Source organism: Adlercreutzia shanghongiae (assembly GCF_035830635.1).
Taxonomy (GTDB): Bacteria; Actinomycetota; Coriobacteriia; order Coriobacteriales; family Eggerthellaceae; genus Adlercreutzia; species Adlercreutzia shanghongiae.
This window is the reverse complement of record NZ_JAYMFI010000005.1, coordinates 1-51343: the sequence shown is the minus strand read 5'-3', so window position 1 is coordinate 51343 and position 51343 is coordinate 1. Positions and strand designations below refer to the sequence as shown.

Genomic DNA, 51343 nt, shown 5'->3' with positions numbered 1-51343 from the left:
CGCCGGCCGGCCCCTGGGCCGCGCTGGTCCAGCCGTTGTAGAGCTTGCGGTAGGTGGCATAGCCCTCGGCATCGGCCGTGAGGATCACATAGTGCTCCTGGTAGCCCTGGTACAGCTTCGGCAGCTCGGCGGCATCGATGCCGGCCCACGGACGGCTGTTGATCTTGCTCGTCACCGGGTTGCCCGGGCTCTCGAAGTCGTAGTAGGCAAAGCCCAGGATGCCGGAGTACTTCTTGAGGAACGGGCGCCAGGTCTTCACGAGCCAGGCGTTGAGGTCCTCTTCCTTGACGTCGGCGCCGGTCGGCGGGGCCGGCAGCTCGTCGCTGTCGGGCGCGGGCACGGCCTGGGGCTTGTCGATGACCGCAGCGGCCAGGGTGCTCACGGAATCCCACATGCGCGAGAGGCCCTCTTCCACCTCGTCGGTGGAGGTGTACTGCTCGGGCGTGGGCACGCCGGCGATGGCCGGGCCGGCCACGACCAGGTCGACCAAAGCGCCGGCGTACTTCTTGTAGCCCGCGGAAGGCACCTGGCGCACAATCTGGCCATTCGTGGCGCCGGGCACGTTCTCGAAGGTCACGGAGCTGAGCTTCAGCCCCTTGAGCGCCAGGTCGGCCTTGATGTTGTCGATAGAGGCGGTGTACATCTGGCCGACGTAGTTCGGCATCTCGACGTTCGGGGGATACGGGGGATCCTGGACGGGAACGTCCTTCTGCTCGTTCTCGTCGTATTCCCAGGTGATCTTCGGCACGTCATCGCCCTCGACGGCCGCCTTGTTCTGCAGCACCGGCACGATGCCGCCGTTGGGAATGGTGGTCACCAGGTCGCGCTTCACCTTATGGGAAACGGTGTTGGTCTCCACCTCGCTCTCGCCGCCGGCCTTGATGAGCATCTGGTGGGTGATGGTCTTGTAGGCATAGACGCTGTAGCTCGTGTTCACGGTGATGGACTCGCCGGGAGACAGCTCCACCTCGCTGAACTCCACCATAGCGCCCAGATTCTCGTCGATTGTCTGGGTGTAGGTGATGCGGTCACCGCCGGTGGTGGTGGCGCTGGCACTCACGAGGCTCGTCTTGTAGGCATCGCCGGCGTCCTCCTTGCCGCCCGTGGGCAGCGGGTCCTTCACGACGACCTTCTGAGCCGTATCGGTCTCGTTGCGGTAGGTCATGGTGTAGTTCAGCGTGTAGCGCTTGTCCTGCTCCAGCTCGCTGAAGGGCGGGTAGTCGCCGGTGGCCGACAGCTGGCCGACCGTGGCCACCACGATGTACTCGTCGTCGAACGAGCCGCTCTCGGGCTGGCTGCCCAGCTCGTTGAGGTAATAGGTCATCGTGGAGGCGTCGTCGGTGCGCTTGCCGTTGGCGAGCTGGCCGTTGCTGTCGCGGGTGCCGTCGTAGGCCTGGGAGAGCACGGTGGTGCGCTCCGGCTTGCCCATGATGTCGGAGTCGGCGTCGATGGCGGTGCCGCCGTTCTTCATGGCATCGCGCTTGGTGATGGCGTAGTCGTCGGCGAGGTTGGTGAGGTCCTCCTCGTCGATGCGCAGACGGTAGCCGGCCAGGCGCTTGGTCTTGTTGTCGTCGTCGATCTCGCGCTCGTCACGCGGGTCGATGACGTAGCTCGTCACATCGCGGAACAGGTACGTGCCCGCAACCGCGCCGTCGCCGGTCCAGGCCTCGCGCAGCTTGCCGCCGGGATAGAGCTGCCACGCGTAATCCGTGCCGTCGGTGACCTCCCACACCTGGGAGCGCACGAGATTGCTCGTATCGTCGGGGTTGTTGGGGTCGTAGCCCTTGGCCTGGGTCTTGTCCGTGGTCTTCTGGCCGGCGTTGGTCAGGTACACCGGGACCTTGGTGCCGTTGGCCTCGGCCATCTCGTCCACGAGCTTGTATTCCGGATCGGTCACAGGAGCGTAGTACCAGGTCTCCATCTTCACCTTCACGCCGCCGCCGTCCGGGCCCTGGCCGATGCCTTCCTCGGTATCTTCCTGCAGGCCGTTGTAGTTGGCGTCGTTCCAGACGTTGTTGCCCACATAGCCCTTGGTGCCGTCGACGTAGCCGAAGGCCAGGTTGTTGTAGCGCTTGTAGCCGCGCCACTTGTTCTTCACGTCGTCGTAGATGGCCTTGCCGGCATCGGGGCCCTCGGCCACCAGCGGGATAACCGCGGGCACCGGGTAGCTGCGGGCCGAACCGGACACGTAGCGCAGGTCGTTGTCCCAGATCAGCTCGTCGGAGTCGTAGTAGGTGAAGCCCTCCTGCTGATACTTCAGAGCATCGTTGGACCAGGTGTTCAGCGTCGGCTTGATGAGGCGGTTGGCCTCGGTGTCGGAGGTGCGGAAGACGTAGGTCTTGCCGGCGCGCAGGCGGAAGCGGAAGAAGCCGTCGTCGCCCGTGACCACCGAGGCGGTCTGGCCGTCGGCGTCGCGCGCGATGGCCGCCGACACCGAGCCGGTCTCGGGATTGTACTCGTAGGCGTTGATGCGGATGCCCGCCAGGCGCTTCTCCTTGACGAGCGTCACCTCGTCGGTGGCCTCGTCCTTCACCTTGCTCGTGGCGCCGCGCATCTGGTCCTCGAGGCTTAACGTCTCGCCTTCCTTGGCCACGCCCACGCCCATGGAGTCCATGAGCGAGTTGATGAGCTTGTCGTCCTCCATGGTGCCGTCGGCCAGCATGTCGTCGCGGAACGTGAAGCCCTCGAAGGTCACGCCCTGGGCGATGCCCAGCTTGTAGCCGGTCATCTCGGCATCGTAGGCGCGGTGGATCGGGTCGGAAAGCTGGTCGTAGTCGGCCTGGGTCACCTTGGCGTCGTCGTACTTCACCGCCTCCACCTCGATGTTGTCGGTGGTGATGATGAGCGCGGCCGGCTCGCCGGTCTCCTCGTTGGGCTCGCGGCGCTCAACGGAGATGTCGGTCTTCACCGGGTCGTGGGAGCCGTCGCCGGCCCAGCCGATGTTGGTGGTGGTCGGCGAGTAGTTGTAGTACTCGTCGGGGAAGGTGTAGCGCAGACGGTAGGTGCCCGGCGCCAGGTTCGAGAACATGAAGTAGCCGGAGTTGCCGTAGTAGTCGCTCTCGGTGGTGTAGGTGTAGGGCGCGCCCGTGTCGGACAGGCGGTAGCCGCCCCAGCTGTTGCGCTCGGGCTCGCCGGTGCGGGCGTCGCACTTGACCCACTGCGGGATGAAGTTGGTGTTGCGGTCGCTCACGAGCTTGACGCACTCGCCGTCGCGGTTGACCGGGTTGCCGTAGGAGTTCAGAAGCTCCACCTTCACGCCGTTCAGGCCCGGATCCTCTTCCTCGAGGTCGTAGTCGAGGTCGATGAGGTTGGAGGAGCCGTCCTCCTTCCTGGAGTGGTCGAAGGCCACGCCGTCGGCGGTCTCGCCGCGCAGCAGACGGCGGCCGTTGGCGCTCTCCTGGTAGGAGGGGTCCTGCTGGCCCTCGACGCCGGTGGCGGTGTCGTTGGTGATGCCGTCCCAGTTGGAATCCAGGTACACGTAGTCGCCCAAGTAGCCGCGCTCGTCCGGGGCGTCGATGAAGGCGCCGGCCTGGACGGCCTCTTCAGCCGTGACCTGGGTGGTGTTCATGTTGACGCGCATGAGGAAGGTGTTCCACTGGATCACCTCGCGCATCTGGTCGGCGCGCACCACGTTCTTGTGGTAGGCGGCCCTGGTGTCCTCGTCCCAACCCTGGTAGGTGTCGCCGTTCTCGTCCACATGCACCTGCAGATCGACCGCCGGGTCGCCGTTTTTGGTGCCCAGGAACTTGGGCAGGTTCAGCGGCGCCTTCATCTCGTAGTTCAGGCGCACGTAGCCCACGCGCATGACGTAGGTGGTGTTGAGCGGCTCGGCCCAGATGGCGCGCAGGTTGTGCACCAGCTCATCGGCGCGGTCGGGGTAGTTGGCGATGTACTGCTTCAGCTCGGAGAGCGGGATGAGGCCCTTGGAGCGCTTCAGCTGCTCGGCGGAGACGGAGTTCTCCGGATCGATGTTGCCGGCCTCGTCGTACTCGATGCGGCCCGCGCGGAACTCGTCCAGCACGATGTAGCGCTGCTCGGGGTTGTCGGTGAAGTCGTCCCAGTTCTTGTCGGTGGGGATGGAGTAGCTGCCGTCGGGGTTCACGACGACGTAGTCGCCCCACTGGGCCCAGCGGTCCTCATCGGGGCCGGGAAGCTGGTCGCCCTTGCTCTGGTAGCGGATGGAGGGAGCGCTTCCGTCGGCGGGATAGTAGATGTAGACGTCGTCTTTGTACACCGGGTAGGTATCGCCGCCCTGCTCGTACTTCTCCAGCTCGTAGAGCCACAGCAGGTCGTCCACCGAGCCGTTGCGCACGTGGGTCACGCCGTTGCGGGTCTCGGTGGTGTAGGGGCCCACCCAGATCTGCACCTCGGCGCCGGTCTCCGGCTCGCCGGTCTCCGGGTTGAGGGCCGCGTCCTTCAGCACGCGACCGTCGGAGGGCATGGAGGGCTCGTCGGCGGAGAACTGGCGCACCTCGATGGAGTCCAGGTCGGCGATCCAGCCGTTCCACTGCGAATCGCGGGCCAGCGAGTGACGGGTGCCGTCGCCGTTCCACACCTGCTTGTCGCCGTCGTAGGGCAGGATGTCGTAGAGCACGATGTTGCGGTAGTTCGACTCGGAGTTCTTGTCGTCGTCGTTGTTCACGGCCGAGGAGGCATAGGAGTAGGTGGTGCCCTCGGGAACCGCCGCGGGGCCATGGGCCGCGCGGGTGACGTCCTTGTCCAGTTGCGAGGTGGCGGTCTTGGTGGAGCCGACGCCCTTGGCCGTGGTGAACTGGATGGGGTTCAGCTCCATGACGATCATGGACTGGTCGGTGATGCCGTCCAAGTTCGCGTCGCGGTCGTCGGACTCAAGGCCGCGGGTCTTGCCCGAGTTGTCGTCGGTGTTCAGGGTGTAGCCCTCGAACTCGCCGGGCTTGTAGCCGAGCGCCTTGGTCTTGCGCAGCTCGGTGGACACCAGGTTCGACGCCTTGGAGTTGTCGGAGCTGATGGGCATGAGGTACTCGATGACGATGGAGTAGCCCGGCTGCAGGATGCCGCGCTCGGGGCTGTTCTTGTTCGGCAGCTGCTTGCCCGTGAAGGCCCAGGTGGCGTACTTGCGGTCCACGGCGCTTTCCGTGGTATCGCCGCCGGTGGTCTTCTCGTAGCCGTAGATCACATCGCCCTCGGCCACCTCCACGCTGTTCAGCACATAGGTGGAATCGCCCTCGTGGGGAATGGACTTCACCGTGCCCTTCACGTAGTGGCCGCCGTCGAGGAAGTAGACCTCCTTGCCCTCGGCCTCGGCCAGCTGCTCGGGGGTCATCTCGTCGTAGGTGGCCGAAGCGCCGCTGCCGTACTTCACATAGAGCTTCGTGGTCTGGGGAAGGCTCACGCCGTCCAGGGTCAGCTCGGTGTTCGCAGCATGGTTGGTGGCCTTCAGCTCCACCGGCACGTAGTCGACGCCGTCCAGCACGTACACCTCGGAGTCCACCGAGTTCTTGATCTCGTCGGCGGTCATGGGCACATACAGGATGGTGTTGTCCGCCTGCACCGCCAGCTTGTAGAACTCGAGCTTGTTGCCGGCAGAATCGCGCAGGTTTACGGCCGCGCCGTCGGCATCGAGGCGCATGATGGGCATGAACGTGGTGACCTTCTTGGTGGTGGAGGCCACCTTCTTGTCCATCATCTTCATGTCGCTGCCGTACTCGGGCGTGTTCATCTGCGGCAGGCTGGCGCTGTTGTCGATCGGGATATAGGTGCCCTGGCGCGGGTCAAGGCCGCTGTCGTTCTCGTCCATCTTCACGATGTAGTAGGTCCAGATGGGCACCTGGGCATCGAGGTTCTGGGCCGGGCGCTGTCCGTCGGGCTTGGTCTCGTAGTCCCAGTCGAAGAACTTGAACTGGCGATTGCCCTGGTTCTTGCAGGTAGCCAGGTACTCGTTGTACTTGGCCAGCTTGTAGGCCGTGAAGCCCTCGACGGTCCAGTCCTTCTCGGTGAGCAGGTCCTTCTGGTCCTGGTCGTAGCCCTCGAGCATCTTCGTGTACTCCGTGAAGGTGCACGGGCCGGTGTAGATGGGCGCCACATAGCCCGGCTGGCCCGAGACGCCCTCGCCGTTCATGAAGATGCCGTAGGACACGTACTTGCTCGGGTCGTAGGCGTCGGCCATGTACTGGGCGTAGGGCATGTAGGAGATCTTGCTCGGGTTCAGCAGGGTGTAGTCGCCGAAGCCCTCGCAGTAGGGCAGCAGCTGGGAGATCTGCGGGTTGGCGCAGCTGTCCTCCTCGTAGCCGGTGAAGCCGAGCAGGGCCATCTGCTCGTCGGAGAGGTTCGACAGCGTGATGCGGTAGCGCATCATGGCCGAGGAGTCCTTGTCGATGGTCGGGTTGTCCGTCGTCCACTTGTAGCCCGTGGTGCCGTTGCCGGAGAAGTAGCCGGAGGTGATGTCGATGGCGAGCACCGGGTCGGCCGGCGTGCGGAAGATGCCGGCGCGGGAGCGCTCGGCCTCGACGTACTTGGTGTCGTCGTAGCGCGGGGTGGCGGACACGAAGTGGTTCAGGTGCACCGTGACGTCGGCCTCGGTCTCCTTGACGATCTCGCGGGAGCGCATGGTGCCCGCACCGCACTTCGGGCAGGTGCCCACTTCCTCGCCGATGTAGCCGCAGGCGTCGCACTTATTGCGGGCGGCCATCATCTTGTTCACCTCGGAGGTGACGTCGGATTTGAACTCGAGCTTCGGCGCGGCGTTGGTGATGCCCGGGGTGAGGGTCTCCAGCGTGTTCAGCTCGTAGTTGCCGTAGCGGTCGTAGAGCGCCTCGCCGCGGCTGTTCAGGCGCAGCTTCCAGCCCACGTTGTTGCGCAGAGGATCGATGTCGTCGGCCTCCTGCTTGCCGTCCATGTCAACCTGGGGCGCGGCGTTCTCGTCGGCGTAGTCCTCGGAGCGCATGGCGTCCACATCCAGGCGGAAGCCGTGGGGCACGGCCACCTTGTTGGACAGCGAATCGTCGCGGTAGCTGCCGCCGGCGGGCACGGCCTTGATGATCCAGCGGATCTGGCGCACCTGCTGCACGTCGCTGGTCATGAACTCCTCGGCGCTGATAGTGACGTTCTTCTTGTCGGAGACGGCATAGCCCTCGGTGCGGCCGATCTGGACCCAGGCGGCCTCGTCGGCATGGTTGTAGTCGGTGGAGTCGCCGAACAGATCGAGGTCGTCCTCGCCGAAGAAGAAGTCGCGGTCGGCGTCGGTGCCGGCCAAGGCGAAGTTCTCGTGGTCTTGGTACTCGGTGCCGTTCTGCTCGTTGTAGCCGCTGTGGTCGTCCTCGACGTTGGTGGAGGCCAGGCGCGCGAACATGAACACGCGCAGGTGCTGCTCGATGGCCGCCTCCTTGTTGCCCTCAACCGGCGTGCGGGCAACCGTGACGCCCTCGGCCGGGTAGCCGTCCTCGTCCACCACGTTTCCGGAGCCGTCCAGATGCAGCTCGATGTCGGCCGGCTCGCCGTCCTCATCCGTACCAGAGATGGTCGCCACGCCGTCGGTGAAGACGAGCGGGGCGCCGTTGTAGGTGTAGGTGGTGGCGTACTCGGCGCCGGGAACCTCCCAGATGCCGGTGGACACCGACTCCAGGGCGTTCTGCAGACGGCCCACGCCCATCGCGGGGTCCTCGAAGGGCGTGTCGTACACGGTGCCCTCCTCGGTGGCCCAGTAGGGCACCTGCCAATCCAGCACGAAGGAGTTCACCGCGCCGCCGGTGTTGATGGCCTGGGTGATATAGAAGTTGTTCGCGCTCTTCACATGAGCGTCGCCGCCCAGATCCACGCCGAAGTCGGTGGAGGAGCGCAGGGAGCGCAGGGCCTCGGAGTCGGCGCGCACGGAGACGGAGGGCTTGCGGATGCGGAAGTAGCCGGAGGTCTCGTACACGTACAGATCGTCGGTCATATTGCCGTCGCGGTCGTAGTCGATGCCCTCGGTGCGGGAGTCCTCGGTCTTCTTGCCGGCGCGGAAGAAGCGGTTCACCGACTGGGAGTGGAACTTCGTGCCGATGATCGTCTCGGCCTCGTCCAGCTTCGGCTTGAAGGCGCTCGAGCCCTCGGGCAGCACGCCGGTTACCGGCTTTTCGTCCTTGCCGGTGCCGAAGTCCTTGTCCTTGTTCTCGTCGGCGTCGGTATCGGTGTCCTTGTCGAAGATGTGGCTCCAGCCCTGCTGATCGTCGTTATCCACCCAGTCGAGCTTGGTCTCGTGGGCCGTGGCGTAGATGGTGGAGTCGTCGGAATCCCACACGTTGATGGCCGCGAGCTGGTTCTTGTAGTTCACCAGCGCGCCGGTCTCGTCGTAGAGGGACTCGTCGATGGCGCTCTCGGCATCGCCCAGGTTGTCCAGGCGGGTCTTCACCTTCAGGGTCACCGACTCGCCGTAGCCCAGATAGCCGTCGGCGTGCACGCCGGCGTAGAAGCCGTCGATGAGCGAGCCGTACTTGCCGAACTCCTCGTCGGAGGCGTCATCGGGGGCGGCCAGCTCGAAGGTGACCACCTCGCGCTCGTGGGCGGCGTCCTTCATGGCGCGCGCCGAGCGGTCCACGCCCGCGGTGCCCTCGTCGTAGACCAAGCCGCGCGAGGCGGCCGTATCGGCCTCGTCGTCCACATCGGGCTTGCCGTAGTGGGCGTTGTCGGCGCCGTCGCGCACGCCGGAGGTGTTGTAGCTGTTGTCGCCGTTGTCGGGCTGATAGGTGATCTTCACCGTCCAGCCGCGGGCCAGAAGCTCCTTGGGCGTGAGCTTCTCGGTCTTCTTCTTCGGGTTGCCCTTCTCGTCCACGTCGTGGCGGTCGAAGTAGGTGCGCTCCACGTAGAAGGAGTAGTCGTCGCCCTCGTAGCCGCCGATCCACTCGTACTCGGTGGGGAACTGGTTGGCCAGGCTCTCGTCGTCGGTGAGCTTCTTCTCGTCGTAGAAGGTCACCTGGCTCGGCAGATGCAGGGCGTACACGAGCTTGGCGTGCTTCAGGTTGCCCTGGGCCTCCACGATATCGGTGTACTCGCTCTCGTCCAGGTAGTCCGCCGAGTTCAAGATGGTGGCCGCGTACCACGGCGTGTCGTTGTACTGCCAGGCATCGGTGTCCTCGGAGGGCAGGAACAGCGTCTCATGGTTGACCCAGTCGTTGTCCATGCCGAAGGACTCCATGGCCGACGGATCGTACTGCCAGCCGGTCTTGGCCCAGTTCTTGTCGGTCTGGGCCACCGCGGCCAGCGTCTTGTTGGCCACGACGTAGTCGCGGATGGTGGTGCGGCCGTCGGTGTACTCCTTTAAGAAGCGCACGGTACGGGTCGTGGAGGACTTCCAGTCGCTGCGGTAAGTGAGCGTCACGTAGTGGTAGGTCTGGGTGCGGGAGTCGTACACCAGGTGCGCCGGCAGGTACTCCTCGGTGTCGCGATCCCACACGTAGATGACCTCGCTGAAGAAGGGCAGCAGATCATCGAGGCTCTGGGCCGGACGCGGCGTGGGCGTCGGCTCCACGTAATCGGGGTCGACAAGCCACTGGGCGTAGAGCACCACGTTGTTCTGGAAGGTGGCCTTCTCCCCTACCGTGTAGGCCTCGCCGTCGCCGGAGGGCTTGGTGTTCCAGCCGATGAACTCGTAGCCGGGACGGGTGAAGCCGTTGGCCTTCACCGGGATGGTGGGCTTCACGATGCCGGAGTCGTCGATGGGATCTACCTTGAAGGTGTAGCCGTAGCCGGTCCAGGTGAAGGAAGAGCCCTTGGAGATGGTGACGGCCTTGTACAGCGGCGTCCCGTCCTCGCTGGCATCGGCGTAGATAGTCACCTTCGGCGTGGTCTCGTCGCCCTGCTGCAGCTTGTAGATCTCCTCCATGGTAAGCGGGTCGGTCTTGGTCGGCTTGTCGGGGGTCTCGATGACCGAGCCGCCCTCGTTGCCCTCGCCGTCGCCGCCCGGGGCAACGGTAGCGTCGTCGCCCGGCGTGATGGTGCTGGGAGGCTCGGTACCGGAGCCCTCCTCGCCTTCCTCGCCCTCTCCCGGGACGACCGGGTCGGGCTTGATGGGCAAACCGCCGCCCTCGCCGTTCAGCTGGATGTAGGTCTTGGTGTCCTCGTCGTAGATGTAGAAGGTCTCGCCGTAGGTGTCGATGGGCGGCTCAGGGGCAGGCTGCACCGGCGGCACGTACTTGGTGCCCACCGACGGCTGCATGACCTCTGCGGCGCCCTCGTAGTTGGGCAGGTAGGTGATGGTGGCCTTGGTGTCGTCGGCCTTCATCCACTGGGCATAGAGGTTCACGGTGCGCGGGGCGAGCACGCCGGCAGACGAGCTCTCCTCCTTGAAGGAGGTCACGCCGCGCTCGGCGTACCAGTCGCCCTTGCCGTCGGCCTTGGTGTTCCAGCCGAGGAACACATACCCCTCGCGCGCAAAGCCGTTCGGGCGCACGGTCACGTCGTCCTCGCACACGCCGAAAGTGTCCTTGGTCTCGCCGGTGCCGTCGACGCAGTTCATGTTGTACTTAACCACGAGCTCCTGGCGGCCGATCTCCACGTAGTTGCCCGTGATGCTGGACTTGCGCATGAAGGTCACGCCGTCGAGCGGCTTCTCGTCGGACTCGATGGTGGTGATCTCCTCCCACGTGGAGTACTTGTAGTACTCGTGCACGTAGGCATCGGTGGCGGCGTTCTGGCCGAACACGCTCGTGAGGTAGTCGCCCTGGTACAGGTACGCGTTGGTCTCGTTCACCACGCCGGTCAGAGGCGAGATGTCGAACTTCTTCTCCAGCGACCAGTTGCACTTCGTGGAGGCCGGGACGACATTGCCGTCATCGTCGGTCGTCTCGGCGGTGGTCTTGTAGCTCTTGATGCGCAGCACCACCTGGGAGCCGTCGGCGTTCTTCTCGCGCTCGGCCCAGAACTTCGGGTTGCCCTCGTCGTCCTTCTGGTCCACCTTCGTGTACACGCGGCCGTCGGGGTAGCGGCGCTCCTCCACGTAGATGCGGTTCACGTTGTTGGTGTCGCGCAGGGTACGGGTGGTGGTCACCGAGCCGTCGGCGTTCACCACCGAGTGCGGCGAGGTGACGACCGAGCCGTCCACGTTGATGATGTCGTTGATGGCCGCGCCCAAACCGGTCGCATCGGTGCCGGGCAGGGTGGTCACCACGTGTCCGGCGTCCTTAATATCGCTCGGACGGTCCTCGGGGTTGGCCTCAACCTCGTAGAACACGTTGAGCGTCGGCACCTTGGTGCGCAGCTTCACGGCGCTGAACACGCCGGAATCGTAGTGGTTGAGCGGCGCGCCCACGTTGCGGTTCGTGAAGTTCTCCGGGCGGACGGCCAGCGTGTCGTTGTTGCCGTTGAGGCCCTTGGTAGTGGCCGAAGACAGGCCGAACTGGCGGTCGGTCAGCTGGTAGTCGCCCACCGACAGGCCCGGGCCCGGCTGCGCCGCGGCGCTGTTGCCGTACAGAAGCAGGGTGCGGTCGCGGTTGTCGGACTCGTTGGCGTAGCGCACCGAGCCGGTGGACTCGGTGTAGGTGCCGTTGAAGCCGGTGAGGAAGTTCTTCGGCTGGAAGTCCTGGGTCTTCTCGCCGCTGTAGATGTACTTCACCGGGATGCGGCCGGCATAGCGGATGACGCCGTAGTCGGAGTACGGGTTCTGGGAGGCGTCGAGGCGCTTGTCCTCAGAGTAGCCCGGGAAGTAGGCGTACCAGTTCGAATTGTTGTTGTTCGCCCGGCGCTGAGCGAGGTTCAGCTCGGCCATGGAGGCCACCGTGAACGGCGAGCGGGTACCCGCGCCCTCCACGGTGAAGCTCTCGTCGGTGAGGTACTTGAAGCCGTCCACCTTGGAGGTGACGAAGGCGCGGATGTTGTCGTAGCTCTTGGCCGTGGCCGGCTCGTCGGGCTCGCGCTTGGGCTCGTCGTAGGTGACCACGTTCATCTTGAAGATGTCCAGGCCGCCGTTCTCAATTTGAGTGATGAGGTCGCGGGCGTCGTTGTAGCCGTCGGCGATGGGCTCGAAGCGCACCACGTAGCGCATCTCGTGGGCGGCCACGCCGTTCTCGGGCGTGGTGGTCACCATCTCGTAGGTGGAGGTGACGCGGAAGTTCGCCTTCTTCCACTCGTTGGTCTGGTTGGCATCCACCGAGTTCAGCACGCGGTAGCCGGTGGTGTCGTAGATCGGCTCGGGAACATCCATGGCCGCCTCGCCGTCGGCGAGGTTCTTGTTGTGCTCCTCGGCCGCGGCGATCTCGGCGGCGTTCGTGGGCACGAGCTCGGTGGCGTTGCCCACGGCATCCATGTTGTCGGCATTGGCGCCCACGGTGTAGGAGATGTCCCAATCCTCGGGATCGATCACCGACACCGGATAGGCGGTCTGCCCCTCCTCCAGCTTGCCGGTGGGATAGGGCTGGCCGGTGGTCTTGTTGTAGGGGGCCACGCCGTAGGGCAGCACCACGGTGACCACGGGCAGCGGCAGCGAGCCCTTCTGGCCGCCGTCGGTGGCGTAGTTGTTCTTGTACTGGCTCGACCACTGGCCGTTGCCGTTCTTCCAGGTGCCGTAGGAGTTGGCATACCAGCTGTAGGGCTGCTCGGCCAGCCAGTCGCGGTTCTCCACGTGAACGTTGATCTGGCGCACGTCGGCCTCGGTGTCAACGTAATAGGTCTCGTTGTTCAAGCGCTCCGGGTGGCTTGTGTCGCCCGCCTCGGAGCGGTACTCGGTGACGGTGTTCCACACGCGCACCACCGGCTTGCGCTGGATGGCGTAAGAGCCGGTCTGGGCGTAGATGGTCTTGCCGTTCTTCAAGGCGTCGTTCCAGATGACCTGGCCGTTTTTGCCATCGGTGCCGTTGTCGGCCACCTTCAGGCCCATGGGAGCCAGCTCGGCCAGCTCGAGGTTGGCGCCGGCAAGCTCCGGCTCGGTCATGACCGTGTTGTTCTGGATGGTGTAGCCGTTCACGGCCGGCATGTTGTAGGAGCCGTAGAACTGGCCGTAGAGCGGCGCGTGGGCGCCCACGTGGCTTGAGCTGATGAGCGTCCAGGTGTAGTCCATGCCGTAGGGCTGCACGTTCTGGCGACGTCCCAGGTTCGCGGCGTTGCCCTCGAAGTGGTCAACGTCGTAGATCTGGTAGTAGGCGCTGGAGTTGAACGGCTCGCGGTCGTCCAGGCCCGATCCGGTGTTGCCGGTGTCGCCGTTGCCGTCGCCGCGCACGTTCATGCTCTCCTCGGTGTACTCGTAGCGCAGCTCGCCGTTGTAGTCGACGACGGTGACCATGATGTAGGACTCGTCGGTATAGACGTAGGCATAGCCGGCCACGCCCTCGGTCTCGTCAATCTCGGGGGTCTCGGGCGTTTCCGGGGTCTCGGGCGTCTCGGGGTCGGTGTCGGTGCCGGGCGTCTCGGTCTCGTCCTGGGCTGCCGGCTCGTTGGCAGAAGCGGCGACATCGGGCGTCCAGGGCGTGACGATGGTGCCGGGCATGTAGCCCTCGGTCGGCGGGGTGACCACATCGCGGTAGTTGAGCCCCACGAAGCCGGACACCTTCTCGGTGGGCACGGGGTAGAAGCCGTCGCACATGTAGTAGCCGAAGCCGGTGGAGTACTCCTCGGTGCGCTCGCTTGTCATCGTGCCGCGCTTGTCGTAGGCGCGGATGGTGCGGGAGCCGTTGTCGTTGATGGTGGTCGTCTCCCAGCCGCCGGAGGGCAGATCCACGCGGGATACGCGGGGCAGCGCCTCGGGCTTGCCGTCCTCGCCCAGCGCACCGGTCATGGAGACCGGCTCGCCCTTGAGCGACGAGTCGAACTTGTAGAAGGTGGTGCCGTCGGCGTAGTAGCCGCCCTCGGGCATGACCGGACGGGTCGGCGTGGTGTCGTCGGGACGGCCGCCGCTGATCAGGCCGGCGCCAGTGGTGGCGGAATCGACGCCGCCGGTCATGGCGGTGTTGTCCCACGGCGCGGTGAGCACGCGGTCGTACCACTTCTCGGACTCGTTGTTGCCGAAGATGTGGCTGCGGATGTTCACGCGCAGCTTGTAGCCGCCGTCGGTGTAGCACTCGGTGAGCAGCGAGGGATCGGGGTCGGCGGCGTCGCTGGCGTAGTTGTCCACGTTGCGGCCGAACCACTTGCCGAGCGGCTGCTTCACGGTGATCTTCAGCACCCAGGGCTGAGAGCTCTGGGTGTACAGAGCGCCCTTCATGCGCTCGGGCTCCACCTTGATGCCGTAGGTGGCATCGGCCTCGTCCGTGCCGGCGCCGCCGGCCGTGTTGGTGTAAGTGGAACGCAGCAGGTTCACGGACAGGTCGTCCGAGGCGGTGCCGTTCAGGCGGCTGTTGGTGCGGTAGCGGGCCGTGTCCTGGGACTCGCTGGGCGCGTCGTAGCCGTGGTAGGCGCCATAGGGCGTCTGCAGCACCTGGATATCTACCAGCGAGGCATCGATGTCCGCGTAGGTCTCGTTCACGAACGGGGCGCGGTCGTTGGTGCCGATACCGGTGGTGGCAGCGCCCACCGACTTCAGCAGCTCGGCCGAAACCGAGATGGTGCCGTTCTCGTCCACCACGGGCTCCGCGCCGCGGGGCATGATGTAGGTGAAGCTCACGCCGTCCAGGTTGCGGTCGCCGTAGTTGTAGGCGGTAAGCTGGCTGTTGTAGGTCTGGCCGAACTCGAGGGCGTCCTCGTACTGGCCGTACTCGATCTCGCGGTCGTTGTACTGGTTCTGGGCAAGGGCGCTTGTGGCCATATCCGCCTTCAGGCGGCTGAGGTAGTTCACGTCCTCGTTGTTGGTGTAGTGGCGCGCGGCCTGGTAGTCGTCGCTGGCGTTCGCCGCACCGGTGCGGCTATCGAAGTCGGACACCATCTCGGAGGAGGTGGCCAGCCACGCCTTCTGCATGTGCACGCGGGTCTGGGACCACACGAGCGGCGTCTTGCTCACGGCGGCGGCGTCGGTGGCCGCGGTGTTCACCACCGTGTCCTGGGTGGCGCTGGCGCGACCCTGCTTGGCCGCGGTGGTAGACAGCGCGTCGGCGATACGGCTCGCGGTGACATAGCGGAAGTAGTCGCGCACCAGGGCCATTTCGCCTACGCCCTTGGTGTTGATCTTGTCCTTGGTAAGGAACGTGAAGCTGCGCGGCAGGGCGGCCATGGCCGTGCCCACATTGCCCGTGGTGGGCGTGGAGGACAGGTAGTAGCTCACCTTCTGCATGTTGTTGGCCGTGGCCACGTCGGCGTCCATGAACTTGTTGTTGCGGCCCGAGGAGCCGTAGTCGTTGGCGTTGGTGTAGCCGGTGGTGCCAATGACCGACTCGCCGATGGCACCGCCAGCCAGCGAGCTTGCCACCGTGTTGTTCGACGTGCCGGGAATGAACGTGTAGGCCCGCGAGAACATCTCGTAGGTATCCACGTGCTTGGGCTTGTCGGAGGTGAAGGCCGACTCGTGCAGCAGGGAATCCATGTCCATGAGCACGTTCTGGTTCATGATCTTCTGGGTGCCCGTCACCGAGCCGGACAGCGTGAAATCGGAAACGCCGGGACCCGGGTTCACGAAGAAGCTGCCGGCCGGGCAGCCGGGATGCCCGCAGTGCAAATGGTAGCTGGAGTAGTAGAACTCGCCCATGCGCGGGAAGAAGGCCGGCTCGGCGCCCAGGGTGTTGGAAGAGCCGTCGGCGTTCTTCGGCGTGGTGTTCGAGGTCTCCAGGTTCTTGTACACCTGGGGCAGGTTCTCCTCAGCCGCGCGCACCGGAATGGCGATAGAGAGCACGTCGCCTACCTCCATGCAGGTGGAGGTGTAGTCGGGACGGTCGGTCGGACGCAGGGCGGTGTGCTCCTCGGACAGCTTCGAGCCGGTGGTCATCTCGTTTTCGTTTACGTAACGGCTCTCGCTCGGATCTTTGACGATGCCCTTGTCAGCGTTCACCGCATCGGAGGGCACCTTATAATCCTCATCAACAACCCATTCGATTTTGAACAGGCCGAAGCGGGTGTCATTGGAAGTGCCCGCCTCACGCGGGTCAATATCGTTGAAGGCCTTACCCGAGGTATAGGTGTTAGAGCCGCCGTAGAGGCAGTCGCTCGTGCCGGCGGTGCGCTGGATGCAGATGCCGGTGTACTGCGAGCTGTAGTTCATCGATCCGCCGTAGTCGGCCGCGTTTGTGGCCTCCTCGCTCACGAGGGTGACCTTCGGCTTCAGGCCGCGCAGGCGCTCGGCGGTCACATCGTTGCCGAAGCGGTCGAGCCACACGACGTTCTCGGCCACGACGCGCTCCAGATAAGCGGTGTCGATATCCGTGCCGGGCTTGCTTACCGTGTTCTTGTCCTCGCTGTAGGAGGCCGCGGCGGCCTGCTTCAGGTAATCCAGCGGCAGACGCTCGTAGAACACCACGTTGTACATCTCGCCCTCGCCGGCGGAGTTCTCGCGGGTGCCCTTGATTTGGTTATCGCGGCCGCGCTCCTTTTCGTTCACCTCGTCCTTCTGGGCGTCGATGTTCAGGTTGCGCACCCAGGCAGTGTCGCTGCCGCGGTGCACCGAGCCGTCCTTGGAATAGCGGAACTCGAGGCGATAGGTGCCCTCGGGCAGGCTGATGGCATGGCTCTGCCAGCCCGTCTCGCCGGACCAGCCGCCCCCGCTCGTGTAGCTCACCCAACGGTCGTTGTCCTCGTCGTAGCGGCTGACGTAGTAGTACAGGCGGTCGTAGTTGCCCTCGGAGGACACGCGGTACTCCCACTTGATGGTCGTTGTGCTACCCAAGGCGAAGTTCATCGTCATCGAGGACGACGAGCCGTGGCTGTGGTTGGTGGAGTTGAAGGTGCCGTCCTGCTCGCTCCAGCTGGAGGTGCCAGTGGACATGTCCGTCGCATTGACGGCCAGGTTGGCGTTGACCACGGTGTCCTTGTACCAGAAGGTCTCCCCCGCCACGTAACCGGTCTTCTGCGCGGCGTTCTCGTCGTAGTCCGCCGGGTTCTCGCGGGTGCCGAGAGCCTGCTCGCGGGTCTGGAACACCTGGTTGTGGAACTGGGCGTTGGGGCTGCGGCGGTACACGGTGATGTCCGCCGTGGTGTTGTAGGCGTTCTGCTTCACGCGCCACTCGCCGTGGTGCACGGCCCCGGCGTTATCGGTCGGGTCCTCGCCGGCCGCGTACAGGGCCAGCGTGGCTAAGGCCAGCTCGCCGGGCACGCCGGCCACCGCGGTGACGTCCTTGGAGATGGTCATGCCCTCACGATGGGCCTCCACCATGGCGCGGATGAAGTCGGCCGTGGTGGCGTAGTCGCCCCGCTTGGCCGCATCGGTGACCGCACGGGTGGCCGCGCCGCGGAAGTCGAGGGTAGTGGCCTCGTTGTGGTAGTGGCTGTAGGCCACGTCCATATACACCTTCTCCGTGTAGGAGTTGGCGATGTCGCTCCACGGGTTGGTCAAACCGCGGGTGTCCACGAAGCGGCCCACGCCGTTGAGCACGACGTTGTCCAGCTTGAAGGCGCTCACGCCATCGGAAGTGGCGGGCACGTCGTAGTAGGTCCAGCGCATGGCCAGAGCCTCGCGGTACAGATTGATGTTGTACACGCTGTCGGTGCCCTCAACCTGGTGGCTGCGGCCTTCCATGTAGCGGGTCAGCTCATCGGCGTCCTGGTCCTCTTCGAACCAGGCGCCCTTCACCGCACCCTCGCCATCGCGCACCAAACGCTCGTTGGAGGCGCCCAGAATGCCCTCGGCCTTGGCCGCATCGTCGCTGGCCGTGATGGGCACGTAGTACTCGATGCGCACGTTCTCGCGGCCCGGGGCCTTGATGGCGTTGTTCTTCGTCACCGGAATAACGCCCGCACCGTTCAGGCCGCTTGTGGTGTTGGCGGGAAGCACGCTGCCGTTACCGGTCGGATCGCTAGCAACGCGGCCGTCCACATCGGTCACACCCTTATCGAAGTGGTAGTCGATGTTGTGGCCGTACACCTCGAAGATGCGGTCGCCGGTGGGAATCTGCAGGGTGGTATTGAAGCCCTTGGTGAAGCGCACGGTCACCGTGACGTCGTTGGTGTGGAACGTCGGGTTGGTGAGGTTGGCGATGGTGAGCTTCAACGGGTTGCCGTCCTGGTTGGCGATGCCGCCGCGGGTGCCGGAGTGCTCGGTCCAGGCCGAGGTGATGGTCGGCTGGGTGTAGTGGTTCACGGCTGTAGAGCCGTAGACGAGCGGGTTGCGCACGTTGGTGGTCGCATCGTAGCTCTCGCCGGGCAGGCTCTTAAGCTGGTCCTTGGCGTCGCGGGTGTTGTGGGTAGACGCAATGAGTCCATCGCCTGGATCGGCCGGATAGGCCGCCGTGTACAGCGGCGTGGTGCGACGCAGCACCGCGTGGCTGTCGGAGTCGTGACGGTAGAAGCGCACCGACGAGGACACCTCGGCGCCGTAGAGGCGGCGGTTGGTGAGGTTCGCGGTCAGGCCCGTCTTGTGGTAGTAGTTGATGCCGTAGAGGCCCTCGTCGTAGAGGGTCTTGTAGTGGTCGCCCGTGCGCTGGTCCTCCACACGGTACTGGGTGTAGCCGTGGATGGGAGCCGAGGTGGCCTTCAGCGTGGCCGTGGCCGTCTGGGCCTTGGCCTTCGGCGAGTCGTCATCGCCGGTGAACGCCTCGTTGTCGGTCTCGTTGTAGTCGGCGTCCTCCCACTCGTCGGTCATCTGGGTGATGACGCGCAGGTACACGCCCTCGCCGGCGGCCATCTCCTGGGTCTTGGAGCCCACGGAGAACACGATGACGCGGTTGGCCTCGTTGAACTCGCCATTGGCACCGTCCGGCGCCACGGTCACCTTCTTGGTGGCTCCCTCCTCGGTGCTCTCGGTATCGGGACGGGTGGCGTTGTGGGCCACCTTGGTCACGTCGGTGGAGGCGGGCACCGAATCCATGGTGATGTTCTCGTTGCCGTCCATCATAAGGGCGGTCACCGTGGCCACATCGGTGCGGATGATGTTGCCCTCATCGTCGGTCACGCCGTGGCGCTTGCCCGTCACCTTGTCGCCCAAAATGCCCGATTCCTCGGGGATGGCGTTGCCGCTGGCGTCATGCCAGTCGTTGGCAGCGCCCACGGTGTTCAGGGCCTCGGTGCCCTCGCGCACTACTTCCCAACCGACGATGCGCTGGCCCTTGGCCACGGTAAAGCGGGCATCCACATGCTGCAGCGGCAGACGGGAGGCGTCATTCGCGCCCACATAGAGCGTGTACTCCACGTAGTCGCCGGCGTACAGGGCGCCGTCGGGAATGTCGTTGGCGGTGTTGGTGGGCTCGAAGCTGAACACGTTGGTCATGGAACGGTCGTCGGCATCGTAGGCAAAGACCGTGTCCTTGGAAAGCGGGTTTTTGCGGCTGGCGGTCTCTTCCTCGCCGGTATCCGGGTTGGTCACCGTGTAGTTCTCGTTGTAAGAGCCATGGTTGATGGCCGGCGCGATCTTGCGGCCGCGCACGTAGTTGATGTCCATGGTGCCGATGGTGTGGTCCACCTTGTACTTGGCCCACTTGTCCACATAGCGGTCCACGTTGTTCGCCATGTTGTTGGTGGTGTTGTCGTTGGTCTCGGCGTTGGGGTCCTTGAACTTCAGGAAGGTCACCGTCAGCTCGTGGCGCGACTCGGTGCCCTTGAACAGGTTGGCCTGCTTGCCGAAGGCCGGCGTGGAGCTGTAGTTCCAGTTGCCGGGGTTGCCGAACGACGAGGCGTCGCCGGGCACGAGGGTACCCGTCTGGCCCAGCGGGCGGCGCACGAGGTTCGTGGCAGCCGTGGCCGTGGTGAAGTCCTCAATGGGGCGATCCACGTACACGCCGTCGTAGCGGAAGGCGTAGTTGGAAAGCGTGTCGAAGTGGGTGTCGGTGGCAAACGTGCCGCCGAGCGCCGTGCCGTCGGCGTTGAAGGACTCGCTGCGACGGGTGAGGGACTGGTCGGAGTCGAGCAGCGTGGTGGACACGCGGCGGTTGCCGTTCAGCGACTTGAAGGCGATCTCCACGGAGGTGAACAGGGCGCAGGCGTACTGCTTCTCCTCCTCGTTGATGTTGGCCGTGCCGGACACGAAGTTCGTGTTGGTAGACTCGGAGGTCTTGTAGGTGGAAAGGGACAGAGGCTCGCCCTTGGTGTTCACCACGGCAGCGGCGCCCACAGCGCCCTCGCCGGCCAGGTTCTTGTAGCCGAGCAGGGTGTCGGTGGGGTTGCCGTCCGCATCGGTGGCGTACACCGGCTCGGAGCAGACGCGCAGCAGGCGCTCCACATCGATCATGTAGTCGCCGTCGGCGTCGGGGATGAGGTTGTCCTTATCGGCGCCCGCACCGCCCACGGTCTCCAGCAGCTTGAAGTAGCCGCGCTCGTCGGTGGGCACGCCCCCGGCCGCCGCGTCGGCGGTGATGGTGGCCTTGTTGTAGTTCCAGGTGTAGGTCTTCTGGTAGTTCGGGTATCCCGTGCCGCTCAGGTTGTGGCCCGTGGCGCCGTAATCGCTGCTCTTCACGCCAGCGTCGTCCATGCGGGTGTCGGTGGTGGTAACGCCCGCGCCGGCCACCTTCCACGGACCGCTCACGCAGCCGGCCGCCTGCAGCTCATCCCAGGTGAGCTCGACGGTCTGCTCGGCCTTGTTGGCGTCCAGGTAGGTGAAGGTGAACTTCGTGGCGTTGAACCAGCGGCCGTCGCAGGTGGTGCAGGTGCAGCTGGCGTCCCCGGGGCACTCGCCGGTCGCGCCATCCTGGTGCGCCACGCACGTGGTGCACGTGGCGGTGCACTTGTTGCTGCCCACCAGATACGCCGGCACGTACAGGTTCTGCAGGCGGTAGGCCTTGCCCGTGCCCTTCAGGAAGTCGGTGCCCAGGTTCTGGTCGATGGTAGACTTCAGCGTCACCTCGCTGATGTGGGCGGCGCGCATGTAGTCGCTGTCACTCTTGCCCTGGTCCTTGCGGTTGCGGAAGCGCACCTCGAAGGTGCCCTTGGTGGGCGTGAGGTTGTCCTCGCGCTCGTAGTCGTAAATGGCGCGGGTGTCGGTGTAGAACTTCAGGTTCTCAAGGCTGCTCAGGTAGGCGTTGGCGTTGCCGTCCCAATGGGTCAGGCTCGTCGTGCGGGTGTTGATGCCGTTGTTGAACTCGTCCTTGCCGATGGTCACCTTGCGCTTGTTCTCGTGGGTGTAGGCGTCGTTGTCGTCGGTATAAACATTATGTTCACCGTAGCTCGCGCCGTTGGCCTCGGTCTGGATGCCCGTGGAGTAGCCGGCGCGGATGCGATAGCCCGCCAGCCAGGCGAAGTCCGTGGCCACCTCGGTGTCGTACCAGCGGTTGTAGGAGTTGCTGTCGCGCCACTGCTGCCACCACTTGATGGCCCCGTTGGTGTAGTAGTTGCAGTTGTTGGCGCCGTAGTACTGCTTCGCGCCGGTCTGCACGTACTTCGCCGGCTCATAGTAGTGGTTGTAGGTGACGTCCACGCGATGCACGGCGTTGGCGATGTAGTCGCTGTACCACTTCTCGCGGTCGGTGAGGTTCGCGAGCTCTGAGTTCACGAAGGTCTCGCCGGCCTTGGAATTGGCCGCATACAGCTTGTTGTTCTGGTTCTTGTAAATGTAGGGACGACCCAAAATGGCGTAGTCCGACACGTTCGAGGGGCTGCCGGCGTCGCCGTCGTAGGCGCGGGCGGTCTCGGTGGTGGCATCGGCATCGCCGCCGTAGGGGCCCAGATCGATGGAATAGCTCGTCACCAGCTCGCCGTCGGGGAAGTTGAAGGTGAGCGGCTGGTTGTCCGCCGTAGTGCCCGACTGCACCACGGTCGTGCCCGTGGCCTTATCGTAGGCATAGCGGTACACCGGCGCGGCGTTCCAGTTGCCCGGCTGCATGAAGTCGGCGTCGTAGGTGTAGGGCGCGTTGTGGTCGCTGGCGCGGTTGAAGTAGATGATGGCGTCGCCGTGGTTGTCGAGACCCTGGGTGAACAGCTCGTCCAAGCCCCAGCTCTCATCCAGCGAGCAATCCTCCAAATCGAAGTTGACCGGGGTCTCGTAGACGTAGTAGTCGTCCATGTCGGCCGGCTTCGGGTTCTTCACCAACGCGTAGGTGCTCTCGCCCGTCAAGGTGTAGTAATCCAAGGCCAGATCAAGCTTGTCCTGGGTGTAGGGCACCGGCTCGGCATGCTTGAGGTAGGTGGCCTCCTTGCGGATGATGAAGGTGCGGTTGCCCGTCTTCTTGTAGCCGTTCTTCGTGGCGTTGTCGCGGTCGCGCACGTAGGTGGGATCTTTCTCCCACTGGGTGGTGTTGATGGTGATGGCCACATCATCGAAGTTGCGCACGCGCTCGCGGGCCGCGTAGTTCACCTTCGGGTTCAGGTGTCCCCACACATCCGTAGCGGTCTTGAGCATCTTGCCGTGGGCGCCGGTGATGGTCTCGGTGCCCTCGCCGCCGTCGGCGGCCTCCACGTCCACCGGGCCGGTCTCGTTCAGACCCAGGGTGCGGATGAAGCGCAGGCCCGTGGTCACGAAGCCGTAGTACTCGATGTCCTGGTCGGGATACACCGTGGGCAAGTCGTCGGTGATGCGGATGTTGTCGGCCGAGGACAGGTAGTTGCCCCACGGACGGTAGTCGTGGTTGCCGTAATTCGTGTTGTTCGAACCGGGCGCCCAGCGGTACAGCGACACGAAGAAGTGGTCGTCGCCGGCGAAGCTGCGAACCTCCGAGCCGTTATCGGTGTTGTTGTTCCACGAGCCCATGACGTTCGAGCCCACCGAGCCGGTGTTCTGGTTGATGGAGGTGCGCACGAAGTTGCGGCTGTCGTACACCGTGAAGCGGTTCGAGGTGCGCAGATGGCGCATCTTGCCCTCGTCGAAGGTGAAGAAGTGGTTGTGGTGGTATCGACCCCAGCAGCAGCCGCCGGTGCGGTGGTAGTTGCGGTAGGACCACGAACCGCGACCGTTCGGGTCGTTGGCGCCGGTAAGAGACGCGGCCTCGGCGCTCGACCACGAGCCGGTGGTAACGGCCTGGGCGCGCTGGCTCGGAGAGTCGTAGCGCTGGGCGGCCTTGTGCACGTAGGTGTCGCCGGAGTAATCGCCGCCGATGGTCATGTTGACCTCGGAGGTGGACTCCACCGTGGTGTTCGAGCGCACGAAGCGGCCGGTCACCTCGAAGGACATCTGGTTAAGCCAGGCCTTCGGGTCGGTCTGGTAGTTGCCGAACCAGGTGCCGTAGTCGGGATCGATGGGCCTGCCATCTTCGCCCACGGAGCCCTGGTTGATGGTCACGTCGTAGATGATCTTGTCCACCTTGAACAGCGGCATGTCGGCGTCGCTGTACTCGTCGAAGGTGTCGCGATAGGCATCGTCGGAGTTCTTGCCGAAGGACTTGTTGTGGGTGATGGTGCCGGTGGTTTCGTCCACCTCGTAGTTCATGAGGTTGATGCGGAAGTAGTAGTTGCCCTCGGAATCAACCTGCACCGACGTGGGCGTGGGGGTCTTGGCCGTCGTGGTCTGGTTGCCATCGGCATCCAGCTCGAGCTTCGAGATGTCCTCGAAGTACTGGCGGCGGATCTCCGCGCCGGTGAACGTGAGGTCGTTGCCCTTGGAGAAGTCCACGGTCACCTTGTCCAGATACGGCAGGGCCTGCAGCTTGATCTTCAGGTAGTAGGCATCGAAGCCGTTGCCGTTGATGGACTGGACGATCTGCAGGTGGGCGCCGGTGTTGTAGGTCTTGCCGCCCACGGTGTCGTAGTGCTGGTTGCCGTTCTGGTACTCGTAGCGGTAGCAGCTGTAATAGCTGTGGTAGCCGCCGATGGCCCAGATGGAGCTGGCGGAGTTCGCATGCTGGTTCGAGGCGGTGATCCAGCTGGAGGGCGTACCGTAAATGTGGCGGAACACCTTCGACCAGTAGCAGCCGCTGTGAGACGGGCACTGCTTGTACCAGATATTCGAGTAACCCTGCTCCATGTAGCTGGTGGACTCCGGCTTAATGTCGGCAGTCACCTGGTTCAGGGCGCTCGGGGTGGTCGTCACCTGGCGGAAGTCCACCAAGAACGAGCCCTGGCCCTTGTAGCCGATGGAGATGTCGCCGGTGCCCTCGTCGGCCGAGGAGCCCCAGCAGCCGGAGTGGCCCGGATGATGGCCCGTATTGCCGCCGGACACATTCGAACCGGTGGTGTAGTTGGTGAAGCGCTGGCTGGAGGCCGTGCCCTTGAGCACCTCGGTCCAATCGAAGTAGTCGGGCTCGGTGCTCGTCGTGCCGCCGGTCAGAGGCGGGGTGGTGATAGAGCCGGAGGGCTCCTCGGGGCTCGGGCCCGCAGAGATGTAGAGCACCACGCACGTCTTGTCGATCACCGGCTCAGAGGGCTCCTCGCCCTCGGCCGGCTCGGGCACGGTGACCTTGTATTCCACGCAGAGCACCTTGCCCATGGGCACGGCCGGCACCTTGATGGTGGTGCCGTCAGCCTCGTAGACCGGGTCGCTCGCCTCATAGAGGTAGTCCTCGTCCACGGTGAGCCCCTCGGCCTCGATGGCCTTGATGGCGTCCTCGATCTCCATGCCGCGCAGGCTTGCGAACAGCTCGTTCAGCAGGGTGTCGCGCGTTTTGCCGGAGCACACGGTGATTTTCAGCTCGCCGTCGCCGTAGGCGGTGAACTCGCCCACGCGCTCGACGGAGATGACGCTGCCCACGGCGATGTCGTCGTTCTCGGCGTACACCACGCCGGTGCCCGTAGGCTCGGTGGTCGAGGTGTCGTCGCCGCCCTCCTCGCCGTCGCCGCCTTCCTCGCCGGAATCGCCCGAGCCGCCCTCGGTGTAGTCGATGGTGTAGCCCTCGGCGCGCAGCGCCTCAAGCACGGCCGCCAGGGTCTTGGACTGCTGCTCGGTGAACAGCTCGGCCTCGCGGGTCTTCTCGGTCTTGCCGGAGCACACGGTCAGCTGCAGGCACGGGTAGCGCACCTCAACGTCGGTGTCCTGGAAGACTTGGTTGCCCTCGTCGTCATAGGTGGGGTCGTTGTTCTCGTCGAGCACCGGGGTCCGGATGGTCTCGTGCTCCACCACATCGGCCACGCGCTCGATATTCATGACGGTATCCGTAAGGAAGGCGTCATCGGCCTGGTAGATGGGGTCGGCGAAGCGGAAGGCCTTGCCCGTGGTCTCGTCGGTCAGCTTGCCGAGAGCCTCCATTACATCATTATATGGTTGAGAGATGTAATCTTCGAATTCGCCCTTCTTGCCCTTGGAGACGGTCACGACGACGTACTTGACGCCCTCGATGGGCTGCTCGGGCTCGTAGGTCTCCACCTTGATGACCGTGCCGGCGGCATAGTCGTCGGAGAACTCCTGGGTGGTCTCCCACACGGTGTAGCCGAGGTTGCCCAGCTGCCAACGGACAGTCTGCTTGAGCTCCTCGGAGGCGTTCTCCGCGTCGGCATCGTAATCCGGCTCCGGATCGCCCTCGGCCACCTCAAGCTCCCAGGGAGAACCGGTCATGGCCGCGAGGGCCTCCGAGGGGTCCACCGTCTGGGTGGGACCGGAGGACACGACGACGCGCACGCGCGGGCCATGGCCGCCCTCGCCGTTCTCGTCGGCGCTCTCGGCCTCCTGGATCTGCGTGACGCTTATGACGCAGCCCTTGGGCACGGCCGGCGTGATGATGGTGGTGCCGTCCTCGGCGTAAACCGGGTCGCTCGTCTCGTAGACGACCTCCCCTGCCACCAGCGTGCTCAGATCGGGCTTGCCGTTCTCGTCGAACTCGCAGTTGTAGATCTCGTAGTCGGCGCTCTCCAGCATCCAGCGAGCCGTATCGCGCAGCGGGCTGTCGGCATCCACGTCGGGGTTGGCGTAATCGCCCTCGTCGCCGGTGTAGTCCTCCACGATCCAGGGCTTGCGGATAACCTTCTCCAGCAGGCTCTTCTCCACCACCGAGTCGCTCTTGTCCGTGACATCCTCACCGGAGTTCACGTCGGCGTAGGCCGCACGGCTCACGGCGTCGTAGTACATCTTCGACACGAAGATGAGCGAGCGGTCGAAGCGCTGGACGATGTAGTTGTCGGCAGCGGTGTTGGAGGAACCGTACACCGTATTGGTGTGCAGGGTGCCGGAGTACAACGGCAGATCGAGCGGCAGCTCGCGCAGGCAGTCCATATGGTTCTGCGTCGTCACAGAAATAGTGCGCTGGGTCTCGAAGTTGGAGTCGGTATAGCCGGTGATGAAGACGTTCTGGTTCGCATAGTCAACAGCATCCTCGGCCATGTCCTTCCAGCTGAACAGCTGCAGCTGGGTGGGAATCTCGATGCCGAGCTTGTTGCAGACCTCGTCCTCGGTCAGCGTGAAGTTGCCGTCGCTATCCAGCGGGAAGAGCATACGCGTCTCCGGGTAGGCGCCGCCGGCCTTCTCGATGCTGTTGGCGGCAGCCTCACGGAAGCCGTCCTTGTCGTCAGCGAAGCCCGTGGTGTACTCCAGCTCCCAGCCGGCCAGCTTGTCGCCGTCGTAGTAGGGCTTGAGCACGGCCTTCTTTACTTCCGTCGGCTTCTTCGGCAAACCGCTCAGTTCACGCTCAGAGAGCTGTTCTGTGGAGTAACCCCAGATGCGGATTTTACCCACCTTGGCATCAGGGAAGCACTTGATGTAGGAGCTCATGATGGTGGCCTGTATCATATGGAAGCCAGTGAAAGCACTGGTTTGACCAGAGACCACGCCTTCAACAGGATTGTCAACAACAGATTTCTTCTCGGTGTAGAAGGTCTCCCAATCCATGGGGAACGCGAAGGTGACGTCGGTGTCGTCCAGCTTGGAATAGGCCTGGGTGCCCGAGCGGGGCTCGTTGCGCAGCTGGGCCCAGAAGCGGAAGGTCTTGGCGTAGGGCACCGTCACCTCGGTGCGGTTGCCATCGGAACACGCGCTGTCGGAGCGGCTCGTCTCGGTGTAGTCGGCGGTCTTGCCGTAGCGGATGTAGCTGTGCACTTCCAGAGCCGGGCGCGGCACGGAAAGCGCGGCGCACTTCTGCACCGAGGCGCGGGTGTCGTGAGCGCCGGTCTGGGTGAGGTAGATGCGGGTGTGCAGCAGGTCGTTGTGGGGGTAGTACGTGCTGTTGCCGCTGCTGTAGACGTTCGAGCAGGAGGAGTCCACGTTGCCCGCGGAGTTGTACCAGTCGGCCTTGCCCTCGGCCTTCATGGTAAGCAGGCTGTTGGCGTCTTCCGTCGCGTCGGCAGCACCCATGTTCGGACGCCAGGAGGGCTCCAGGTTGCTGTAGTCCAAGTCCACCTGGTACAGATAGCAGTCGTCCAGGGTGTAGGTGAGGTCGCTGCCCGTGGTGATGGGGTACGAAGCCGTGGTGTCCATCACGATCTTGCCGGCCGTGGTGAGCGAGCGCACCGTCTTGCCCCCGACCACGAAATCGTCGTGGAAGTTGATGGTGTAGGTGTCGTCGGCGTTCTTGAGGCCGGCGAAGTCGACCGGCGTCAGGGACAGCACGAACTTCTGGCCGTTGGGCTGCAGGAAGGTGAGTCGGGCCTTGGTGAAGGTGCCCATGCGGGTAAGGGCCGTGCCGAAGTTCAGCTCGGCGGTCTTAAAGCCGCGCACCACCCCGTAGTTCTTGTAGAACGGACGGGTATCCAGATCGCCCTCTTCGTAAGCGTCGGTGGTGAGCATCTCCTTGGCCCTCATGGAGACGCTGTCGATGCGCATGGTCAGTGTGGCCGCATCGGAGCGGGCACGGGTGACGTTGCGGTAGGTGAACTCGTAGCCGTTGCCCGTGGACTTGTTGGCCACCTCGATGGCGGTGCGCTGGGAGGCAGAGCCGGCCAGCTCGCTGTTGATGGTGCTTGAGGCCTTGCCCGCCAACGTGGTGTAGTCGTTGACCGTGGACGTGGAGATGTTCTCGGCACGGGTGTAGGTGGTCACTCCGCCGGCCGGCGTCTGGGTCGGACGCGTGTCGTTCTGCTTGAACACGCTGGCCGTGGAGGTGGCGTTGTAGGGCGTCAGGTACACCGAGCAGGTCTCGGAACGACCGATGTTGCCGTAGTAGGCCGTCTTCGGGAAGTAGTAGGTCGTCGACGACATGGTGTTGTTGAAGGTGTTGGCCGTCGAGGACTCAACGCCGTGGGTCATCACCTTGCCGTAGATGCGGGCGATGAACGCCGTGCCGTCCTTGCTGTCGTTACGGTCGGTGTCGTAGACGCCCACCGTGTCGTGGTTGTCCGTCTTGTCCGTGTTGGCGCCGGAGTACACCGCCCCGTTGAAGTTCGAGATCATCATGTTGGCGGCCATGGTGTCGTAGGACAGGCGCACCGTGCCCACGGCGCCGTAGACGAACTTCTTGTTCGTGGACGGGTCGATGTTCATGTAGGGCGCAAGCGACTTCTGATCCAGCTCGATGACAAGCGTGCCGTAGGAGCCCTTCGGCGTGCTGGACAAAAGCGACTCCAGGGCGGCCTGGTCGAGCGGGATGGTGGCCATGGGCGTGGCCGTGGACACCACCACGTTGCCCACCTTGTGCTCGTCGCCGTCGTGGAAGATGGTCTGGTCGGCGCGGAAGATCTCGAGCTTGCTGATCTTGCCGCCGCGGTTGTACCACTCGGTGGGACGGTTCGCGTTCTCCCCCTCGAAATCGGCGGGCAGCAGCATCTTGCGCTTGCTGTCGCCCACGGCATAGCGGTAGTAGCCGTCGATCTGCAGCTGGGTGCCGATGAAGCCGCGCCACTCCGCCACGTTGTTCTTCGTGATCTTGCTCACGTTGCTCAGCGTAAGGTCGAGGTAGCCGTTCTCGGCCTGGGAGCGGGTCGGGTTCTCAAGGGTGTACTTGTAGAAGGCCGACTCGGTGCGCTTCTGCAGAGGCTCGTCGGCCACGATGCGCGGATCGTCGCCCCAACGGTAGGGCACGTAGCCCACGCGGCTCGCCAGGGAGCGCGGGTTGGCGATATCGGAGGCCGTGATGAGGTTGTAGCCCGCCTCGGCCACCGACACCGTGTAGTGGGTCTCGCGCGTCTTGCCACCGGACCAGTTGAAGGTGGTGCGCATGGCCGGCTCGGCGGTCAGCGGGATCATGCAGGACCAGGTGGTGATGCTGTTGGTCCTTGAGTCGTTGGTGCCCTCGAAGGTGGTGGTGTAGGCGTTGTTGTCCTTGGAAAGCTCGCCGTTCCAGGAATCGGTCTTGTACTCCGTGGAGAACTTGCCGGACAGCGTCATGTGCACCGCGCGGGAAGGCACGCCGTGGAAGTCGATGAAGGGCTCCTGGCCGCCGTAGACGCCCAGGTAGGTGGACGACAGGCGGTTGAAAGTGACCGACGAGGCGAAGGAGGGCAGGTGCATGACGGTCTTCAGCACGTAGGTGCCGGGCCAGTTGTCGCTGCTCTCGCCGTTCCAGCCCTGGGCCGCGGGAATCTGCACGACCCACTGGGTGGTCTTCACGTCCTGCAGCTTGCCGTCGGCGCCCTTCTGCTGCACGATGACGTCCACCTGCTTCACGTAGTCGGACAGCTTCACCGTGTAGGTGGGAGAAGCGGGCACCTTGGCCGGGTAGCTGCCGTTGGCGTTCTTGGTGGCAGCGGTGTTGACGGCCGTGGCGTCGTCGCGCTTCACCGTGTACAGGTCGATGGTGTAGCCCTCGAGGAGCTGCTTCATCTGCTCCTCGGTGAGGCTCGCCATCTTCGATTTGGTGGCGTCGGTCACCGCATGGCTGTTGTAGCGGCTCAAGATGTCGAGCTCCGCCACTTCCTGCTCAAGGCGCTTCACCGGATCGGGGTCGTAGGTGGGGGGCACCGCGTCCATGTCGTCGATCTTCTCGGCGAGCAGGGCCAAGAGCATGGGCTCGTTGAAGGTGATGGTCTTCAGATCGAAGCCGCGCCACTCGCCATCCACCATCTCGGAGTACATGCCCGAGGCGGTAAAGCGGCTGTGGTCCAGCGCATAGGCGGAGTTGTTGCTCAGATAGAAGCGCCAGCCGGAGTTCTCGGTGCCGAGCAGGGTCTCCACGCAGCGGTAGTCCTTCGTGTTCGAGCCGGCGCTCTGCTTGTCGTACTCCACGTAGGAGCCGGAATCGGCCGGGGCCTCCTCGCTCACGAGGGAGCGCACCTCGATGCTGGGCTTGATGGGATCGACCTGCGGCACGAGAGTGGCCGAGTCGGCACGGTCCATGCCGTTGGAAACGTGCTGGTAGGTGTAGCCGTACAGCCCGTCGCCCAGCGCCTTGCTCACCGGGGCTGTGCGGCTGTACTTATCAAGGGTGTAGCCCTGATTCGTCAGGCTGTTGCTCACGGTGTAGTTCGTGCCGTTGGACGTGTAGTGGCTGCCGTTGATAACGCCGCTGTAGGTGCCGTAGAGGTCGGTCTGGTGATCCCAGTTGCCCGCGTTCGCGGCGCCATCCAAATAGCCGTTCTCCTTGTAGTTGGTGTTGAACACCGACTGCAGCGTCACGTTCTTCTTGGAGACGTCGGCAGCACCGAGCACCTCGATGGAGGCCTTGTCGGCTTCCTTCACGCCGGCGTTGAAGTGCGCCATATCCACGCGCACCTTGGACAGGTAGGCCTTGTCCCACAGGGTGCAGGGCACAACCAAGTTGCCCGTGGCGGCGTTGCCGTTGTCGTAGAAGGCGCCGTTGGCCACGATGTTGGCCAGGTCATAGGTGTACACGACCACCGTGGCCACGCCGGTGCCGGAGGTGGTGGCCTTGGTGTGGCCGTCGAGGTAGGTGACCGTCACCGTGGTGGTGCCGTCGGCGTTCGTCGTCGTCTCCGTGGACTTCACGTTCGCATCGTCGGTCTCCCCTGCCGCCGCCGTGAGCGGAAGACCGCCGGTCAGCGAGGCTGGGTCGGCCTCCTCGTCGTCGTCTGTGGCCATATCGGTGCGCGGGGCGGCGGGCATGGCCGTGATGGTGATCTTCTTCACGGCGTTGCCGCGGGTGGTGCCCAGCTTGCTCCAGGTAGCGGCGTTGAACAGGCCTGCCGTCAGGGTGACGTACTTGGCATCGAAGCTGCGGTAGTCGTTGGCGTACTCGTAGCGCTCGTCCTTCACCTTGTTGTAAGTGGCCTTGCCGGCGTCGCCGTCGGGCACCTTATCGGCCGGCATGGCGCCGATCTCGATGTAGCTGTCGAACATCTCGTAGTCGCGGTCGTAGATGTTGGCCGCGTAGTTCCACTGATGGGTCATGTTGCTGTTGGAGCGGAACACGTTGGTGGGGTTGGCGTAGTTGGTGTAGGTGAAGCGCCAGCCGGCACCGTAGTAGTTCAGGTAGGTGCGCGTGGTGTCGGAAAGCGTCGCCGTGTCGGAGATGAGCGGCTTGGGGCTGTCGGCGAAGAAGGTCTTTCCCACCACCTTCTGGGAGGAAGCGGGCATGTGGGCGAACATCTCGCCGTAATCGTAGGTGTGGTTCAGCTCGCCATAGCCGTTGGCCGTGTAGGTGGACCAGCCGTTGTGCTCATTCTCGTTGTAGCTTGAGCTCGTGCGACCGGCCAAGTTGTCCCAGTTCGTGCCGTTGTAGGTCGGCGTGCTGCCGTTCCAGGTAACGGTGCGCTTGTTGTAGGTGGTGTGGAAGTTGGCCGGCAGGTCGATGATGTCGTAGAACCAGTCCATGTCGGAGGTCACAGCACCGCCGTCGTTGGCGTCGAAGCCGTCGTTGATGCACCAGGTGTCGCGGATGGCGTTCACCTTGTCCACGTCGGGCGAGTCGATGGAGTAGCCGAAGAAGTCCACGTAGGCCTTCTTGCTGGCCGTGGCCGAGGAGGCGTAGCCCTTGCCCAGACCCTTGTACCAGTCGTACTCGATGGTCACGCTGGCCAAGTCTCCGCCGAGCCACTTGGAGGGATCGACGACCACATCGCCGTTATCGGTGACGGTGATGCCGGCCAGAGAAGCCGCCTCGGTGAAGCGGTACTCGAACACGCTGGGTGCGGGGGCAGGCTCAGCCGGCGTCTCGCCGGCGCCCTCGCCGCCCTCGGGCGTCTCGGGCTCGTCGGCGGGCACGAACACGTCGCCGTCGTCGGTGAGGGCCTGCACGGTCACCTTGATGTAGCTGTTCGCGCCGTCGGCGATGTAGAGCTGGCCGGCGGCCGTCTGGGCGTTGAAGACATCAAGGCCCGCAGCCTGGCTGCCGTCGGCGGCGGTGACGCGCGTATAGGCATCGGTGGCGGCGTCGTAGGTGTAGAAGGTCTCCCCTTCCACGCTCAGCCACTCGTTGATGTCGCCCGTACCGGCAAACCAGCTGGCCACGCGGGCGCCGCTGTAGCTGGTGGTGCGCAGCGGCGTGCCGTCGGTCTTGGTCGTGGAGTAGCCGTTGGCGTACACCGGCAGCCCCGCGCGGGCACGGTGGCCGCCGAGGTTGTCCCAATGGGTCGTCGTGTCGTCCGCCCTGCTGGAGCCGTAGTTGCTCGTCACGGTGAGCGTGTTGCGCGTCGCCTTGGCGTCGCGGTCGTACCACTGGAAGGTGATCTTTTTGATGGCGTTGCGCGTGGTGGCCACCGCACCGGCGGTGCCCGCCTCCACCTCCTTGCCGTCCTTCATGTACACGGTCTTCTGGCCGGCATCGAACAGCGCGCGGGACAGCGACAGCTTCGTGGTGCGGAAGCCCACGTTGCCGAGCAGCGCCGGGGCCAGGTTCGAGGAGTTCGGCGTAAGGGTGCCCAAGGTGAGCTTCACGCCCGCATCGATGTCGTAGCGCGAATCGTTGGTCACCACGGCGCGGTAGCCCACCGACTCGTCATGGAAGTAGGCGCGCGGCTGGGTGCCCCAGTCGGCGCGGGAGCGATACGAGCTCGCCCCGGTGGTGCGGTCGGTCTCGTACTTGGCCGTAAGGTCGTTGTGCGCGAGGTTGTTGGCCGAGGCGTCCTTGTAGGCCCACATCTCAACCTTCGGACGCACGGGCAGAAGCGCGATGTTCAGGTTCGCGTAGGCCGTATGGGCATAGGGCGCAAGGCCCTTGTGGTACTTGGAGAACACGTTGTAGGTGCCCGTGCCCATATCGAACTGACCATAGTAGCCGTCACCGGTATTTGTGTTGGTGTACTTCCAGTGATAGTCCCAGCGGGTGTAGTTGTTCAGCGTCTCGTTGCCCTTCCACGCCGCGTTGAAGGCGTCGTTCACGATGAGGGTGCCGTAGCTGCTGTTGGCGTCGGTTTGGGTGTTCTGGTTGTTCGTGTTCCACCAGCCGGTGATCCAGTCGGTGCGCAGCATGGCGGCCACGTTGTGACCGACCCAGCGCCAGCTGCCCGTGCCCCAGAACTCCACGAAGGCGCGGCTGTCCTTGGTCACCTGGCCCTGGAAGTTGCGCAGATGCATCTCCAGGTTGCGGAAGTACCAGCCGTCCCACATGTCCTCGGTGATGATGAGGTCGCCGTCTTCCTGGACGTACATGATTTCAGGGCCGTCGACCTTCTTGGGCTTGGCGGCGTCGCCCTCGCCCACCATGATGTCGTTGCCGTCGGCGTCCTTCTCGTTCACCAGGCGCACCACGTGCACGCGACCCTTGGCGTCCTTGTACACGCGGGCGTTCTCGGCGTTGATCCACTCGTCATCGGACAGCGTGGAGCGCTTCGTGCCGTCGGCGCCGGTCTCTTCCAAAACGCCCGTGGCGATGGCCTCGAGGTCCGAGCCCTTGATAGTCAGCTTGCTGTCGGCGGCGGCCTTGTACTCGCGCCAGTACAGCGTGAGGTCCTTCACACCGGCGCGGTCGGCCACGGCCGTCTTGTCCTTGTAGCCCACCACATCGAACAGCTCCTTGGAAAGGGCGATGCTCTCGGTGTGGAAGTTCACGTAGCGCTTCTTGTCGTCGGTGGCATCGGCGTCCTCCACAAACGGAATCTTCGAGGTGGAGAAGTAGGCCTTGTGCATATAGTTAGAAGGCGCCAGGGCACCAGGGTCGCTCGTCGCCGTGACGGCGGCCTTATCGTTGGTGAGCGTAAAGCGGAAGCCGGAGCCGTCCTCGGTGTAATAAGCGCGGGTCTCTTGGGCCTTGGCCAGCTTGGAGGTCTGGTCGGCACCAGCCGCCGTGTCATCGTAGCCCTTCTCAGCAGTCACGCCCGTGGAGCGCATGAACGTCTCGGGGACAACCTTCTCGTTCACCTCATAGGGACGGCCGTAGATAAACGCCGTTACAGCGCCGTAGCTGAATACGTCGTCGGCTGTCCAATAGGTAGTGTAGTCAGCAACCTGGCGTTCGTTTACCGGAGCATTTTTGTCGCCATCAGATGTGTAACCAATCTGCTCGCGTCCGCCCTTGTAATAAAGCAGCGTGCCAATGCGAGTAAATCCATAGCGATCATTGCTCGGCTCTTGATGAAGTGGCGAGGCGTTCCCGTACGTTCCCAAACCGCGGTAACCGTAGGGGACACGGCGCACTCCATCGCTGTAGTTCCAAGTAGTCGCCCACCAATCTTCATCGTAGCCCTTGAGATTGCGACCGAAGACTGCTGGCATACGCTCATTGTTCTTGTCGTACGAGACGTACTTATAGTGCCAGTCGTTATAGTCGTAAGTGCAGCCGAACCAAGCGGAAAGAGGCATGTCACGCACGTCATCGGCGAAGCCCCATACATCCGCAAAGGCTTTCTCGGCTTCCATGCCGCACTTCACGCGATGGAAGCGCACCACGGCGTTGGTGAGGAAGCCATCGTTCCACACCGAGCGCGGGATGACCATGTCGCCGTTGGCGTTCACGAACTCATCGGTGAACTCCTTGGGATTCATGTGAACCTCGGTTATGGTTATCGCGCTGTCTTCCGTGCCCTCAGTAACCGTCTTGGTCACACGGTTTGAGGTGACCGTGCCATCCTCGGCTTTAGTGGGAACATCGATCTTCTCATCAAGTACAAGACGCAAATACTTCTTCTCTGTCGGTAAGTTGCCCGGCGTTGTAGTGCGATTAGTCGGATCTTCTTTCTCGTAATACGTAAAGGTGACATAGCTTAATTCCGTCATGGACAGCAGGTACTCGTTAAGCATGATTGCCTTAGTCTGGAAGCCACGCACCGCCTGCTCATACTCTTCAACATCATCGCGACCGGGTACGGCGGAGTTAGCAATTTCCTGGCCCCAGGGGCGGTCAGCGTAAGAAGTATCGCCAGGAGTTCCTCCATCGTAGAATTCATTATCGTATTTATGGGTGCTGCTCGTACCAATGCGCAACTCGGACTCGAACATATCGCGAGCCGGTTTACCCTTGTAGTTGTTGCCGATATTTGACAGATTAAAGCGATAGCCAGCGCCTTCGTCACCCCAATAGGCCTTGGCACCCACATCGGTGTTGGTTCCGTCATTGGCATTCGCAGTATTAGCGACCGAAAGGTTTAACGGAGCATCTGAGGCGATAGCCTGGGCGGCATCTTTCGTTGTGTCAAAGTACGCCTTGGCAGTAATTCGCGGCAACGGCATACCGGCGATGGCATAAAGATTTGCCTGGTCATTGGCCCAGGTCTGCTCCCCGTCAGCGTTGGGCTTATTCACGGGTTGCGGCGCGCCATTATGATCCACACCAGCTTGCTCAAGCTTGTTCCATGCGCTATTAGGATAGGTAGCCTTAAATTCGGTATCTCCCTCAATCACCACATAGTAGTTATCAACATAAGAGCGATATCCGATGTAACGTCGAGCAATTTCCTCCTTATTGGGCCAACCGCCGCCACAGCCCCAACCGTGGGTCTCACCAATATGGAACTGACGGTAGCTGTCGCCCTCAGGATAGGTAATTCGCGTTTCGGTATGATAAGGATCGGTACCCCAGGTTACGTTACAGGAATCGATAGAGTAGCCAAACAGGTCGACCCAAGCTTTTGTATCGCGAGTTACACGCTCGTTCACTTTAAAGAAGTGCACTTCCACGTAGAACAGCTCGAACTGATTCCAGAGCTTCGAGGAGATAAGCATATTGCCATTCGCGTCCTGAGTGACGTTTGCATTATTCACGTCGGCAAGCATCGACTTCAAGCCCTGGGTGCCATCAGGCTGATCCTCCCACCAGAGAATCTTCTCGGTAGCAAGAGTCGGCGGGTCAATCAAATCTGCTTTGAGGCCTTGTCCAGACTTGTATTTAGTACCTTGCGGCACCGATTTAATCTTAATGAACTCAATTTGGGAGTTATCCATCAAGCCCTTGGAGAAAGACAGGACGCTCGTGCGGAAGCCGATGGTCTTATCCTTCGCCTGTCCGTAGTCGTCCCAGCGCGGCGTAAGATTGCCGATAGTGAGTGTGGCACCTAAGTACATCGGGAAGCCGGAATCGTTGATGACCTCGGCGCGATAGCCCGAGTTGTACTCATTGCGGAACGAAATGGGCTTATCGAGAGTTACCTCACTCGCGCAAGCCGGGTACTGATTCCAATAGTTATCACGGAATCTGTTCAGCTGATCCGACGAGCTGGTCTCCGCCGTCTTCTTATCCATGATGGCGTAATTTACGTGCTTGGAGGCAACATCTTCCTTGGCCGGCGTATCGTCGGCCCCGGCCTCGTAGCCGTAGGCGCCGATGGCGGTGTTCGGGCGGATGGGAGGCAGCACCGAGTGCAGGGTGGCGTCGCTCTCCCAGGAGCGGGTCCACTCTTCAATGGCCTGGCGGGTCTTGAACTTGGCGTTCAAGGTGAAGTCGCCGCGGTTGGAGGTGCCGCCGATGAACTCCACATGGGCGTTGGTCTTCTCGGTGACGTAGCGGTTCAAGGTGGCGTAGTCGAGCTTCATGCCGATGAGGAAGCCCTGATCCCACACGTCCCAGCCGATGATGATGTCGCCCTCGCTGGTGACGGTGCAGTAGTCGTCGTTCCACCAGTCGGGCTTATCGTAAGAGGCCAGGCCCTCGTCGGCCGGCGTGGTGGTGTGCAGGGTGAGGTTTCCATCGTAGGAGAACTTCTTCTGGTTGATGTAGTCCACCAGCTGCTTGAGCGAGAAGGTGCGCACGTTCTCGTACTCGTTCACCAAAGGCTTGACCGCCGCGGCAGCCGCCTTCTTCGCCGCGATGATGGCCTTGTCGCGGTCTTCCTCGGAGCTGTCGTAGTAGTACAGCTCGATATCCATCAGCTTGCCGGCCGTGGTGGCGGTGCTCTCGAGGCCCTCGCTTTCGATAACGGCCGAATCGGTCAGCTGGAAGAGCTCGTGGGACAGGCGCAGCCCGCGGGTCTCGTAGTCGACGAGCTTGGTCTTGGAGCCGGGAATGCGGTCGTCGCCGAGCACATCCAGCGGCAGGGGGCCTAAGGTAAGCGAGCCGCCCAGCGAGATGTCGTAGCGGGTGTCGTTGCCCAGATACACCTTGTAGCCGGACTCGTAGTCGTAGTAGGCCTTCTGCTTCAGGCCCTTCTTCGCGCCGCTCGTCCACTGCCAGTCGTCGCGGCCGCCGGTGTCCTCGTGGCGAATGGTCGGGTCCTCGGAGAGGTTGGCGCCGGCCTTCACGATGGGAATGCCCTTGGCCGGGTACGGCGCGCCCTCCAGCATGGCCGGGTCATGGGAGCCGGTGTTCCACTTCGGGTTCGGGTAGTCGGTGGCCCACACGGCGCCGATTTCCATCTGGGCGGTGTTCTTCACCGTACCGTAGAGGTCCACATAGGCGTTGTCGGCCTGGGTGATGCCGTAGCCGAAGTTGGTGAAGTGCAGGTTGTAGCCCACGATGTAGCGGGTGGCCGCCGCCCATGCCTTCGACTCAATGACGAGGAAGCCCGTGGCCTCATCCACGTAGATGCCCTCGTTCTTCAAATCGTCCTTGCTGGGGATGGGCTTCAGCTGGCTGGCGTCGGTCTTGTCGGGGTCGGCCTGCTCGTAGTCGTCTTCCGTGAGCGTGTCGGTGGCGGCGCGCAGCTTCAGGCCGTCGATCACGAACGGCGCGGCCTCTTCCTTGCTGTTGGCGTCCTGGTTGTTCGCGCAGTAGCGAATCTCCAGATCGTCCAGAATGCCGCCCTTCAGGCGCATGACCTTTTCCGTGGAGCCGTCCTCGTTTTCGACGGTCTCCTCCTCGGGCGTGAACAGCTTCGGGCTGATGGCGATGCCCTCGGCGTCGTAGTTCACCAGCTTGTTGTGCATATAGGGGATGGACTTGTTGACCGTGGCCACCTCGTCCTTGATGTTGGTGTTCAGCATGAGGCCGGCAGAGAGCACCGCGGGCCCGATGGCGAAGTCGGAGTCGTTGGACACCTTGATGCGCCAGCCGCTGCCGGTGTTGCCGATGTAGCCCTGGAACTCCATGGGCTCGTGCACGTCGCTGTCACGCACCAGGGTGCCGTCCAGCTCGTAGCACTTCGAGGTGTCGGGCACCGGCTCGCCGTACTCGTCGGTGACCACCTTGCCGCTGGCGTCCTTCTTCCACAGGAAGTAATGGTCATGGTCGTCCACCACGTACTCCTGGTCGCCCACCGCGATGGTTTCCACGTCGCCGGTGATGGCGTCCGCGTCTCCCGGGAACTTGCTCTCGCGCATGCCCTGGGCGTCCACTTCCAGCACGTAGGGGGCCTTGCGGGACTTGAAGGTGGCCGAGGCCGTGGCCGACTCGTTGAAGGAGGCCAAAGGCGAGTAGATGTCCTCGTAATCGGTCTTGAAGGTGCCCGTGAGGGTCATCTTGTCCAGCTCTTTGGGGGTACCCTGAATCTCGACATAATGTTTATGTGATTTATCGATTTCATGAGAGCCCTTGATGGACTTGAACTTCACCTTCACGCCGATGAGGTAGCCGTCGTTCCAGTCCTTGGGAAGAATCTCCAGGCCGTAGGGGATCTTTTCGCCGCTGGCATCCAGTTTATAGTTGCCCTTGCGGTCGCGCTCGTACTCCTGGAACTGCCTAAGGCCGGTCTCGGCCTCTTCGGGCAGCACCTCCCCCGACTCGTCGTACATGGTGTAGGTGACGGTCTTCTTCGACCAGGTGGTGGCCAGCGGGTTGTCCTTCGCCCAGTACGTGATGGTCACCGAATCGATATCGGTATCGGCGAGCATGTCCTGGGAGATGCCGATCTTAGTGGCGTCGAAGCCCGTGGGGGCCGTGGGCACCACGGAGCTGGCGGAGGAGTTGTACACATCGCCGATGGTGATGGACGCGGGGATCATCATGGACATGGCGTTGTTGTTCAGCTCGAAGCGCCAGCCCGCGCCGGAGCGGTCGAAGATGGGCTGGTTCTTGTTGTTGGCCTCGTTCACGTTGTCGTAGGGCGCGAGAATAGCATCTTTCGACTCGTCGAACAGGATGTCCTTCGAGGTGTTGATGGCGTAGGCCTTCAGCGTCGGCTCGGGCGGGACGCTGTTCCAGAAGCTGGCCGTCGACTCGGGGTCTTCCAAGGGCGACTCCACGGCGTACTGCGGGGTGGCGCCGGCCAGCGACCAGACGCGCTTGGTGTACTTGGCGATGGCCAGGTTGTCGTAGTACTGGTCGGGCACGGTGAGCACGCCGTTGACGCGGATGCGGATGGGGAACTCCGTGTCGCGCTGCATGGGGCCGCGCAGCACGATGCGCATGCGGCCGGTGAAGTTGTAGTCATTGACGCCCGCGCCGGGCAGGGCGCCGATGCCCTCGGTGCTCGTGCCGAGACGGCGGTCGGCCATCAGCTTGTAGAGGCTCGTGGCCTCGTCGGTGCCGCCGAGGCGGTACACGAGGCGATCGTTAGTGGAGGCGGCCTCGTCCTTCACCGGCGTGCCCAGGTTGATCCACTGCTTCTGTTCGAGGATCTGATCGGGCTTGTTGGGGTCGGGCGTGGTGGTGTAGGCCACCTCGAACTGGGCGACCGAGCCGGACCAGCCATCGGTGCCGAAGCCCGGGAAATCGACGACGTTGTCGTCGAAGTAGTTCGAGAAGGACAGCGGACCGGTCTGGCCCTCCTCGCGGTCCACCTCGAATTCCAGGTTGTACAGCTTGAAGTAGTTCGGCAGCTGCTCTTCAATCTCGGGGCCCACGGAGACCTTGTTCACGTTGGCGCCGTACAGCGGCATGTTGCCCGTAGATTTGAAGTTGGTGATGACGTAGGAGACCGGGTAGCCCAAATAGCTGTGCTCGGTGTTCTCCACCTGCTCCACCGCGGGGCGCTTGGTGGCCTCGTTGACGGCGCCCTGCCACGTCTCTTCGACGTACTTGTTCATCTCCAGGCCGTTCTCGGGCTCGTGGAAGCGAGCCGCGAAGCGGGCGGGGCTGTCGGACCAGGAGTAGTCGTCGTCGCCCAGCTTGCCGAAGAAGATGGTTGTCAGCGGGTTCATGCTCACATGGTAGTACGAGCCGTTCTTGTCGTGCTTGTCGCTATCCCACTGCACGACGGGCAGCTTCTGGTTCGTGGCGCGCTGCAGCTTCACGTTCGTGGTGAAGGGAACGGCCACGAGCAGCGTGATCTCGGAGTGGGCATCGGGGTCGACCTCTTTGATGTTGGTCTCTTTGATTACCTTTTCCGGATAGAGGTGGCCGCCGTCGTTCTCCCCCATGGTGACCACGATACGGCCGGCCTGGCCCGTGGTCTGATAGGGCATCGACGGGGTGTTCACGATGGGGTTGCCGTCGGCATCGCGCGTGCCCTCGGCCACTTTCACCGTGTTGTACTTATTCATGATCTCATCGAGGTTGCTGAAGTTCACGACGTCGAGCTTTTTGTAGTCATCTTCGGTCCACTCGCTGGTGTCGTAGATGAGCACGCCGCCCTCGTTGGGAACGCCGCGGTAGTAGGCCGTGCCCTCGTCATCGGAGCCGGAGGTGATGCCGCCGCCGGCACCGGTTACCTTCGTGGCGTTCGTGGTACCGTACTCCCACGTCGTGCCGCTCTTGTAGTACTTCGGGTTGCCGATGGCCTTGTTGTCTTTGGCAAGCCAGGTCATCTGGTCCTCGCGCGTCAGGCCCTCGCCGGCGTCGCGCTCTTCGGCCATGGCGTTCAAGAAGTACTGCACGCGGTCGATCTCAGAGGTGCCCTCGGAGTCGTTCTTCGTGGTGACCTTGTATACCATATAATTGTAGCGGTCGTACATAACGTTGTTGGAGATGGCCTCGTAGGTAGATTTCCACGACAGGTTCGTCTTCAGCAGCGTGATCTTGCGAATAGTCTGGTTGCCCGGTTCGCCCTCGGCCGCCTCGAAGGGCGTGCCCGGCGTGGCCTTGCCCGAGGAGGTGCCGTTGAGCGTCGGGTAGTAGGGCTTGCCGGAGCCGTCGGTGTAGGAGTAGCAGGTACCGCCCATGGTGATGGTGCCGCCGGCGTTCTCGGGGATGGTGCCGTTCATCTTGATGTCGAGCTGCGGGTAGTAGCTGAAGCGGGTCGACATGTCCATCTGCCAGGAGTAGCCGGTCATGATGTTGGACGGATCTTGGGGGCCGTGCCACACGAAGCGCAGACGGCCGGTAAAGCCGTTGGTGAAGTCGATGTCCTGGTACTCCTCGCGCTCTTTCTGCGTAAGCGTGGAGGCAGCCAGCGCCTCTTCCCACTCCTTCTCGCTGAAGCCCTGGGAGATGATCGTGTCCAGCGGCACGCGCTTGGAGCCCGCCTTGTCGATTTCCAGATACACGTACCAGCGGTTGATGACCGACTTATTAATAAGTACGGAGAAGTAGCGCGCCTGGGACTTGTCGGCCGCGACCTTATTGCCCTCTTCATTAATATAGGTATAGCCGATGCCGTTGTTGTTCTTCACCCAGTCAGCAAAGTCGTAGGTAGAGGCCAGGGCGCCCGCGTTCTCGCCCTTCTGATACAGATAGGGGATGTTCACCACAAGGCTCGTGGCCATCTTGCTGTAGCCGCTGGGGTCGGCGGTGTCGAGCGTGTAGCCGCCCATGAAGCCGTCGGACACCTCGGACTTGATCTGCAGCGATATGGAGGGGGCGTCCTTGTCGTTCAGAAGGTAGGTGTTGCCGCCCAAGTCGTTGCCGAAGCCCGAGCCGCCCAGGCCCAGGTTCGGATCGAAGTGCTTCTGGGTGAGGGCCGACGCGCCCTTGGTGGGCACGAGCGAGAACGTGGAGATGCCGCCCGTGAAGCTGCTCATCGCGAAGAGCGAGGTGGCCAGCGGGTCGGCGCCGCCGAACATGGCGGTGTCGGCGAACAGGTCCTGCACGGTGGTGAAGTTGTCGGCGGCCACCGAGGGCTCCTGGGACAGGTCCGGGCTGAAGGGCGCAGGCTCCTCGTCGGTCGGCTCCTCCCCTGCCGGCTCTTCCGCATCCGGCGTCTCGGCGGGCTCGGTGGGCTCGGGCTCGGTGGGCTCGGGCTCGGGGGCGGGCTCGGGCTCGGGCTCCGGAGCGGCCGGCTTCTCGAAGGCAACCTCCTGGGCGCCGAAGTCGTTGATGATGGTCACGTCCTCGTCGGCGAGGGTCTCGTTCACCGACGCGGCGCCTTCCACCTTATCTTCCTGAACGGCCTTCACCGTTTCGGCGGCCACCAGAGAAAGAGCGGGCGCCTCGGTGTTGTAGGCCGCGCCGTCCTCAGTTTCGGTAAGGTTGGCGGCGGCGTAGGGCACGGCGATGTAGAGGGTGCGCACATTCTCCGTCTCGCCCGAAACGGCGTCGACGGAAAGGGTCGCGTCTTTATCGGCGGTGATGGTAACCTCGCCCGCGCCGTCGGAGATGACCGACACTTCAGCGAGGCTGCGGTCGAGCGCCTCGATGGTGGTCACGTCGGCCGGGTTCACCTTCGCGAGCTCTTCGGCGGTAAGACCGGTGGCGTCGAAGGCGACGATGCCGTCGGCCGAAAGCGCGCCCTTGCCCTCGGCGGTGTCGGGAGCATCGATGGCGCGCAGGGTGTAGCTGCGCTCGGCAAGGCTGCCCTTGCCCGCGACCAGCGTCACCGTGAAGGGCGCCCAGCCGGTCTCGTTTTCGAACACCGGGGTGCCGGCCTCGAGGGTGGCATCGAGGGCCGCCTGGGGCTCCGCGTTGGCGAGCACCGCGCTGGCGGCGGCACTATCTATATAGTTATAGTAAAGAGTATCGGCGCGCGGCGTGCCGTCATCGTTGGTGGCGGCGGTGTAAGAGCACACGGCAAAGCCGGCGTTCACGGAAACGTTCATCGCGGCGGGCACGCCTTCGGTGAGCCACGCGAAGGCCACGGGCAGCTGAGTGCCGGCGGGCATCTGGCCGCGGGTGTCGTTCACGGTGATGCCGTTCTCGTCCTGCACGCCTTCGAAGCGAAGCACCACGGTGCCGGACAGACCGTCGGCGAGTTCCTCGGCCGTGCGCTTGAGGTAGCCCTCGCCGTGCTTGGTGTACACCGTCCAGCCGTCGGGCAGAACCGAGACGGCCACCTTCGCGCGCAGATCGCTCGCGTCGGCGCCGCGGGCCTTCCACTCCTCCTCCGAGAGGGTGGTGGCAAAGGTGCCGTCGGCCTTCTCGTACACGAAGGGCGCCTCGAAGGTGAGCGCGACGGCATCGTTGTCTTCGGCGCCGCCGAGATAACCGCCGTCGAACGTGACGTTCGTGTTGCCAAAAGAGGGCGTGAGCATGACGCTGGTGTTGCCCACGTGGAAGACATCGTCGGAGGCGCGCAGAGCGTTGGCGGGCGTGAGAGAGAACGCGAAACGCTCCGCAAAGGCGGCCTTAAGATCGTCTTCAGAGGTGGTGGCGGGCGTCAGGAAGCCCTCCTTGTTCAGCTTCAGGGTGCCATCGGAAAGCGCCGGCATGACCTTGCCAGCGTCGACGAGGTTCTCGGGGAGGAACGCAGCGATGTCCTCTTCCGTGGGCTCGTCGGCCTCGGGGGCCTCTTCCTCGGCGCCGTTTTCGCCCTGGGCGTCGTCGCCCTCGGCGTCATCGCCTGGGGCGTCCTCGCCCTCGGCGTCTTCGCCGTTGGCGGTTTGGCTGAGGGCGTCGTCGTCTACCTCGTCGAGGAGCTCGTCGCCCGTACCCGAGGCCATGGGGACGGCGTCGTCGCCGATGATCATGCGGCGCGCCTCCTCGATGGAGTAGCTGTTCCAGCAGGTCAGCACCAACAGCACGGAGAGCACTACGGCGATGGCCTTGCCCATGGGGTTCAGCTGGCGCGGGGCGTTTCGGCTGATGACGGCGGCCTGGGTTTCACCTCCCGCCATGTCGGGAGCGGCCCCAAGGGGAGCCTGGGCCTGCGGGGCGTCGTAAGCGCTGGTCAGAGGCGCTTCGGCGTTCTGGTTGCGATAGTCGCTGCGTTCGTTCATGTTTCGCTCGTTCTCTCTCTCGCCTCAGCCCATCGGCCCTGATTCCGACGGCTTCGGCTTCTCGCTTCAAGCTCCGCGGCGCGGTCCTGATTCCGTCCGCCAAGCTTGCCAACTGCCGTTTCTCCTGATGAAACGGCGGTTTTCCTACACTTTCAAATCGTCGCTTCCGCTCTTAGGGCGCAGTGGTGCCAAAGAGCGTTTTTGTTCATGAAGTATTATCTACAAATTGGCAACGATGTAAAGTCGGGACGGTTTCAAAAATGACCCTCGTACTGGGCATTCATTGTTGACCATTTGTCAGAAATCGATAATTTCGACCCCCGTCGCCTCCATAGCTCCGTTGATTTTCTGTTACGAAAGAACCCTTGTTTTCGAGAAAAATTCATAATTGATAATACATATAATGATTTTGTCACTCTATTCTTTTATTTCATATTCATAATGCCCTATAGACACCTTTACGAAACCCCAGTTCAGGGGCTTATAGTTTCTTTTGTTCCATAGTCTCATAATTTTATAATGACTATATTATTTTGTTTCTTTTGGGAACTTCTATGCTTCTATGCTTGTGTGTATATAAGATTATATGTCTATAAGGCTAAATATCGTGACCATTTGGCAACAAAGAGAAATTTCCGGAAAGATTTTTCCTCGCTCGTTTCTCGGCCCCATTTTCCCGACGAGCGGTCAATAAGAAAACAATCCGACAAAAGCCGGATTGCCTCTGTACATATATTTTGTAATACGTTACTGTGTTTGTGTCAGCGGATGTAAGTCCCGGTTGCTGGCAGTGCCTCTTGTCGTGTTGGCTCAACCAATGCGAAAGGGGGTGAGGCCTATGGAACTAGCCGATCAAATACTGAAGTTGCTCACATCCATTGTGGTGCTGGCAACGGCAGCGGTTAAGCTCTATACCCAAAGCACCGAGCAGAGACGCAAGAGTGGGGAAAAAGAGGGGCCGGTCGCGGGACCGACCGACCCTTCAACCCATTAACGGCACTGCCCGAGAAAACGACCGGGCTTTCCGTTGACTGCATAGTAGCATGCGGGGTAACGACTTTCAACTACTTCATGAGTTTCTTTATGAGGGCCTCGTAGGCGGCCACGGCGGCCTGTAGTTCGCCCTTATGGCTTTCCCAATACTCGTCGAGCGCCTGGCGCATCACCTCGGCCCTGGTGATCTTCATGACGGAGGCAAGCAAATCCGCATGCTCGCGCTGCTCGGCCGTCATGGGGACGAGCACCTGGGCCGTCATGCGCGCGCCCGAGGCGTCGGCCTCAAGCTCGGGCTCTACTTCAGCGGCCTTCTTGCGAGGCTTCCGTGCGCGAGCGGGCTTGGGCTTGTCTGCAGGCGCCGAGGCGGGCTTGTCGGCCGCCACGGGCTCTACTGCGGCCACTGCTGGCGCGGCGGGCTCGTCGTAGTCTTCCACGAAGAAATCGGGCGTGCTGGCCGGCAGGGTCACATCCGATGCGGCGCTCTTTACCTGACGGGTTCGGGCCGGCTTGGCCTTGGCCGGCTTGGGCTCATCGCTCTCGACGGCCGCGCGCTCGACGGCGGCGTGCTCGGCGGCGGCGCGCTCGGCTTCTTCGGGCGCGTCCGCCGTCGCAGGCGTGCTCAGCTCTTCCTGGGCGGCACCGATAAAGGCGGCTGCCGCACGGGCGGCGTCCATCTGGGCGCGCAGGTCTTTCTTAGCCATTGACGTCCTCCAGAAGCTCGTCGATGAAGAACCGGTAGTCGTAGGCCACCTTGCTGGAAGGCGCGTAGGCGAAGATGGGCTGCTTGACGGCCTGGGCCTCCTTGATGACCGTGGCCTCGCGAATCCAGGCCTTGAACACCTTGGTTTCAAGCTCGGCGGCCATGGCCTCGGCGTCTTCGTGGATGATCTTCGAAATAGAGGTGCGCGGGTTGTAGCGCGTGAGCAGGATGCCGGCGATGCGCAGGTCGGGGTTGGTGTACTCGCGAATGGCCTGGATGGTGGCGGCCAGGTCGGTGACGCCGTCGAGCGAGTAGGCGTCGGCCTGGGCCGGAATGACGACCCAAGAGGCTGCGGTGAGCGCGTTCACGGTGAGCGTGCCCAAGGCCGGCGGGGTGTCCAGAATCGCGAAGTCGTAGCGGTCGGCCACGGCCTCCAGGGCCTTGCGCAGACGATAGTCCTTCCCCACCGAGGACATGAGGTCGTCCGCCTTGCCATTCAGGCGGCTGGCGGGCACTACGTCGTAGTTGTCGACGGTCTGGGCCGCCTCGGCAATGGTGGCGTCGCCGGTGAGCACGTCCAGCGACGAGAGCACGCCGGCCGTGGTGGCCTTCAGCGTAGTGGAGAGGTTCATCTGCGGATCGAGGTCGATATAAAGGACCCGCGCGCCGTCCTCGGCCAGCTTCGCGCCGATGGCCAGGTTGGTCGTGGTTTTCGCAACGCCGCCCTTCTGGGAGGCCGCCGCCAGTGTAATCATCATCGTCCCTTCCCTGCCGCGCCTGCGGGCGCAGCAATACGCATGCTCCTGCATTTGGTAAAGGAACTATAACATATAATGTTATGCTGTCTATAGGGATTTTAGGATTCTGCCAAGCCTAGCCGACCGGCTCCCACACGCCCCGAGGGAGCCTTCCGCCGGGCACCGGCACACTATGCGCGGGCTCCCCTCCCAGCGCTAGCGGGCAGGCTCCCACACACCCCGAGGGAGCCTTCCGCCAAGTACCGCCGCACGATGCGCAGACTCCCCTCCCAGCGCTAGCCGACAGGCTCCCACACACCCCGAGGGAGCCTTCCGCCAAGTACCGCCGCACGATGCGCAGACTCCCCTCCCAGCGCTAGCCGACAGGCTCCCACACACCCCGAGGGAGCCTTCCGCCGGGCACCGGCACACTATGCGCGGGCTCCCCTCCCAGCGCTAGCGGGCAGGCTCCCACACACCCTCTTCGGTGACGATAGCGGTGATAAGACGGTAGGGCGTAACATCGAAAGCGGGGTTGCGCACCTCTACGCCAGGGATGGGATCGGGCAGCACCTCGGCACGGTCGCGGTCTTCGATGGGAATATCGGCCCCCGACTTCGTTGAGCAATCGATGGTACTCATTGGTGCAGCCACATAAAATGGAATTCCATAGAAATTGGCGAGCACCGCAAGGCCCAGCGTGCCGATTTTATTCGCAGCATCCCCATTGGCCGCAATACGGTCGGCTCCGACAATAACGGCATCTACCTGGCCTTTTTCCATAAGAGACGCTGCCATGTTATCGCACTGCAACGTCACGGGCACCCCCGCCTGAGCAAGCTCCCACACCGTAAGACGCGCCCCCTGATTAACAGGCCGCGTCTCATCGGCATACACGCGATTGACAAGACCTTCTTGTGCAGATGCATAGACAACGCCCAGCGCGGTGCCATAGAACGCCGTAGCCAAACTCCCGGCGTTGCAATGAGTGAGAATGTTGAGCGGACGCACATGCTCGCCCGACGCAGCAAGGCCGCGAAGCAGCGCTGCGCCATGAGACCCGATGCGACGGTTCACCGTCTCGTCCTCAGCGATGAGGTCCTCAGTGAGCCGGTAGAGCGCCACAGCCGTCTCTCGAGGCGATGCCCCCGCTTGTCGGGCGTTGGAATCTGCCTGGAGCGATGCCCCCGCCTGTCGGGCCTCAGAGACAACCTCGCGGGCTTTATTCACGCCCCAAACCAAGTTGACCGCCGTAGGACGCGCCGCAGCAATGGCCCGCGCCGCCTCCGCAAGAAGCCGATCGAAGCCGTCACCATCGGCATATTCGAACGCGGCCAGCATAACCGCCGCAGCTCCTGCGACGCCAATGGCCGGAGCGCCCCGCACGGCAAGGGTCTTCACCGCATCGACGAGCTCGCGCCAATCAGAAGTGCGCAGGTAGACAAGCTCGCCCGGCAGCCGGCACTGGTCCACCAGCACTATGGACGGCACTCCCCCCTCAAGCTCCACCGCTATCGTTCGCGGCAAATTATTCAACGCTAATTCCATGTCGAATCTCTCATAAATAGTACTTTTGTTTGTGTTATAGATGTGCTATAGTGAGCTAAGCAGGTGGTATGGCCGCCTCTTCTCTGGAAGGAGCAGCCATGGTGTCTTTGCAAGAGCTACTAACGTTTTGCATTGTAGTAATTGAGCTCATACGAATTTCTATCGACTTGACTGCTCGTAGAAAAGAGTAGAGCCACCCTGCCTCACGGCGCGGATGGCCCCTCTTCGCAATACTGAAAATTTTGCGAGGCGGCCAGCCGTAGCCGCGGCAACCACCTGCTGTGTATTATAGCTCCATTTCCCCCACCGTCAACGCCAAAAACGAAGAGTGGCCGCCCCGCCAACCGGCGGAACGGCCCCTCTTCACACTTGTAGTGAAACGTGAGGCGGCCGTCCTACCCAAGGTGTCCACCTGACATTTCTTTATCGATTATAACGCGCTCTACCGCGCTGTCAAACAGAAAAGAGCAGAGCCACCCTGCCTCACAGCGCGGGTGACTCTGCTCCAAAAACTACTAGCAGCAGTTACGCTTAGGCCTGCTTGATGGCGGCCTGAGCGGCGGCCAGACGGGCCACCGGCACGCGATAGGGCGAGCAGCTCACGTAGTCCAGACCAATGCGGTTGAACGTATGGATGCTCTCCGGATCGCCGCCGTGCTCGCCGCAGACACCGCAGACGATGTCGGGGTTGCCCTCATGACCCAGGGCCACGCCCATCTCCACCAGCTTCGCCACACCGGCGTCGATGGTAGCGAACGGGTTGTAGGGCAGCAGATGCTCGTTGAGGTACTGCGGCACGAACTCGCCCTCCACGTCGTCGCGGCTGAAGCCGAAGGTGGTCTGGGTGAGGTCGTTGGTGCCGAAGGAGAAGAAGTCGGCCTGAGTGGCGATCTCGTTGGCCGTGATGGCCGCGCGGGGCAGCTCGATCATGGTACCAACGGGAATGTCCAGCTCGACGCCCTCCTCGGCGGACACATCGGCAATGACCGCCTCAGCCACGCCGCGCAGCTTCGCAAGCTCGTCCACCACGGACACAAGCGGAATCATGATCTCGGGCTTGGGCGAGAGGCCTTCCTTCTGCAGCTGAGCGCACGCCGTGGCGATAGCGCGTACCTGCATCTCGGGAAGGATGGGGTACACGATGCCCAGACGGCAGCCGCGCATGCCCAGCATCGGGTTCTGCTCCGCAAAGCCGTCGATCTTCTCAAGCAGATCGCGCTTCTCGGCGATGGCGTCGGCGGAAGCACCGGTGGCCTCCATCTTCGCGATTTCCACAGCCAGCTCGCGCGGGCTCTCGAGGAACTCGTGCAGCGGCGGGTCGAGCAGACGCACGATGACCGGCAGGCCGTCCATGGCCTTGAACATGCCGTAGAAGTCGCCCACCTGAGCCTCGAACAGGTCGGAGACGGCCTTCTCGCGGATGAGCTCGTCGTCGTTCAGAATGAAGGTCTGGATGATCTGCTTGCGATCGCCCAGGAACATGTGCTCGGTGCGGCACAGGCCAATGCCGGCGGCGCCGAAGTCGCGGGAGAGCTGGGCGTCCTCGGGGTTGTCGGCGTTGGCGCGCACGCCCAGGGTGCGAACCTCGTCGGCCCACTCGAGGATGGTGTCAAGGTCGCCGGTGAGCTCGGGCATGACCAGCTCCACGGCGCCGAGCACCACGATGCCGGTGGTACCGTCGATGGAGATCATGTCGCCCTCGCGGATGACCAGGTCGGTACCGGAGATGGCGGCCTCCTTCTTGGCAGCGTCAATCTTTAAGGCCTCCACGCCGCAGACGCAGGGAGCGCCCATGCCGCGGGCGATAACGGCCGCATGCGACGTCTTGCCGCCATGGGAGGTGAGGATGCCCTCGGCGGCGATCATGCCGGCCAGATCGTCGGGGTTGGTCTCCCAGCGCACGAGCACGCACTTGCGGCCGGCCTCGGCGGCGGCCACGGCGTCGGCGGCGGAGAACACGGCCTCTCCCACCGCGGCGCCCGGGCTCGCGTTCAGGCCGCGGGCCACCACGTCGTAGGTGGCGGACTTATCGAACTGCGGGTGCAGCAGCTGGTCGAGCTGGTCGGGAGCCACGCGCATGATGGCCTCCTCCTTGGAGATGAGGCCCTCCTTCTCCATCTCGATGGCGATGCGCAGCGCAGCGGCGGCGGTGCGCTTGCCGGCGCGGGTCTGCAGCATCCACAGCTTCCCCTGCTCGATGGTGAACTCGATATCGCACATATCGCGGAAGTGGTTCTCCAGCACGCCGAAGATCTCCTCCAGCTGAGCGCCGGCCTCTTCCAGGCCTTCCACTTCCTTCAGCTCGGCGATGGGGCTCGTGTTGCGGATGCCGGCCACGACGTCCTCGCCCTGGGCGTTCACCAGGTAGTCGCCGTAGAACTCGCGCTCGCCGTTGGCGGGGTTGCGGGTGAAGGCCACGCCCGTCGCGGACGTCTCGCCCTTGTTGCCGAACACCATGGACTGCACGTTGACGGCAGTGCCCAGATCGTCGGCGATCTTCTCCTTCTGGCGGTAGAGGACCGCGCGGGGATTGTTCCAGGAGCCGAAGACGGCCTCGATGGCCAGCTGCAGCTGCACCATGGGATCCTGCGGGAAGGCGACTTCGCCATCAACCACGAGCGTCGGGTAGGCGTCGCCGTCAACGTTCTCGGCAAAGATGGCCTTGAACTCGTCGACGAGCTGTGTCAGATCCTCGGCGGTCAGGTCGGTGTCGGAGGAGACGCCGCGGTCGTTCTTCATGGCGACGATGGCGTTCTCGAACAGGTCGCCGTCGAGGCCCATCACGACGTTGGAGAACATCTGGATGAAGCGGCGGTAGGAGTCCCAGGCGAAGCGCGGGTTCTCGGTCTGCTTGATGAGGCCGTTGATGGACTCGTCGTTCAGGCCCAGGTTGAGCACCGTGTCCATCATGCCGGGCATGGAGAAGGGAGCGCCGGAGCGAACGGACACGAGCAGCGGATCTTCGGCGTCGCCGAGCTTCTTGCCCATGCGCTCCTCCAGATCGGCGCGGTACTCGGCGATGGTGTCAAGCGCGCCTTCCGGCCACACGTTGCCAGCGTTGGCGTACTCCATGCAGGTCTGGCACGTGATGGTGAATCCGGGAGGCACCGGCAGACCGATGTTGGCCATCTCGGCGAGGTTCGCGCCCTTGCCGCCGAGCACCCACTTCATCTCGGTGTTGCCCTCGGTCACATTGTTCCCGTTGGCGTCCTTGCCGAAGGCGTAGACGCGCTTCACTGCTTCTGTCACCTTACTTCTCCTTAAAGCTTAAGCGGCGCCCTTTTGACGCCACGATTGCCTTTTCCCGCCATGCCAGCCAAGCCGAACAAGGCGCCCCCGCCACGCGTCGCCTGTTGGCGCCGCGAAGCAAGTCTGCTTAATTATAAGGGATAATGCCGTTAATTTGGCGATACGTCCCTCCCGGCAGGCCGCAGTACCCCAAAACCTCACAAGCGGCACCCC

Annotated in this window: 6 protein-coding genes; 1 reads left to right on the top strand and 5 read right to left on the bottom strand. The window is 63.3% G+C overall.

The features are described 5' to 3' along the window. The coding region (locus tag VJ923_RS03795) for an InlB B-repeat-containing protein (protein ID WP_326438720.1) at positions 1-43900 on the bottom strand (43900 nt) is incomplete at its 3' end. An 838-nt stretch (positions 43901-44738) separates the two neighbouring features. On the opposite strand from VJ923_RS03795, the gene VJ923_RS03790 reads away from it, so the two are divergent. Further along, positions 44739-44894: a hypothetical protein gene (locus tag VJ923_RS03790; RefSeq protein WP_326438718.1), complete on the top strand. Its 156-nt coding sequence runs from the start codon at positions 44739-44741 to the stop codon at positions 44892-44894. Between the two features lie 70 nt (positions 44895-44964). On the opposite strand, the gene VJ923_RS03785 is transcribed toward VJ923_RS03790, so the two are convergent. The 4 genes from VJ923_RS03785 to ppdK form a co-directional block, all read right to left on the bottom strand. Continuing rightward, entirely contained in the window at positions 44965-45597 is a 633-nt protein-coding gene (locus VJ923_RS03785; protein WP_326438716.1) for a hypothetical protein, read from the bottom strand. After that, positions 45590-46354 (bottom strand): ParA family protein, encoded by a 765-nt coding sequence (locus VJ923_RS03780; protein WP_326438714.1) that lies wholly within the window; start codon positions 46352-46354, stop codon positions 45590-45592. The genes VJ923_RS03785 and VJ923_RS03780 overlap by 8 nt, the downstream gene beginning before the upstream one ends. Before the next feature lie 435 nt (positions 46355-46789). Continuing rightward, a complete protein-coding gene (gene mtnA / locus VJ923_RS03775) occupies positions 46790-47824 on the bottom strand; it encodes an S-methyl-5-thioribose-1-phosphate isomerase (RefSeq protein WP_326438712.1) in 1035 nt (344 codons plus the stop codon). A gap of 588 nt (positions 47825-48412) precedes the next feature. Continuing rightward, positions 48413-51130 carry a pyruvate, phosphate dikinase gene (ppdK, locus tag VJ923_RS03770; protein WP_326438710.1) on the bottom strand — a complete coding sequence of 906 codons (2718 nt, stop codon included), beginning with the start codon at positions 51128-51130 and terminating at the stop codon, positions 48413-48415. Positions 51131-51343 lie beyond the last annotated feature (213 nt).

Excerpts from the sequence above, each read along its gene's own strand:
- VJ923_RS03790 (WP_326438718.1), top strand. The coding sequence starts at position 44,739 with ATGGAACTAGCCGATCAAATACTGAAGTTGCTCACATCCATTGTGGTG.
- VJ923_RS03785 (WP_326438716.1), bottom strand. The coding sequence starts at position 45,597 with ATGGCTAAGAAAGACCTGCGCGCCCAGATGGACGCCGCCCGTGCGGCA.
- VJ923_RS03780 (WP_326438714.1), bottom strand. The coding sequence starts at position 46,354 with ATGATGATTACACTGGCGGCGGCCTCCCAGAAGGGCGGCGTTGCGAAA.